The sequence below is a fragment of the Enterobacter cloacae complex sp. I2 genome, assembly GCF_014896205.1.
Taxonomy (GTDB): domain Bacteria; phylum Pseudomonadota; class Gammaproteobacteria; order Enterobacterales; family Enterobacteriaceae; genus Enterobacter; species Enterobacter quasihormaechei.
Window position 1 is genome coordinate 1 of record NZ_JADBRA010000003.1, and the last position, 57,671, is coordinate 57,671.

45 protein-coding genes and 1 pseudogene (1 of these 46 running past the window's edge) are annotated in these 57,671 nt (G+C 55.4%); 31 read left to right on the forward strand and 15 right to left on the reverse strand.

Annotated features, from left to right (window positions below):
• From IM300_RS03015 to IM300_RS03030, 4 genes and pseudogenes are all read left to right on the forward strand, one after another.
• Positions 1-94: pseudogene (locus tag IM300_RS03015) on the forward strand (dimethyl sulfoxide reductase subunit B); the annotation flags it as partial.
• Between the two features lies 1 nt (position 95).
• Entirely contained in the window at positions 96-959 is an 864-nt protein-coding gene (locus IM300_RS03020; protein WP_193035263.1) for a dimethyl sulfoxide reductase anchor subunit family protein, read from the forward strand.
• Positions 960-1,234: 275 nt separating this feature from the next.
• Positions 1,235-2,383, forward strand: coding sequence for an MFS transporter (locus IM300_RS03025; RefSeq protein WP_063449171.1), 1,149 nt, complete (start codon positions 1,235-1,237; stop codon positions 2,381-2,383).
• 123 nt (positions 2,384-2,506) lie between these two features.
• Positions 2,507-3,028, forward strand: a complete 522-nt coding sequence (locus tag IM300_RS03030; protein ID WP_107535049.1) for an anti-virulence regulator CigR family protein — start codon at positions 2,507-2,509, stop codon at positions 3,026-3,028.
• A 36-nt stretch (positions 3,029-3,064) separates the two neighbouring features.
• Here the strand turns inward: IM300_RS03030 and pflA are convergent, their stop codons facing one another.
• The 4 genes from pflA to ycaO all read right to left on the reverse strand — a co-directional run bounded on the left by pflA (position 3,065) and on the right by ycaO (position 9,368).
• On the reverse strand, positions 3,065-3,805 hold the full coding sequence (gene pflA / locus IM300_RS03035) for a pyruvate formate lyase 1-activating protein (RefSeq protein ID WP_003858250.1): 741 nt from the start codon (positions 3,803-3,805) through the stop codon (positions 3,065-3,067).
• A gap of 204 nt (positions 3,806-4,009) precedes the next feature.
• Positions 4,010-6,292, reverse strand: a complete 2,283-nt coding sequence (pflB, locus tag IM300_RS03040; protein WP_015570975.1) for a formate C-acetyltransferase — start codon at positions 6,290-6,292, stop codon at positions 4,010-4,012.
• Between the two features lie 51 nt (positions 6,293-6,343).
• Entirely contained in the window at positions 6,344-7,201 is an 858-nt protein-coding gene (gene focA / locus IM300_RS03045) for a formate transporter FocA (RefSeq protein WP_017384832.1), read from the reverse strand.
• A 406-nt stretch (positions 7,202-7,607) separates the two neighbouring features.
• Positions 7,608-9,368 (reverse strand): 30S ribosomal protein S12 methylthiotransferase accessory factor YcaO, encoded by a 1,761-nt coding sequence (gene ycaO, locus IM300_RS03050; protein ID WP_131638105.1) that lies wholly within the window; start codon positions 9,366-9,368, stop codon positions 7,608-7,610.
• Positions 9,369-9,495: 127 nt separating this feature from the next.
• Between ycaO and IM300_RS03055 the strand changes: the two genes are divergently transcribed.
• The 13 genes from IM300_RS03055 to IM300_RS03115 all read left to right on the forward strand — a co-directional run bounded on the left by IM300_RS03055 (position 9,496) and on the right by IM300_RS03115 (position 24,408).
• On the forward strand, positions 9,496-10,188 hold the full coding sequence (locus IM300_RS03055; RefSeq protein WP_193035265.1) for a DUF421 domain-containing protein: 693 nt from the start codon (positions 9,496-9,498) through the stop codon (positions 10,186-10,188).
• A gap of 162 nt (positions 10,189-10,350) precedes the next feature.
• Entirely contained in the window at positions 10,351-11,439 is a 1,089-nt protein-coding gene (gene serC, locus IM300_RS03060) for a 3-phosphoserine/phosphohydroxythreonine transaminase (protein WP_063449166.1), read from the forward strand.
• Between the two features lie 68 nt (positions 11,440-11,507).
• Positions 11,508-12,791, forward strand: a complete 1,284-nt coding sequence (gene aroA, locus IM300_RS03065; RefSeq protein ID WP_107535052.1) for a 3-phosphoshikimate 1-carboxyvinyltransferase — start codon at positions 11,508-11,510, stop codon at positions 12,789-12,791.
• 185 nt (positions 12,792-12,976) lie between these two features.
• A complete protein-coding gene (cmk, locus tag IM300_RS03070; protein ID WP_131638111.1) occupies positions 12,977-13,660 on the forward strand; it encodes a (d)CMP kinase in 684 nt (227 codons plus the stop codon).
• 111 nt (positions 13,661-13,771) lie between these two features.
• Entirely contained in the window at positions 13,772-15,445 is a 1,674-nt protein-coding gene (gene rpsA, locus IM300_RS03075; RefSeq protein ID WP_003858235.1) for a 30S ribosomal protein S1, read from the forward strand.
• Positions 15,446-15,615: 170 nt separating this feature from the next.
• Positions 15,616-15,903, forward strand: a complete 288-nt coding sequence (gene ihfB / locus IM300_RS03080) for an integration host factor subunit beta (protein ID WP_003858233.1) — start codon at positions 15,616-15,618, stop codon at positions 15,901-15,903.
• 212 nt (positions 15,904-16,115) lie between these two features.
• A complete protein-coding gene (locus tag IM300_RS03085) occupies positions 16,116-18,380 on the forward strand; it encodes a ComEC family protein (protein WP_193035267.1) in 2,265 nt (754 codons plus the stop codon).
• A gap of 36 nt (positions 18,381-18,416) precedes the next feature.
• Positions 18,417-20,165 (forward strand): lipid A ABC transporter ATP-binding protein/permease MsbA, encoded by a 1,749-nt coding sequence (msbA, locus tag IM300_RS03090; protein ID WP_063449163.1) that lies wholly within the window; start codon positions 18,417-18,419, stop codon positions 20,163-20,165.
• Positions 20,162-21,139 carry a tetraacyldisaccharide 4'-kinase gene (gene lpxK, locus IM300_RS03095; RefSeq protein ID WP_193035269.1) on the forward strand — a complete coding sequence of 326 codons (978 nt, stop codon included), beginning with the start codon at positions 20,162-20,164 and terminating at the stop codon, positions 21,137-21,139. The genes msbA and lpxK overlap by 4 nt, the downstream gene beginning before the upstream one ends.
• Positions 21,140-21,182: 43 nt before the next feature.
• Complete coding sequence (locus tag IM300_RS03100; protein ID WP_193035271.1) at positions 21,183-22,412, forward strand: winged helix-turn-helix domain-containing protein; 1,230 nt, start codon at positions 21,183-21,185, stop codon at positions 22,410-22,412.
• A gap of 45 nt (positions 22,413-22,457) precedes the next feature.
• Positions 22,458-22,640 (forward strand): protein YcaR, encoded by a 183-nt coding sequence (gene ycaR, locus IM300_RS03105; protein WP_006174474.1) that lies wholly within the window; start codon positions 22,458-22,460, stop codon positions 22,638-22,640.
• Complete coding sequence (gene kdsB, locus IM300_RS03110) at positions 22,637-23,383, forward strand: 3-deoxy-manno-octulosonate cytidylyltransferase (RefSeq protein ID WP_193035273.1); 747 nt, start codon at positions 22,637-22,639, stop codon at positions 23,381-23,383. The genes ycaR and kdsB overlap by 4 nt, the downstream gene beginning before the upstream one ends.
• 131 nt (positions 23,384-23,514) lie before the next feature.
• Complete coding sequence (locus IM300_RS03115) at positions 23,515-24,408, forward strand: YcbJ family phosphotransferase (RefSeq protein WP_112792827.1); 894 nt, start codon at positions 23,515-23,517, stop codon at positions 24,406-24,408.
• On the opposite strand, the gene elyC is transcribed toward IM300_RS03115, so the two are convergent.
• The gene (gene elyC / locus IM300_RS03120) at positions 24,385-25,164 is read right to left on the reverse strand and encodes an envelope biogenesis factor ElyC (RefSeq protein ID WP_107535057.1); all 780 of its coding nucleotides are present in this window, start codon (positions 25,162-25,164) and stop codon (positions 24,385-24,387) included. The genes IM300_RS03115 and elyC overlap by 24 nt on opposite strands.
• A gap of 120 nt (positions 25,165-25,284) precedes the next feature.
• Here elyC and cmoM point away from each other — a divergent pair, with 120 nt between their 5' ends.
• The 7 genes from cmoM to IM300_RS03155 all read left to right on the forward strand — a co-directional run bounded on the left by cmoM (position 25,285) and on the right by IM300_RS03155 (position 35,920).
• Positions 25,285-26,064, forward strand: coding sequence for a tRNA uridine 5-oxyacetic acid(34) methyltransferase CmoM (cmoM, locus tag IM300_RS03125; RefSeq protein ID WP_063449157.1), 780 nt, complete (start codon positions 25,285-25,287; stop codon positions 26,062-26,064).
• A gap of 3 nt (positions 26,065-26,067) precedes the next feature.
• On the forward strand, positions 26,068-27,390 hold the full coding sequence (gene mukF / locus IM300_RS03130; protein ID WP_041910621.1) for a chromosome partition protein MukF: 1,323 nt from the start codon (positions 26,068-26,070) through the stop codon (positions 27,388-27,390).
• A complete protein-coding gene (mukE, locus tag IM300_RS03135) occupies positions 27,371-28,075 on the forward strand; it encodes a chromosome partition protein MukE (protein WP_049132609.1) in 705 nt (234 codons plus the stop codon). Before mukF ends, mukE begins: the two co-directional genes overlap by 20 nt.
• On the forward strand, positions 28,075-32,523 hold the full coding sequence (gene mukB / locus IM300_RS03140) for a chromosome partition protein MukB (protein WP_193035275.1): 4,449 nt from the start codon (positions 28,075-28,077) through the stop codon (positions 32,521-32,523). The genes mukE and mukB overlap by 1 nt, the downstream gene beginning before the upstream one ends.
• Before the next feature lie 178 nt (positions 32,524-32,701).
• A complete protein-coding gene (gene ldtD, locus IM300_RS03145; protein ID WP_193035277.1) occupies positions 32,702-34,525 on the forward strand; it encodes a L,D-transpeptidase in 1,824 nt (607 codons plus the stop codon).
• Positions 34,526-34,700: 175 nt separating this feature from the next.
• On the forward strand, positions 34,701-35,252 hold the full coding sequence (locus IM300_RS03150) for a YcbK family protein (RefSeq protein WP_003858202.1): 552 nt from the start codon (positions 34,701-34,703) through the stop codon (positions 35,250-35,252).
• Positions 35,253-35,272: 20 nt separating this feature from the next.
• On the forward strand, positions 35,273-35,920 hold the full coding sequence (locus tag IM300_RS03155) for an MBL fold metallo-hydrolase (RefSeq protein WP_063866286.1): 648 nt from the start codon (positions 35,273-35,275) through the stop codon (positions 35,918-35,920).
• Between the two features lie 53 nt (positions 35,921-35,973).
• Here IM300_RS03155 and IM300_RS03160 read toward each other — a convergent pair whose 3' ends face one another.
• The 4 genes from IM300_RS03160 to pncB all read right to left on the reverse strand — a co-directional run bounded on the left by IM300_RS03160 (position 35,974) and on the right by pncB (position 41,784).
• Positions 35,974-37,164: an amino acid aminotransferase gene (locus IM300_RS03160; RefSeq protein WP_102749628.1), complete on the reverse strand. Its 1,191-nt coding sequence runs from the start codon at positions 37,162-37,164 to the stop codon at positions 35,974-35,976.
• Between the two features lie 184 nt (positions 37,165-37,348).
• Entirely contained in the window at positions 37,349-38,407 is a 1,059-nt protein-coding gene (gene ompF, locus IM300_RS03165) for a porin OmpF (RefSeq protein ID WP_305047246.1), read from the reverse strand.
• Between the two features lie 606 nt (positions 38,408-39,013).
• Positions 39,014-40,414, reverse strand: coding sequence for an asparagine--tRNA ligase (gene asnS, locus IM300_RS03170; protein WP_003858191.1), 1,401 nt, complete (start codon positions 40,412-40,414; stop codon positions 39,014-39,016).
• A 167-nt stretch (positions 40,415-40,581) separates the two neighbouring features.
• Entirely contained in the window at positions 40,582-41,784 is a 1,203-nt protein-coding gene (pncB, locus tag IM300_RS03175) for a nicotinate phosphoribosyltransferase (RefSeq protein ID WP_193035278.1), read from the reverse strand.
• Between the two features lie 254 nt (positions 41,785-42,038).
• On the opposite strand from pncB, the gene pepN reads away from it, so the two are divergent.
• Entirely contained in the window at positions 42,039-44,651 is a 2,613-nt protein-coding gene (gene pepN / locus IM300_RS03180; RefSeq protein WP_193035280.1) for an aminopeptidase N, read from the forward strand.
• 89 nt (positions 44,652-44,740) lie between these two features.
• Here the strand turns inward: pepN and ssuB are convergent, their stop codons facing one another.
• Genes ssuB through ssuE form a run of 5 tightly spaced genes read right to left on the reverse strand, consistent with a single transcriptional unit; the run spans position 44,741 to position 48,981 of the window.
• On the reverse strand, positions 44,741-45,511 hold the full coding sequence (gene ssuB / locus IM300_RS03185; protein WP_193035282.1) for an aliphatic sulfonates ABC transporter ATP-binding protein: 771 nt from the start codon (positions 45,509-45,511) through the stop codon (positions 44,741-44,743).
• Positions 45,508-46,299 carry an aliphatic sulfonate ABC transporter permease SsuC gene (ssuC, locus tag IM300_RS03190; RefSeq protein ID WP_193035284.1) on the reverse strand — a complete coding sequence of 264 codons (792 nt, stop codon included), beginning with the start codon at positions 46,297-46,299 and terminating at the stop codon, positions 45,508-45,510. Before ssuC ends, ssuB begins: the two co-directional genes overlap by 4 nt.
• A gap of 9 nt (positions 46,300-46,308) precedes the next feature.
• Entirely contained in the window at positions 46,309-47,454 is a 1,146-nt protein-coding gene (ssuD, locus tag IM300_RS03195) for an FMNH2-dependent alkanesulfonate monooxygenase (protein ID WP_193035286.1), read from the reverse strand.
• Positions 47,451-48,413 (reverse strand): sulfonate ABC transporter substrate-binding protein, encoded by a 963-nt coding sequence (locus IM300_RS03200; protein ID WP_193035288.1) that lies wholly within the window; start codon positions 48,411-48,413, stop codon positions 47,451-47,453. Before IM300_RS03200 ends, ssuD begins: the two co-directional genes overlap by 4 nt.
• Positions 48,406-48,981: an NADPH-dependent FMN reductase gene (gene ssuE, locus IM300_RS03205; protein WP_063449145.1), complete on the reverse strand. Its 576-nt coding sequence runs from the start codon at positions 48,979-48,981 to the stop codon at positions 48,406-48,408. Before ssuE ends, IM300_RS03200 begins: the two co-directional genes overlap by 8 nt.
• Before the next feature lie 249 nt (positions 48,982-49,230).
• On the opposite strand from ssuE, the gene pyrD reads away from it, so the two are divergent.
• Together pyrD and zapC are read left to right on the forward strand one after the other, a co-directional pair.
• Positions 49,231-50,241: a quinone-dependent dihydroorotate dehydrogenase gene (gene pyrD, locus IM300_RS03210; RefSeq protein WP_063866295.1), complete on the forward strand. Its 1,011-nt coding sequence runs from the start codon at positions 49,231-49,233 to the stop codon at positions 50,239-50,241.
• A gap of 166 nt (positions 50,242-50,407) precedes the next feature.
• On the forward strand, positions 50,408-50,950 hold the full coding sequence (zapC, locus tag IM300_RS03215) for a cell division protein ZapC (RefSeq protein WP_193035290.1): 543 nt from the start codon (positions 50,408-50,410) through the stop codon (positions 50,948-50,950).
• On the opposite strand, the gene IM300_RS03220 is transcribed toward zapC, so the two are convergent.
• Complete coding sequence (locus IM300_RS03220) at positions 50,947-52,056, reverse strand: YcbX family protein (RefSeq protein WP_193035292.1); 1,110 nt, start codon at positions 52,054-52,056, stop codon at positions 50,947-50,949. The genes zapC and IM300_RS03220 overlap by 4 nt on opposite strands.
• Before the next feature lie 97 nt (positions 52,057-52,153).
• Between IM300_RS03220 and rlmKL the strand changes: the two genes are divergently transcribed.
• The 4 genes in view from rlmKL to pqiB are tightly spaced (at most 12 nt apart) and all read left to right on the forward strand, a layout consistent with a single transcriptional unit that may run on beyond the window.
• The gene (rlmKL, locus tag IM300_RS03225; RefSeq protein WP_131637226.1) at positions 52,154-54,262 is read left to right on the forward strand and encodes a bifunctional 23S rRNA (guanine(2069)-N(7))-methyltransferase RlmK/23S rRNA (guanine(2445)-N(2))-methyltransferase RlmL; all 2,109 of its coding nucleotides are present in this window, start codon (positions 52,154-52,156) and stop codon (positions 54,260-54,262) included.
• A 12-nt stretch (positions 54,263-54,274) separates the two neighbouring features.
• The gene (locus IM300_RS03230; protein ID WP_107535070.1) at positions 54,275-56,182 is read left to right on the forward strand and encodes an ABC transporter ATP-binding protein; all 1,908 of its coding nucleotides are present in this window, start codon (positions 54,275-54,277) and stop codon (positions 56,180-56,182) included.
• Positions 56,183-56,194: 12 nt separating this feature from the next.
• Complete coding sequence (gene pqiA, locus IM300_RS03235; protein WP_063866300.1) at positions 56,195-57,448, forward strand: membrane integrity-associated transporter subunit PqiA; 1,254 nt, start codon at positions 56,195-56,197, stop codon at positions 57,446-57,448.
• A 4-nt stretch (positions 57,449-57,452) separates the two neighbouring features.
• On the forward strand, positions 57,453-57,671 hold the beginning of the coding sequence (gene pqiB, locus IM300_RS03240) for an intermembrane transport protein PqiB (RefSeq protein WP_063866301.1). 1,422 nt of this gene lie beyond the right edge of the window; 219 of the gene's 1,641 nt are visible here — the first part of the coding sequence; the start codon lies at positions 57,453-57,455; the stop codon falls past the right edge of the window.

The window sequence follows — 57,671 nt, forward strand, 5'->3', positions numbered from 1 at the left end:
CTTCACGAAGCCGAGTATTGTGATTAAACCTAACGCCAACAGCCGTCCGACGGGTGACACCACCGGCTACCTGGCAAACCCGAAGGAGGTGTGAGATGGGAAGTGGATGGCATGAATGGCCGCTGATGATCTTCACGGTCTTTGGGCAGTGCGTGGTGGGCGGGTTTATTGTCCTCGCGCTGGCGCTTATGAAAGGTAATCTCAGTGCCGAACGCCAGCAGCGTCTGGTGCTCAGTATGTTCGGTCTGTGGGTGCTGATGGGCATTGGCTTTATCGCCTCCACGCTGCACCTGGGTTCGCCGATGCGCGCGTTCAACTCCCTGAATCGCGTGGGCGCCTCTTCGCTGAGTAATGAGATTGCCAGCGGCGCAATCTTCTTTGCCGTAGGCGGGCTGGGGTGGCTACTGGCAGCGGTGAAAAAGCTGCCGTCAGGGTTACGCGCGTTGTGGCTTATCGTCACCATGATACTGGGCGTGGTATTCGTCTGGATGATGGTTCGGGTGTACAACACGATTGACACCGTTCCGACCTGGTACAGCGTCTGGACACCGATGAGCTTCTTCCTGACGATGTTCATTGGCGGCCCGCTGCTGGGCTATCTGCTGCTGCGCGTGGCCGGCGTTACGGGTTGGGCGATGCGCCTGCTGCCTGCGGTCTCGCTGCTGGCACTGGTCATCAGTACCGTTGTGGCGCTGATGCAGGGAGCGGAGCTGGCGACGATTCACAGCTCTATCCAACAGGCTTCGGCCCTGGTGCCGGATTACGGTTCGCTGATGGCCTGGCGCGTGGTGCTGCTGACGGCGGCGCTGGTCTGCTGGGTTGCCCCTCAGCTTAAAGGCTACCAGCCCGCGCTGCCGTTGCTGTCGCTGGCGTTTGTACTGGTGCTGGCCGGGGAACTGATTGGCCGCGGCGTATTTTACGGTCTGCATATGACGGTCGGTATGGCTATCGCCAGCTAGTTTTTATTTTTTGTTATATAAAGCCGGGACATAGCGCCCGGCTTTTCTTTTTTCATTCATGAAATTTTTCAACTGATGTTTCGCTTAAGAATTTCCCGGATATAAATAAAAACAAATAGATAATTAATATCTGTAGCAGGCTTTGCATTAGCAGGATGAGTTTTTTAAATCGACATGGCGCATATCGTGCGTGACGCCTGAATCGGTGGATTGACTTTGTTTTTGCCAGTGGCATGATGCGCACGAAATCTGAACTTCCTCACGGTTTTTAATCCATGACCACCTATACCCGCCCGGTGCTTTTGTTGCTCTGTGGCCTGCTTTTGCTGACCCTGGCGATCGCGGTGTTAAACACACTCGTTCCGCTCTGGCTGGCCCATGAAAACTTACCGACCTGGCAGGTGGGTATGGTTAGCTCGTCCTTTTTTACGGGAAATCTGCTGGGCACCTTATTAACGGGTAGCCTTATTAAACGTTTTGGTTTTAACCGTAGTTATTATCTGGCGTCGCTGATCTTTGCCGTCGGATGCGCCGGTTTAGGCCTGATGGTCGGCTTCTGGAGCTGGATGGTCTGGCGCTTTATTGCGGGCGTCGGCTGCGCAATGATCTGGGTGGTGGTGGAAAGTGCGCTGATGTGCAGCGGCACCTCGCGTAACCGCGGGCGTCTGCTGGCAGCTTACATGATGGTGTATTACGTCGGTACCGTTCTGGGACAACTGATGGTCAGCAAATTCCCAACCGACCTGATGAGCGTACTGCCGTGGGTAACGGGCATGGTGCTGGCTGCGGTCCTGCCGCTGCTCTTTACCCGAATCGTGAACCAGAGCAGTGAGCATCAGGAAGCTACGCACGTCTGGCCGATGCTCAGGCTTCGTCAGGCGCGTTTAGGCGTTAACGGCTGCATTATCTCCGGGATTGTGCTGGGTTCACTCTATGGCCTGATGCCGCTCTATCTCAACCATCAGGGCGTCAGCGATTCCGGGATCGGTTTCTGGATGGCGGTCATGGTCAGCGCTGGGATTGTAGGTCAATGGCCGATCGGTCGTCTGGCCGATCGTTTTGGTCGCCTGCTGGTGCTGCGCGTGCAGGTTTTTGTGGTGATCATGGGCTGCCTCGCCATGCTCAGTAACGCCGCGATGGCGCCTGCGCTGTTCATTCTGGGGGCTGCGGGCTTTACGCTCTATCCCGTCGCGATGGCCTGGGCCTGTGAGAAAGTAGAGCATCATCAGCTGGTGGCGATGAACCAGGCTTTATTGCTGAGCTACACCATCGGCAGCTTGCTGGGGCCGACTTTCACCTCCATGCTCATGCAAAACTACTCTGATAACCTGCTGTTTATCATGATTGCCAGCGTGTCGTTTATCTATCTGCTAATGTTGCTGCGCAAAGTCGGCGAGCATCCCACGCCGGTGGCACATGCCTGACGAATTAAAAGCCTGTCGATGACAGGCTTTTTTGTCCCTGTCACATATAAGACTTTTGCTTATTGTGCGTTTTTACTGCCTGGCGATAATTCAAATGCGTACTACCACTAAAAGGCAGCCATCATGTCTACTCGTCGTTTTACCACTACCGCACTTGCCGTAGTGTTGTCCTTAACGTTTGCAACGGCTCCGGTCATGGCTAATCCCGGGAACGGGAATGGCGGTGGCCACGGAAACGGTGGCGGACAAGGTAATAGCGGCAATCATGGTAACGGCAACGCCGGCAACCATGGTAATAAGCAAAATAAGGGTCAGGATAATCCAGGAAAATCGGATAAAAGCGTCAAAAACAGCAAAGATGTCGGTAACGACGTCGATGTGCGCGTGAGCTTCGATCGTGCCCGCCATCTGGCGCTGAATTATGGCTTAACGGGCTATGACTCTCTGCCTCCGGGCATTGCGAAAAATCTTGCGCGCGGTAAACCGCTGCCTCCGGGCATTGCAAAGAAAACCGTGCCGGCCTCAATGCTCGGCCAGCTTCCTTCCTATCCGGGGTATGAATGGCGCGTGGTGGGGGACGACCTCGTCTTAATTGCCCTGAGTACCGCGATTGTGACTGCCGTTATTAACGGCGTCTTTGAATAGAATATAAAAAGGCCCGGTTCTCACCGGGCCTTTTTCTTAATACATGACCTTGTGGCCGTATTGCTCAAGAATGCCTTTGACGCGTTCCATCGTCTCTTTTTTCGGCGGCTTCACGCCGTCAAGCTTGTACTCTTCGCCCATCGCCACCCATTTGTGTTTACCCAACTCGTGATAGGGCAGGAGTTCAATTTTCTCCACGTTGCCCATATCCCGGGTAAACTCGCCCAGACGATGCGCGGAATCATCATCATCTGACCAGCCCGGCACCACCACGTAGCGGATCCACGTTTTGACACCTTTGTTGGCAATGTATTTGGCAAATTCCAGCGTACGGTGGTTCGAGACGCCGACCAGGTTCTGGTGAATTTCATCGTTCATCTGTTTGAGATCGAGCATCACCAGATCGGTTACCTCAAGCAGTTCATCAATAACCGGATCGTAGCGGCGTACAAAGCCGTTGGTGTCGAGGCAGGTATGAATGCCTTCTTTGTGGCACGCGCGGAACCAGTCGCGCACAAATTCAGCCTGAAGAATGGCTTCACCGCCGGATGCCGTCACGCCACCGCCGGACGCGTTCATAAAGTGGCGATAGGTCACCACCTCTTTCATCAGATCCTCAACGGTGACTTCTTTGCCGCCGTGGGTATCCCAGGTGTCACGGTTGTGGCAGTACAGGCAGCGCATCAGGCAGCCCTGGAAAAAGGTGATGAAACGGATCCCCGGGCCATCGACGGTGCCACAGGATTCAAAGGAGTGAATGCGACCAATAATTGACATTGCGGTGATATCTCCAGCATCGGCCCGTCCGGGGCCTGAGTATGCACAGCTCAAAGCCGGCTGTGTTGAAGTCTGTTTTGGCTGTTATCCATAAAGTATAGATAGCGGACAAAAGAGACTGAGGAGAAGAGGGTGCTAAAAAGGCCCCACTGACGTGGAGCCTTTATTGTACGCTTTTTAACGCGTGATTTCAGTCAATTCCACTTACATGGACTGAGTGAAAGTACGGGTGATAACGTCCTGCTGCTGTTCTTTAGTCAGGGAGTTAAAACGTACTGCGTAACCTGATACACGAATGGTCAGCTGAGGATATTTCTCAGGGTGTTCCATCGCGTCGAGCAGCATTTCACGGTTCATCACGTTCACGTTCAGGTGCTGACCACCTTCGATGGACGCTTCGTGGTGGAAGTAACCATCCATCAGACCCGCAAGGTTAGTTTTACGTACTTCGTCATCTTTACCCAGCGCGTTTGGCACGATAGAGAAGGTGTAAGAGATACCATCTTTCGCGTAAGCAAACGGCAGTTTAGCAACGGAGGTCAGAGAGGCAACTGCACCTTTCTGGTCACGACCGTGCATTGGGTTAGCACCTGGGCCGAATGGCGCGCCAGCACGACGACCGTCTGGGGTGTTACCGGTTTTCTTACCATACACAACGTTAGAGGTGATGGTCAGAACAGACTGAGTCGGGATAGCGTTACGGTAGGTAGTGAGTTTCTGAATTTTCTTCATGAAACGTTCTACCAGGTCAACTGCCATGTCATCAACGCGAGCGTCGTTGTTACCAAACTGCGGGTATTCGCCTTCGATTTCGAAGTCGATAGCCAGACCGTCTTCGTCACGAATTGGTTTAACTTTCGCATATTTGATTGCAGACAGGGAGTCAGCCGCAACGGACAGGCCTGCGATACCACACGCCATGGTACGAACCACGTCACGGTCGTGCAGCGCCATCAGAGAGGCTTCGTAGCTGTACTTGTCGTGCATGTAGTGGATAACGTTCAGCGCGGTCACGTACTGCTTAGCCAGCCAGTCCATGAAGTGGTCCATGCGCTCCATGACTTCGTCATAGTTCAGCACGTCGCCTTTGATAGGTTCAGACTTAGGACCAACCTGCATTTTCAGTTTTTCATCAACGCCGCCGTTGATTGCGTACAGCATGGTTTTCGCCAGGTTTGCACGCGCACCGAAGAACTGCATTTGCTTACCAACAACCATTGGGCTTACGCAGCACGCGATAGCGTAGTCGTCGTTGTTGAAGTCCGGACGCATCAGGTCATCGTTCTCGTATTGCAGAGAAGAGGTGTCGATGGACACTTTAGCGGCGAATTTCTTGAAGTTCAGAGGCAGTTTTTCAGACCACAGAACGGTGATGTTCGGCTCCGGAGAAGGACCCATGGTGTACAGGGTGTTCAGGAAGCGGAAGCTGTTTTTGGTTACCAGAGTACGGCCATCTACGCCCATACCGCCGATAGATTCGGTTGCCCAGATTGGGTCACCAGAGAACAGCTCATCATATTCTGGAGTACGCAGGAAGCGAACCATACGCAGTTTCATGACCAGGTGGTCAATCATTTCCTGAGCGTCTTGCTCGGTGATTTTACCTGCTTTCAGGTCACGTTCGATGTACGCATCCAGGAAGGTGGATACGCGGCCGAAGGACATTGCTGCACCGTTCTGAGACTTAACAGCGGCCAGGTAGCCGAAGTAGGTCCACTGGATAGCTTCCTGAGCGTTGGTTGCAGGGCCAGAGATATCGCAGCCGTATTTCGCCGCCATCTCTTTGATCTGACCCAGCGCACGGTGCTGTTCAGCAATCTCTTCACGCAGACGGATAGTCGCTTCCAGGTTTACGCCGTTTTCCAGGTCAGACTGGAGAGAGACGAACTGTGCGTATTTGTCTTTCATCAGGAAGTCGATACCGTACAGCGCAACGCGACGGTAGTCACCGATGATACGGCCACGGCCATAGGCATCTGGCAGACCGGTCAGAACGCCAGATTTACGGCAGTTCAGAATGTCTTTGGTGTAAACATCGAATACGCCCTGGTTATGGGTTTTACGGTATTCGGTGAAGATTTTTTTCAGCATTGGGTCCAGCTCGCGGTTATACGCTTTGCAGGAACCTTCAACCATTTTAATGCCACCGAACGGGATGATTGCGCGTTTCAGTGGTGCTTCAGTCTGGAGACCAACGATTTTCTCAAGGGCTTTGTTGATGTAGCCAGCATCGTGAGAAGTGATGGTGGAAGCAACGGAGGTGTCAAAATCAACTGGCGCGTGAGTGCGGTTTTCCAGTTTAACGCCTTCCATTACGCTGTCCCACAGCTTGGTGGTTGCGTCAGTTGCACCAGCCAGGAAGGATTCGTCACCTTCATACGGGGTATAGTTTTTCTGAATAAAGTCACGGACGTTGACTTCATTCTGCCAGTCACCTTTCGTAAAACCTTCCCAGGCTGTGGCTAACTTTTCATTAAGCTCGGACATGTAACACCTACCTTCTTAAGTGGATTTTTTATTTACTGCCTGAGACAACCATTAATGATGATCGCCGCCACGCAGGTAAATGACCCAGTATGTCAACCCAACTAACAGACCCCCACCGATAATGTTCCCGATAGTGACGGGGATCAGGTTATCAGTAATGAAATTCATAATAGTCAGGTGTGAAAAACTTTCCGGGGTTGAACCAACAGCAGTCCAGAACTCCGGGCTTGCAAAGTTGCGGATAACAATCCCCATCGGGATCATGAACATATTCGCAATACTGTGCTCAAAGCCGCTGGCAACAAACATCGCAACCGGCAGAACCATAATCATGGCTTTATCCATCAGGCTACGACCAGAGTAGCTCATCCAGACCGCCAGGCAGACCATCAGGTTTGCAAGGATGCCGAGAGCAACAGCTTCGATAAATGTATGGTGCATTTTGTGGTCAGCGGTTTGCAGGACGTTAAGCCCCCAGCCGCCGTTGGCGGTCATGTACTCGCCAGAGAGCCACATCAACAGAACAAAGAGCAGACAGCCAATCAGGTTACCAACGTAGACGTTGAGCCAGTTGCGCCCCAGTTGACCCCAGGTAATTCTTCCGCTGGCTTTTGCCACAACAATCAACACCGTTGAGGTGAAGAGGTCGGCACCGCAGATGACGCAAAGAATCAGACCCAGTGAGAAGCAAATACCACCAATCAGTTTCGCTATGCCGAAAGGCATCCCGGCCGTGCCGGTGGTGGCTGTGATATAGAAGACGAAAGCGATGGAGATGAACACACCAGCCGTGATGGCCAGAAAGAACGTCGTCATCGGATGTTTCGTTGCTTTGTAGACACCCGCTTCTTCGGCAACTTTCGCCATCGCAGCGGGGAGTAATAGATCAAAAGGGTTGTCAGCTTTCACACTAACTCTCTCTTTATTAAGTCGGCGACGAGATACTAACAAAGCATTATAGAAGAGAAATTGATATAGATCATATCTCGCCTGGCTTATAGGCCCGCAGTGTGTATGGTTTTACAGCAAAAGCGGAGTAAGTATTTGATTATCCGTATAAAAATAAATTTTAAAAGTTATGAAAAGAGTTGAATTTTTTCCTTCAGCCTCCCTTAAAACAGTTAATTAAAATGGAGTATTTATTATAATTAGTAACAGTAAAGCACAGGTAAGTATTTTTATATTTACCCATGGTTAACTTAACTATTACATTTAAATGTCATTGCCTAAAAATAAAAAAAAAGGGGCAATGAAATTGCCCCGTAATATAGCTCAGGCGGTTGAATACGCCTACTGCCATTAATGTTATATGCGCTTATTTTGACCAGTAAGCGGCTTTTGCCTTCTGCAATTTTTCATACGCATTCAGCAGCGACTGATGCGCCGGGAAGGCTTTCAGATCGCTGTCAACCGCTTGCAGGCCATAGAACGGCTCTTCACCGCTCAGCGCCGCGCTGGCAGCTTCAACAGCATCTGCACCGTACATGCGGACAAAGGCGTTCAGATACTGCAATGGCTCGCGCTCGTCTTCCTGAGAAAGCAGGAGCAGCGTTTGCAGGCAACGGTAATAGTTAGTGCGCTCGGCGGAGAAGACGGACTGGTTAAACTCCATCGTCCACTCGGTCCAGGCCAGAGCCTGATCCAGATCGCCGCCCGCCAGTGCCAGCATCGCTTTCAGTTCGCCGATGCGCAGCGTGTACCAGCCGTTATCTTTTCCGGTTGCCAGACCCAGCAGCTCACGTACGCGGGTGAAATCATCGTGACCTTCGTCGTCCAGCTGGGCGATCAGGTTCAGATAGTCTTCCTTTTCCCACTCGCTGCCCGGCAGGGCCAGCAGGGTTTCACGCAGATGTGCGCCCATGCTGTTGTTCGCCAGCCACAGATCTTCTGCCGGATAAATGTCGGACATGCCCGGTACAATGATACGGCACGCGTAAACGCCAAGGTGTTCATAGTCGGCAATATAGACTTCCTGATCCTCCGCGTTGAAGATCGCCATCAGCGTGGCGAACTCTTCTTCCGTCGTACCGGCAAAGCTCCAGTCCACGAACGGATAGTCCGCGTCCTGCTTGAACATATCCCAGGAGATCAAACCGCTGGAGTCGATGAAGTGCGTTTCGAGGTTGGTGTGCTCGGCGACCTCTTCATCATCAAAGGTCGGCGGCGTAAACACGTCGAGGTCTTTCAGGCTACGACCTTGCAGCAGTTCGGTCACGGTACGCTCCAGCGCCACGCCGAAGTCAGGGTGCGCGCCGAAGGAGGCGAAGCAGGTGCCGTTGGCCGGGTTGAACAGCACTACGCAGATAACCGGATATTTCCCGCCCAGAGAACCGTCGTAGGCAAAGATTGGGAAACCTTCCGCTTCCAGTTTGGCGATGGATTCCACCACGCCCGGGTAGCGGGCCAGCACGTCAGCCGGGATCTCCGGCAGGCTGATGGATTCGGCAATAATGCGGTTTTTGATGTGACGCTCGAAAACTTCAGACAGCCCCTGCACGCGCGCTTCGTTGCGGGTGTTACCGGCGGACATGCCGTTAGACACGTACAGGTTGCCAACGATATTCATCGGAATATACACGGTCTGCTCATCAGACTGGCGGGTGAACGGCAGGGCGCAGATCCCACGTTCCTCATTGCCGGATTGCAGGTCGATCAGCATGCTGGCGGTCAGTTCGTTTTCCGGATCGTAGAACGCACGCAGACGCGCATCCAGAATACCTTCCGGCAGTTCATCGTCCTCGGTCAGCGGGAACCATTTTTCATTCGGGTAGTGAACGAACGGACCGTTGGCGATGGAGTCGCCCAGCCAGAAGTCGGCGAAGAAATAGTTGGTCGACAGACGTTCAAAATACTCACCCAGCGCAGAGGCCAGCGCCGCTTTTTTGGTTGCGCCTTTACCGTTGGTAAAGCACAGCGCACAGTCTTTGTCGCGAATATGCACGGACCAGACGTGAGGCACCGGATTCAGCCAGGAGGCTTCTTCGATATTAAAGCCCAGGTCGGTCAGTTTCTGCTGGAAGCGAGCGATGGAATCTTCCAGAGCGGCGTCTTTGCCGGGGATAAACGTTTGAGTCATGGCGTTCACTTTTATCGTACGTAAAGCGCGCAATGATACGGGTTTTGCGTGACGGGTGCTATCTCCGGCGAAAATAAATGGCTGGGCTATGCTTATAAGCAGTAACCTACTGTTAAGGCATAGAAAAATGAAAGCATTTGATCTCCAGCGGATGGCGTTTGATAAAGTTCCCCCCGAGTTTTTAGGTGAAGTGGCGCTGCGCAGCTTCTACACCTTTGTTCTCGTCTTCCTGTTTCTGAAAATCACCGGACGCCGCGGCGTCCGGCAGATGTCGTTGTTTGAGGTGCTGATCATCCTGACGCTGGGGTCGGCGGCGGGGGACGTTGCCTTTTATGACGATGTGCCTATGGTGCCGGTCTTTATCGTCTTCGTGACGCTCGCGCTGCTCTACCGGCTGGTCATGTGGCTGATGTCGAAAAGCGAAAAGCTGGAAGATCTGTTCGAAGGGAAGCCGGTGGTGATTGTCGAAGATGGTCAACTGGCCTGGGAGAACGTGCAACGCGCCAATATGACGGAGTTTGAGTTCTTTATGGAGCTTCGCATCAGCAGCGTTGAACAGCTGGGGCAGGTGCGTCTGGCGATTATGGAAACGAACGGTCAAATCAGCATTTATTACTATCCCGACGATGAGGTCAGGCCCGGGCTGTGCATCCTGCCGGATATGCTCATCGAGCGATACAAAACCGTACCTGAGGCGGGCGAGTATGCCTGCATAAAATGTAGCCACGTGGTGGGCATGCAGGCGGGCGATCATCAATTATGTCCTCGCTGTACGAATCCAGAATGGACGAAGGTTAGCCGGGCTAAGCGCATTACCTGACAGCGATTTTGTCGGTTTTGTGACAACGGTACGGCAGATTGTATTGTGTGACGAGGGACACATTTCTCCGGCCATAAGTTTTAGACATTGCGGCGCGTGTCACTGAATGATAAAACCGATATCCACAGTTATAACTTATGGCTTTTAGCGTGGTGAGGGGAAATGGCTCAAGTCTTTAATTTCAGTTCAGGTCCGGCAATGTTACCGGCAGACGTGCTTAAACAGGCTCAACAGGAACTTTGTGACTGGAACGGTCTGGGTACGTCGGTGATGGAAATCAGCCACCGGGGTAAAGCGTTTATTCAGGTGGCGGAAGAGGCAGAAAAGGATTTTCGCGATCTGCTGAACATTCCCTCGAACTACAAAGTATTGTTCTGTCACGGCGGTGGACGCGGCCAGTTTGCGGGTATCCCGCTTAATCTGCTGGGCGACAAAACCACCGCTGATTACGTCGATGCCGGTTACTGGGCAGCCAGTGCGGTAAAAGAAGCGCACAAATACTGCACGCCGAATGTCATCGATGCCAAGGTCACCGTCGACGGCCTGCGCGCCGTGAAGCCGATGAGCGAGTGGCAGCTGTCTGACAACGCCGCGTATCTCCACTACTGCCCGAACGAAACCATCGACGGCATCGCCATTCACGAAGAGCCAGACTTTGGCGACAATGTCATTGTGACGGCGGACCTCTCTTCAACCATTCTGTCCACCCCGCTGGACGTCAGCCGCTACGGCGTCATTTACGCAGGTGCTCAGAAAAACATCGGTCCTGCGGGGCTGACAATTGTCATCGTCCGTGAAGACCTGCTGGGGAAAGCCCATAAGTCCTGCCCGTCAATCCTGGATTACACCGTCCTGAATGACAACGACTCCATGTTCAACACCCCACCTACGTTTGCCTGGTATCTCTCCGGCCTGGTCTTCAAATGGCTGAAGCAAAACGGCGGCGTGGCGCAGATGGACAAGATCAATCAGCAGAAAGCCGAACTGCTGTACGGCACGATCGACAAGAGCGATTTCTACCGTAACGATGTGGCGAAAGCTAACCGTTCGCGCATGAACGTACCGTTCCAGCTGGCAGACAGCAGCCTGGACAGCGTATTCCTGGAAGAGTCGTTCGCGGCGGGTCTGCACGCGCTGAAAGGCCATCGCGTGGTTGGCGGGATGCGTGCCTCTATCTATAACGCCATGCCGCTGGAAGGCGTTAAAGCCCTGACCGATTTCATGATCGACTTCGAACGTCGTCACGGTTAACGGGCTGTTTTTCACCCCCGCAGCGTTGCTGCGGGGTTTTTATTATGTTGAGTTGAGAGTTGAGTTTCATGGAATCCCTGACGTTACAACCTATCGCGCGGGTAGATGGCACCATTAATCTGCCTGGTTCAAAAAGTGTCTCGAACCGCGCTCTGCTGCTGGCAGCTTTGGCACACGGTACCACCGTCCTCACCAACCTGCTGGACAGCGATGACGTGCGCCATATGCTCAATGCGCTGAAAGCGTTGGGAGTTCATTATACGCTGTCCGACGATCGTACCCGTTGTGAAGTCACCGGTAACGGCGGCGCGTTACGTTCTGCTGAAGCGCTGGAGCTTTTCCTGGGTAACGCCGGTACGGCAATGCGTCCTCTGGCCGCAGCGCTGTGTCTGGGGAACAACAATATTGTGCTGACCGGTGAGCCGCGAATGAAAGAGCGCCCGATCGGCCATCTGGTGGATGCCCTGCGTCAGGGCGGCGCGCAGATTGATTATCTTGAGCAGGAAAATTACCCGCCACTGCGTCTGCGCGGTGGATTTACCGGGGGTAACGTTGAGGTGGACGGTAGCGTCTCCAGTCAGTTCCTGACCGCGCTGCTGATGACCGCACCGCTGGCCCCACAGGATACCGTTATCAGCATTAAAGGCGACCTGGTCTCTAAGCCGTACATTGATATCACCCTGCACCTGATGAATACCTTCGGCGTTGAGGTGGAAAACCAGTCTTACCAGCGCTTCGTGGTGCGCGGTGGGCAGCAGTATCAGTCTCCGGGCCAGTATCTTGTCGAAGGCGACGCGTCATCGGCCTCTTACTTCCTGGCCGCGGGCGCGATCAAGGGCGGTACCGTCAAGGTGACCGGGATTGGCCGCAACAGCGTGCAGGGCGATATCCGTTTTGCCGACGTACTGGAAAAAATGGGCGCGGTGGTAACCTGGGGCGATGATTTCATCGCCTGTACCCACGGTGAGCTGAACGCTATCGATATGGACATGAACCACATTCCTGATGCGGCGATGACCATTGCCACCGCTGCGCTGTTTGCGAAAGGCACCACCACGCTGCGGAACATTTACAACTGGCGCGTAAAAGAGACGGACCGCCTGTTCGCAATGGCAACCGAGCTGCGTAAAGTGGGGGCGGAGGTCGAAGAGGGCGAAGACTACATTCGCGTTACCCCTCCGGCAAAATTGCAATTTGCAGAAATTGGCACCTACAACGATCACCGCATGGCGATGTGTTTCTCGCTGGTGGCGCTGTCGGATACGCCGGTCACTATTCTCGATCCGAAATGTACGGCAAAGACCTTCCCGGACTACTTCGAGCAGCTGGCGCGCATTAGCACCCTGGCCTGATGATCTTATGCCGCATCACCCGATGCGGCATTTCCTTACGCTTTCTGACAGTCATCCTCTTTCATTTCTTCTACACTCTGCTTCAATCATTTCGGAATTTGCACGCAAAGTTAACAGTTGCGCACGTTGGCGCGTATAATGCGCGGCGTTCATGTTAACGGTATGCCTTAATTAAGGAGAAAAAGATGACGGCAATTGCCCCGGTAATCACCATTGATGGGCCGAGTGGCGCAGGGAAAGGTACTCTGTGCAAAGCGATGGCGGAAGCATTGCAATGGCATCTTTTAGATTCGGGAGCAATCTATCGCGTGCTGGCGCTGGCTGCGCTGCATCATCATGTAGATGTTGCGTCCGAGGAAGCGCTGGTACCGCTGGCTGCGCATCTGGATGTGCGCTTTGTCTCTACTGATGGCAACCTTGAAGTGATCCTGGAAGGGGAAGATGTCAGCGCTGAAATCCGCACACAGGAAGTGGCCAATGCGGCTTCTCAGGTGGCGGCTTTCCCTCGCGTTCGCGAGGCGCTGTTACGTCGCCAGCGTGGTTTCCGTGAAGCGCCGGGGCTGATCGCCGACGGCCGCGACATGGGTACCGTGGTATTCCCTGATGCGCCAGTGAAAATTTTCCTTGACGCCTCTTCGGAAGAACGTGCTCAACGCCGTATGCTTCAGTTGCAGGAAAAGGGGTTTAGTGTTAACTTTGATCGCCTTTTATCCGAGATAAAAGAGCGCGATGACCGCGATCGTAACCGCGCCGTCGCACCGCTTGTTCCCGCAGAAGATGCATTAGTGCTGGATTCTACCAGTTTAACTATTGAGCAAGTGATTGAAAAAGCGCTACAATATGCGCGCCAAAAACTGGCCCTCGCGTAATCGCGACCGATTTAGCAGTACCCCCGCTGCAATGGATTGACGGCGGGTATGTGAAACAACCCCATCCGGCACGGAGCCAGGTGGACGTTAATATTAACCTGAAGATTAAACATGACTGAATCTTTTGCTCAACTGTTTGAAGAATCCTTAAAAGAAATCGAAACCCGTCCGGGTTCCATCGTTCGTGGTGTTGTTGTTGCTATCGACAAAGACGTAGTACTGGTTGACGCCGGTCTGAAATCTGAGTCTGCCATCCCGGCTGAGCAGTTCAAAAACGCCCAGGGCGAGCTGGAAATCCAGGTAGGTGACGAAGTTGACGTTGCTCTGGACGCAGTAGAAGACGGCTTCGGCGAAACCCTGCTGTCTCGTGAGAAAGCTAAACGTCACGAAGCATGGATCACGCTGGAGAAAGCTTACGAAGAAGCTGAAACTGTGGTCGGTGTTATCAACGGCAAAGTTAAAGGTGGCTTCACTGTTGAGCTGAATGGTATTCGTGCGTTCCTGCCAGGTTCACTGGTAGACGTTCGTCCAGTCCGTGACACCCTGCACCTCGAAGGCAAAGAGCTTGAGTTCAAAGTAATCAAGCTGGACCAGAAGCGTAACAACGTTGTTGTTTCCCGTCGTGCCGTTATCGAATCCGAAAACAGCGCAGAACGCGATCAGCTGCTGGAAAACCTGCAGGAAGGCATGGAAGTCAAAGGTATCGTTAAGAACCTCACTGACTACGGCGCATTCGTTGACCTGGGCGGCGTTGATGGCCTGCTGCACATCACCGACATGGCGTGGAAACGCGTTAAGCACCCAAGCGAAATCGTGAACGTGGGCGACGAAATCACTGTTAAAGTGCTGAAGTTCGACCGCGAGCGTACTCGTGTATCCCTCGGCCTGAAACAGCTGGGCGAAGATCCATGGGTAGCTATCGCTAAGCGTTACCCAGAAGGGACTAAACTGACTGGTCGCGTGACCAACCTGACTGACTACGGCTGCTTCGTTGAAATCGAAGAAGGCGTTGAAGGTCTGGTGCACGTTTCCGAAATGGACTGGACCAACAAAAACATCCACCCATCCAAAGTTGTTAACGTTGGTGATGTAGTGGAAGTGATGGTTCTGGATATCGACGAAGAACGTCGTCGTATCTCCCTGGGCCTGAAGCAGTGCAAAAACAACCCATGGCAGCAGTTCGCGGAAACCCACAACAAGGGCGACCGTGTTGAAGGTAAAATCAAGTCTATCACTGACTTCGGTATCTTCATCGGCCTGGACGGCGGCATCGATGGCCTGGTTCACCTGTCTGACATCTCCTGGAACGTTGCAGGCGAAGAAGCAGTTCGTGAATACAAAAAAGGCGACGAAATCGCAGCAGTTGTTCTGCAAGTTGACGCAGAGCGTGAGCGTATCTCCTTGGGCGTTAAACAGCTCGCAGAAGATCCGTTCAACAACTGGGTTGCACTGAACAAGAAAGGCGCAATCGTAAACGGTAAAGTGACTGCTGTTGACGCTAAAGGCGCAACCGTAGAACTGGCTGACGGCGTTGAAGGTTACCTGCGCGCTTCCGAAGCTTCACGTGACCGCGTTGAAGATGCAACTCTGGTTCTGAGCGTTGGCGACGACGTTGAAGCTAAGTTCACCGGTGTTGACCGTAAGAACCGTGCAATCAGCCTGTCTGTTCGTGCTAAAGACGAAGCTGATGAGAAAGATGCAATCGCAACTGTTAACAAACAGGAAGATGCAAACTTCTCTAACAACGCAATGGCTGAAGCTTTCAAAGCAGCTAAAGGCGAGTAAGTTCAGGTTCGCACCATCATTTGAGCTGTAACGCATTTACAGCGCGAAGGATGGAGAGCAGACTTGACAGATTGCAGGATTCGTCCTGTAATCAATAACAAAGGGCGGCTACGGCCGCCCTTGTTTAATGAGCTGTTCAGCTAATTGGTTTGAAAGGAACCGGAGGAATCATGACCAAGTCAGAATTGATTGAAAGACTTGCCAGTCAGCAACCGCATATCCCTGCTAAGGCTGTGGAAGATGCCGTTAAAGAGATGCTGGAGCATATGGCTACCACTCTTGCCCAGGGCGAGCGCATTGAAATCCGCGGTTTCGGTAGTTTTTCTCTGCACTATCGTGCACCACGTACCGGGCGTAACCCGAAGACTGGCGATAAAGTGGAGCTGGAAGGAAAGTATGTTCCGCACTTTAAGCCGGGTAAAGAGCTGCGCGATCGCGCCAATATTTACGGCAACTGAGTTTAATCATCAGGATTAAACTGAGTTTAAAGAAAGCACCTTAGGGTGCTTTTTTTGTCTCTCGCCTCTGCGTTTCTGAATACGCGCCGCATTCTCAGCTTGTCTTTTCTGCAAGTACTTAAAAACGTTGCAGCGCTCGCTGTAAATCACGCCTTTTCTGTCTGACGACGCGCCAGCCCCGCCGCATAATCACCTGAAACATGGAGGTGAAAATGGGGATCCACGTCATCAGTATCTGCGCCATTCTGGCCATAATCCCGCTCTATTGGTTACCCGTTTTGCCCGATTTGCAGACTGTCTGGATGCTGATTGCAGCAGGAATTGCGTTATCGCTGCGGCAAAAAAAGTGGCTTACGTTTTCAGGCCTCGCAGTGCTCTTTTTGTGCTGGGGATTTCTGGCCGCTCAGGAGAGCGTGTGGCCGATGAACCATTTAACGAAAGGCCCGCAGCAGGCCGAGGTAGTCATTACCGCAACGGACGGCGCAACGATGCATCAGGGAAAGATTGTCAGCCTCAATGGCGAACGCGTATGGGCTAACATGGGCGTGGCGCTGTATGGCAACTACCTGCCGCAAAACGTCTGCGTGGGCCAACGCTGGGCGATGACCCTGCGGCTCAGGGCAGTACACGGAGAGCTCAACGATGGCGGCTATGATTCGCAGAAAAATGCCTTCGCCCGACACCAGACGCTGAGCGGACGGTTTACCCATGCGGCGATCGTTGACGAACGCTGTAGCCTGCGTTCGCAATACCTGACGTCGCTACAGAATACGCTTTCCGCATATCAGTGGGGGCCCCTGATCCTGGGGCTGGGGATGGGAGAGCGCCTGTCTGTCTCGCGGGAGATAAAAGACCTGATGCGTGAGACCGGAACGATGCATCTCATGGCCATTTCGGGACTGCATATTGCGCTGGCAGCTTCTGCTGTCTGGCTACTGGCTCGGGGCATCCAGTTTTTCCTGCCGGGCCGCTGGATTATCTGGCAAATGCCCCTGCTGGCAGGTCTGCTCTTTGCTGCGTTTTACGCGTGGCTTACGGGATTGCAGCCGCCTGCGCTGCGCACGGTTATCGCGCTTGTGGTGCTGGCCGCATTAAAGATGAGCGGTCGCCAGTGGTCGCCCTGGCAGGTCTGGCTTACCTGCGTGGCGGCGATCCTTATTTTCGATCCTCTGGCGGTGCTGTCACAAAGCCTGGCGTTATCCGCGTTTGCGGTCGCCGCGCTTATTTTTTGGTATCAGTGGTTGCCTCTTCCATCCTGGCAACGGAGTCGGGGCCTGCGGCCGCTGGCGACGCTAGTGTATTTGCAGGTCGGAATGCTGCTGCTTTTGTTGCCGCTTCAGGTCCTCATTTTCCATGGTTTCAGTGTATCCTCGCTGGTGGCGAACCTGTTTGCCGTTCCTCTGGTCACCTTTATTTCAGTTCCTCTTATCCTGCTCGGCATGTTTCTGCATCTGTTTCCGGTCGCTGCGCTGGAAAGTATCGTCTGGCTGACTGCGGATAAATCTCTGGCAGGGCTTTTCTGGCTGTTGATGCGTTTACCGAATGGCTGGCAGGACGTTGACGAGCGCTGGCAATACCTGACGTTACTGCCGTGGCTGCTGATTATTGGCTGGCGATTCAGGGCCTTCAGCGCAGTTCCCGCCGTCTGTCTGGCAGGCAGCGTGGTGCTGGCATTTCCACTCTGGCACAGGGATAAAACCGATAGCTGGTCACTGCATATGCTTGATGTAGGGCAGGGGCTGGCGATGGTCATTGAGCGTCACGGTAAGGCCATTCTGTATGACACCGGGCTGGCGTGGCCCGGTGGGGACAGCGCGCAACAGCTGATTATCCCCTGGCTACGCTGGCATCATCTGAGCCCGGAAGGGGTGATCCTGAGCCATGAACACCTCGATCACGCGGGGGGACTGGCATCGCTAAAAACCGCCTGGCCCGCAATGTGGATCAGGAGCCCTTTGGCCTGGGCCGGGCATCTTCCCTGCTTTCGTGGGCAGCGATGGCAGTGGCAGGGGCTAACGTTCACCGCGCACTGGCCGCCAGAAAACACCGCTGCGAAGGGTAACAACCGCTCCTGCGTGGTAAAAATTGATGACGGCGAACAGAGTGTTTTACTGACCGGAGATATCGAAGCGCAGGCAGAGCTGGGAATGCTGAGCCACCGCTGGCGTCAACTTGCGTCTACACTGATTCAGGTGCCGCATCATGGAAGTAACACGTCATCCTCAACGCCGCTGCTACAGCGCGTAGAGGGGCAGGTTTCGCTGGCCTCAATGGCCCGCTATAACGCATGGCGTTTCCCTTCCAAAAAAGTGGTTCGGCTCTATCGAACTGAGGGATATCAGTGGCTTGATACCCCTCAGTCAGGGCAGATATCTGTGACGTTTTCGCACCATAGTCGGCACATTCGCCGCTTACGTGAACACTATTTACCGCGTTGGTATCATCAGTGGTTTGGCGCGCCCGTAGATAACGGGTAGAATATGCGGCTATTTCAACAAATGCTGGTTTTTTGAATGCATAACGACAAAGATCTCTCCACGTGGCAAACGTTCCGCCGGCTCTGGCCGATGATTGCTCCTTTCAAAGCAGGCTTGATCGTGGCGGGCGTAGCGTTAATCCTCAACGCAGCCAGCGATACGTTTATGTTATCGCTCCTCAAACCGTTACTGGATGACGGTTTTGGTAAAACGGATCGTTCAGTGCTGCTATGGATGCCGCTGGTGGTTATTGGGCTGATGATCTTACGCGGAATCTCCAGCTATGTATCCAGCTACTGCATCTCCTGGGTATCCGGTAAAGTGGTGATGACCATGCGCCGCCGGCTGTTCAGCCATATGATGGGGATGCCCGTCTCTTTCTTTGACAAACAGTCAACCGGTACGCTGCTGTCACGTATTACCTACGATTCAGAGCAGGTGGCATCATCGTCGTCCAGCGCACTGATTACCGTTGTGCGTGAGGGGGCATCCATCATCGGTCTGTTTGCGATGATGTTCTATTACAGCTGGCAGCTGTCGCTCATCCTTATTGTGCTGGCGCCGATTGTCTCCATCGCTATCCGCGTGGTGTCCAAGCGTTTTCGCAACATCAGTAAAAATATGCAGAATACGATGGGGCAGGTTACTACCAGCGCCGAGCAGATGCTGAAAGGCCATAAAGAAGTGTTGATTTTCGGCGGTCAGGGAGTCGAAACCAAACGCTTTGATAAGGTCAGCAACAGAATGCGTCTGCAAGGGATGAAAATGGTATCGGCCTCGTCGATTTCCGATCCGATCATTCAGCTGATTGCCTCTCTGGCACTGGCCTTTGTCCTGTATGCCGCAAGCTTCCCGAGCGTCATGGAGACCCTGACTGCGGGTACCATTACCGTGGTGTTCTCATCCATGATTGCGCTGATGCGTCCGCTGAAATCGCTGACCAACGTCAACGCCCAGTTCCAGCGCGGGATGGCAGCCTGCCAGACGCTGTTCAGCATCCTCGATTCCGAACAGGAAAAAGATGAAGGTACACGCGTGATCGAACGTGCTAAAGGCGACCTGGAGTTCCGTAACGTCACCTTTACCTATCCAGGCCGCGAAGTGCCGGCACTGCGTGATATCAGCCTGTCCATTCCGGCGGGTAAAACCGTTGCGCTGGTGGGGCGTTCCGGTTCGGGCAAGTCGACCATTGCCAGCCTGATTACCCGTTTCTACGACATCGACCAGGGCGAGATCCTGCTGGATGGTCACGACCTGCGGGAATATACCCTACAGTCGCTGCGTAACCAGGTCGCGCTGGTATCGCAGAACGTGCACCTGTTCAACGATACGGTAGCAAACAACATTGCGTATGCCCGTACCGAAGAGTACAGCCGTGAAGAGATTGAAAACGCGGCGCGCATGGCCTATGCAATGGACTTCATTAACAAAATGGATAATGGTCTGGATACGATCATTGGCGAAAACGGCGTGCTGCTCTCCGGTGGTCAGCGTCAACGTATCGCTATTGCCCGTGCGCTGCTGCGCAACAGCCCGATTCTGATCCTGGATGAAGCGACATCCGCACTGGATACGGAATCTGAACGCGCTATCCAGTCGGCTCTGGATGAATTGCAGAAAAACCGTACTTCGCTGGTTATCGCGCACCGTCTGTCGACAATCGAACAGGCTGACGAAATCGTGGTGGTGGAAGACGGCGTTATCGTTGAACGCGGCAGCCATGCGGACCTGCTGGAACAGCGTGGTGTTTACGCGCAGCTCCATAAAATGCAGTTCGGTCAATGATTGCACGCATCTGGTCGGGTGAATCCCCCCTGTGGGTGCTGCTTCTCCCGCTCTCCTGGCTGTATGGCCTGGTGAGCGGTGCTATTCGTCTGCTTTACCGCCTCGGGATCAAGCGCGCCTGGCGCGCACCGGTACCGGTGGTGGTGGTCGGTAACCTGACAGCAGGTGGGAACGGCAAAACCCCGGTGGTGATCTGGCTGGTGGAACAGCTCCAGAAGCGCGGTATCCGCGCGGGAGTCGTTTCACGCGGTTATGGTGGCAAAGCGGCTCAGTATCCTCTGGTGCTGAAGCCGGACACGACAACCGCTGAAGCCGGTGATGAGCCGGTACTGATTTACCAGCGCACGGGTGCGCCGGTTGCGGTATCGCCGGTGCGTAGTGGTGCCGTGAAGGCACTGCTTGCGCAGCATAGCGTACAAATCATTATTACCGATGATGGCTTGCAGCATTATGCGCTGGCGCGTGACAAAGAGATCGTGGTTATTGACGGCGTGCGGCGTTTTGGCAACGGCTGGTGGCTGCCAGCCGGTCCAATGCGTGAGCGTGCGTCGCGCCTGAAGACCGTTGATGCTGTGATTGTAAACGGCGGTGAAGCCAAAGCGGGCGAGATCCCGATGCATCTTCGTCCCGGACAGGCAGTGAATATGCTGACCGGCGAGCGTAAAGACGTCGCGCAGCTGGATCGTCTGGTTGCGATGGCCGGGATTGGTCATCCTCCGCGTTTTTTCGCGACGCTGGAGCAGTGTGGCGCAAGGCTTGAAAAACGGGTGCCGCTGGCCGATCACCAGGCGCTGGTGGCCGACGAGGTCGACAGGCTGGCAGCACCGGGGCAGACGCTAATCATGACGGAAAAAGACGCGGTAAAATGCCGGGCCTTTGCGAAAGGAAACTGGTGGTATCTGCCGGTTGACGCTGAACTCAGCGGTGAACAGCCGGAACATTTGCTCAGGGAACTGCTCGCGTTAGTGCAGTAACTTCAACGCGGTTCCGGTGGCGCTTTGACTGACAGGAAAACGCATGTCTCTACCGCAACTCTCACTTGCAGCCGCACGTAACCTGCATCTTGCCGCCCAGGGGTTGTTGAAAAAGCCCCGCCGTCGCGCGCAGCCAGCCGATATCCTCTCTACCGTGCAACGCATGTCGTTGCTGCAAATCGACACCATTAACATCGTGGCGCGTAGCCCGTATCTCGTCCTGTTTAGCCGCCTGGGAAACTATCCACCACAATGGCTGGATGATGCGCTGCGTCAGGGCGAACTGATGGAATACTGGGCGCATGAAGCCTGTTTTCTCCCGCGCAGCGATTTTGCGCTGGTGCGTCACCGAATGCTCGCCCCGGACAAAATGGGCTGGAAATACCGTCAGGCGTGGATGGTGGAACACGCGGCTGAAATAGAGCAGCTGATTGCCCATATTCATGAAAACGGCCCGGTACGCTCCGCGGATTTTGAGCACCCGCGAAAAGGCGCAAGCGGATGGTGGGAGTGGAAACCGCACAAGCGCCATCTGGAAGGGCTGTTTACGTCGGGCAAAGTGATGGTGGTTGAGCGCCGCAACTTTCAGCGCGTCTATGACCTTACGCAACGCGTTATGCCGCACTGGGACGATACGCGCGATCTGCTCTCTCAGGACGCAGCCGAAGCGGTTATGCTCGAGAACAGCGCCCGCAGCCTGGGCATATTTCGACCACAGTGGCTGGCGGACTATTATCGCCTGCGTCAGCCGCAGCTAAAACCGCTGCTGGAAACGTGGCAGCGCGAACAGCGCGTTTTGCCGGTCTCGGTAGCGTCGCTAGGTGATATGTGGCTGCATGCGGATTTGTTCCCGCTGCTGCCTCAGGCGCTTGAGGGAAAGCTACAGGCAACGCACAGCGCCGTGCTGTCGCCGTTCGATCCGGTTGTCTGGGACAGAAAGCGGGCCGGGCAGCTGTTTAATTTTAATTACCGTCTGGAATGCTACACCCCGGCACCAAAGCGTCAGTACGGTTATTTTGTTTTGCCGCTGCTGCATAAAGGCCAGCTGGTCGGGCGCATGGACGCTAAAATGCACCGTAAAACCGGCATGCTTGAAATTATCGCCCTCTGGCTTGAAGAGGGCATAAAGGTGACGGCTGGCCTGGAAAAGGGATTAACGACCGCGCTCAGTGACTTTGCGCGCTGGCAGGGGGCGCACAACATTGTACTGGGCCGCGTGCCAGCGGGGCTGTTTACGGCCTGTCGAGGTGGCTGGGAAACAGACACTCCCTGAAAAGGGAATGTGATAAGCTTTAGGGATTACCCATACGGAGGAACTATGGATCACCGTTTACTTGAAATTATTGCCTGCCCGGTGTGCAACGGCAAACTGTACTACAGCCAGGATAAACAAGAGCTGATTTGCAAACTGGACAGCCTGGCGTTCCCGCTGCGTGACGGTATTCCGGTCCTGCTGGAAAACGAAGCCCGTTCGCTGGTGGCAGAAGAGAGCAAACCATGAGTTTTGTTGTCATTATCCCAGCGCGCTATGCTTCAACGCGCCTGCCGGGTAAACCGCTGGTGGATATCAACGGTAAGTCGATGATTGTGCACGTCCTTGAACGGGCGCGCGAATCGGGTGCTGGCCGCGTTATTGTCGCTACCGATCACCCGGACGTTGCGCGTGCGGTTGAGGCCGCGGGTGGGGAAGTATGCATGACCCGTGCCGACCATCAGTCAGGCACCGAGCGCCTGGCGGAAGTCGTCGAAAAATGCGGTTTCAGCGACGAGACGGTGATTGTAAACGTGCAGGGCGATGAGCCGATGATCCCGGCGGCAATTATCCGTCAGGTGGCCGACAACCTGGCCCAGCGTCAGGTCGGCATGGCGACACTTGCGGTGCCGATTCACCACGCAGAAGAGGCGTTCAATCCGAATGCGGTGAAGGTTGTCATGGATGCCGAGGGCTACGCGCTCTATTTCTCCCGCGCCACCATTCCATGGGATCGCGATCGTTTCGCGCAATCGAAAGAGACGATCGGCGAAACCTTCCTGCGCCATATCGGTATTTACGGCTACCGCGCCGGCTTTATTCGCCGCTATGTCGCCTGGGCGCCAAGCCCGCTGGAGCATATCGAAATGCTCGAACAGCTTCGCGTGCTGTGGTACGGCGAGAAAATTCACGTTGCGGTAGCCCAGGAAGTCCCTGGTACCGGCGTGGATACGCCTGAAGATCTTGAGCGCGTACGCGTCGAAATGCGTTAATTCGCAGCCATCCCCTCGTTCTGAGGGGATGTTCTTCTCCCTTTTCTTTTTCATTATTGATCTCGACCGGGTGACATCCGGGTTTCGTACGCTCATTATAAAAGCAGTAGTCTTAATGGGGGTAATCTCATATGGAACAACTGCGTGCTGAACTGAGTCATCTCCTTGGCGAAAAGCTAAGCCGGGTGGAGTGCGTAAATGAAAAGGCTGATACCGCGCTCTGGGCGTTGTATGACAGTCAGGGAAACCCCATGCCGCTGATGGCCAGAAGTTTTAGCTCGCCGGGCGTCGCCAGACAGCTGGCCTGGAAAACGTCGATGCTGGCGCGGGAAGGAACGGTCCGTATGCCAACGGTTTACGGCGTGATGACCCATGAGGAGCATCCCGGCCCGGATGTTCTGCTGATTGAGCGCTTACACGGGGTTTCTGTAGAAGCCCCGACGCGGACGCCGGCGCGCTGGGAGCAGCTCAAGGACCAGATTGTCGAAGCCCTGCTTGGCTGGCACCGGCACGACAGCCGCGGTCTGGTTGGCGCGGTAGACAGCACCCAGGAAAACCTGTGGCCGCTGTGGTATCGCCAGCGCGTTGAAGTGCTGTGGGGCACGCTCAACCAGTTCAACAACACCGGTTTGACGATGCAGGACAAACGCATCCTGTTCCGTACCCGGGAATGTCTGCCCGCGCTGTTTGAGGGTTTTAACGACAACTGTGTGCTGATTCATGGCAACTTCACGCTGCGCAGCATGCTAAAAGACTCGCGCAGCGATCAGCTTCTGGCGATGGTCGGACCGGGGATAATGCTCTGGGCGCCGCGCGAGTACGAGCTGTTCAGGCTGAGCGAGGGCGGGGCGGCGGAAGAGTTGCTCTGGCATTATCTTCAGCGCGCCCCCGTTGCGGAGGCCTTTCTCTGGCGGCGCTGGCTCTATCTGCTCTGGGATGAGGTGGCGCAGCTGGTCAACACCGGGCGCTTTAATCGCGCCAGTTTCGATCTTGCCGCAACGTCACTCTTGCCCTGGCTTGCCTGACGAACCCTTGAGCCACTGCCACAGGCGGCCAAGCGTCTCGTAGCCGACGCGGTCGCTGTGCATCAGCCATACCGGGGACGGGATTATCCGTTCCCACGGGTTGAGCGGGGCGTCAATGGCCAGCTGGTTTGCCGGAGCAGGAAGCGGATGCAGACCCTGCTTCTCAAAGAAAATCATTGCGCGTGGCAGGTGTGAAGCAGAGGTTACCAGCAGGAACGGCACGTCACCGATAGCCTGTTTCACCGCCGCAGCCTCTTCTTCGGTATCTTTTGGGCTATCCAGCGTGATGATGTCGGAACGCGGTACGCCAAGCGATTCAGCCACTCTTGCCCCTGCTTCAGCGGTGCTGACCGGGTTGGTTTTTGCCGCAGCGCCCGTGAAGATCATCTTCGATCCCGGGTTGGCAAGCCACAGGCGGATCCCCTCGTTCAGGCGCGGCAGGCTGTTGTTGATCAGGTTTGAGCTGGGGGCCCAGTCAGGGTCCCAGGTATACCCGCCGCCCAGCACCACGATGTAATCCACTTTCTGGTTTCCCTGCCACGTCGGGTAGGTGTTCTCTATCGGGCGTAATAAACCGTCGGCGACAGGTTGCAGGCTAAGCAACAGCAGCGCCAGCCAGCCCGCGGTGACGAGAGATTTACCGCTTTTCTGAAAGCGGCTAAACCATATCAATCCCAGCCCCAGGGCGATGACGAGCAGCAGCAGGGGAAGGGGAAGCATCATGCCTCCGATATATTTTTTTAGGGTAAAAAGCATCCTTTTTGGTTCCTTTTTTAACCATACAGCAGGTGATTGCCCGTGATATTACACCAGAGTGGTTCATTCTCCGCGCGGGTGTGACAAAATAGCGGTTTTGCAGTGAGTGGAACCCTCCCAATGCGGGATCGCAATTTTGATGACATCGCGGAAAAGTTTTCGCGCAACATTTATGGCACCACCAAAGGTCAGCTTCGTCAGACGATCCTCTGGCAGGATCTGGACAAGCTGCTGGCGGAATTCGGTGATCGACAGTTGCGCGTGCTGGATGCCGGCGGTGGGGAAGGTCAGACTGCAATTTTGATGGCGCAGCGGGGGCATCACGTCACGCTGTGCGATCTTTCTGCCGAGATGGTTGCGCGCGCCGAGCGAGCGGCAGAAGAGAAAGGTGTGAGCGACAACATGCATTTTATACATTGCGCCGCTCAGGACATTCCGCAGCATTTGGAAACGCAGGTTGATCTGATATTGTTTCATGCTGTGCTCGAATGGGTCGCCGAACCGCAGGCGATGTTAAAAACGCTGTGGTCGATGTTGCGCCCGGGCGGTGCGTTATCGCTGATGTTCTACAACGCCAACGGCCTGCTGATGCGAAACGTGCTGGTGGGCAATTTTGGCTACGTACAGCAGGGCATGTATAAAAAGAAACGACGCACGCTGTCACCGGATTTCCCCCGTGAACCGCAGCAGGTCTATGGCTGGCTGGAGGAGATCGGCTGGGAAATTACCGGCAAAACCGGCGTGAGGGTGTTTCATGATTATCTGCGTGATAAACAAAAACAGGACGACTGTTTAGACGCCTTAACAGAAATAGAGACGCGGTACTGCCGCCAGGAGCCTTACCTGAGCCTTGGTCGCTATATCCACGTCACCGCGCGCAAGCCGCAGATGCAAGGATAATCTATGAGTGAATTTTCCCAGACAGTCCCCGAACTGGTTGCCTGGGCCAGGAAAAACGATTTCTCCATCTCGCTGCCGGTAGACAGACTCTCTTTCCTGCTGGCGGTTGCGACGCTGAACGGCGAACGCCTGGATGGCGAAATGAGTGAAGGCGAACTGGTGGACGCGTTCCGCCACGTCAGTGATGCGTTTGAGCAAACCAGCGAAACCATTAGCGTGCGTGCCAACAACGCAATCAATGATATGGTGCGTCAACGTCTGCTGAACCGCTTTACCAGCGAGCAGGCGGAAGGAAACGCCATCTATCGTCTGACGCCACTGGGCATTGGCATTACCGATTACTACATCCGCCAGCGCGAATTTTCCACGCTGCGTCTCTCCATGCAGCTCTCCATTGTTGCAGGCGAGCTGAAGCGTGCCGCCGACGCGGCCGATGAAAACGGTGACGAGTTCCACTGGCACCGCAACGTTTACGCGCCGCTGAAATACTCCGTCGCTGAGATTTTCGACAGTATCGATCTGACTCAGCGTCTGATGGACGAACAGCAGCAGCAGGTGAAAGACGATATTGCCCAGCTGCTGAATAAAGACTGGCGCGCGGCCATTTCCAGCTGTGAACTCTTATTGTCAGAAACGTCCGGTACGCTGCGTGAGTTGCAGGATACGCTGGAGGCGGCGGGGGACAAGCTACAGGCCAACCTGCTGCGCATCCAGGACGCGACGCTGGCGCACGACGATCTGCATTTTATCGATCGTCTGGTGTTCGATCTGCAAAGCAAGCTTGACCGCATTATCAGCTGGGGCCAGCAGTCGATCGACCTGTGGATCGGGTACGATCGCCACGTGCATAAATTTATCCGTACCGCTATCGATATGGATAAGAACCGCGTCTTTGCACAGCGTCTGCGCCAGTCGGTACAGACCTACTTTGACGCGCCGTGGGCGCTGACCTACGCTAACGCCGATCGTTTGCTGGATATGCGCGACGAAGAGATGGCGCTGCGCGATGAAGAGGTCACCGGTGAACTGCCGCCGGATCTGGAATACGAAGAATTTAACGAAATTCGCGAGCAGCTTGCGGCGATGATCGAAGAACAGCTCGCTGTCTACAAAACCAGACAAGCGCCGCTGGATCTTGGCCTCGTGGTGCGCGACTATCTGGCGCAGTATCCGCGAGCGCGCCACTTCGATGTAGCCCGCATTGTTGTAGACCAGGCGGTGCGCCTGGGCATCGCACAAGCCGATTTCACCGGACTGCCGCCGAAGTGGCAGCCGATTAACGATTACGGAGCCAAGGTACAGGCGCATGTCATTGACAAATATTGAAAACGTGATGCCAGTTAAGCTGGCACAGGCGCTGGCAAATCCGTTGTTTCCGGCGCTGGACAGCCAGCTGCGTGCCGGTCGTCACATTGGCCTTGACGAGCTGGATAATCACGCCTTTTTGATGGACTTCCAGGAGTATCTGGAAGAGTTCTACGCTCGCTATAACGTTGAGCTGATCCGCGCGCCGGAAGGATTTTTCTACCTGCGCCCGCGCTCTACCACGCTTATTCCGCGCTCGGTGCTTTCCGAACTGGACATGATGGTCGGCAAAATTCTCTGCTACCTCTACCTCAGCCCGGAACGTCTGGCGAATGAAGGGATCTTCACCCAGCAGGAGCTTTACGATGAGCTGCTGTCGCTGGCGGATGAAAGCAAGCTTCTGAAGCTGGTGAACAACCGTTCGACGGGGTCCGATCTGGACCGTCAGAAATTACAGGAAAAAGTACGTTCCTCCCTCAACCGCCTGCGCCGTCTGGGGATGGTGTGGTTCATGGGCCACGACAGCAGCAAATTCCGCATCACCGAATCGGTCTTCCGCTTTGGCGCCGACGTGCGCGCGGGTGACGATGCGCGTGAAGCGCAGCTGCGCATGATCCGTGACGGTGAAGCGATGCCGGTGGAAAACCATTTGCAGCTCAATGACGAGCATGAAGAGAATCAGCCGGATAGCGGGGAGGAAGAGTAATGATTGAACGCGGTAAATTTCGCTCACTAACGCTGATCAACTGGAACGGCTTCTTTGCCCGAACCTTCGATCTGGATGAGCTGGTGACGACGCTCTCCGGCGGTAACGGGGCGGGTAAATCCACCACCATGGCGGCCTTCGTCACGGCGCTGATCCCTGACCTGACCCTGCTGCACTTCCGTAATACCACCGAAGCCGGCGCAACGAGCGGCTCTCGTGATAAAGGTCTGCACGGTAAGCTAAAAGCGGGCGTCTGTTATTCCGTGCTGGACGTGATCAACTCCCGCCATCAGCGCGTGGTTGTGGGCGTACGTCTGCAACAGGTTGCCGGCCGCGACCGTAAGGTGGATATCAAGCCGTTTGCGATCCAGGGGCTGCCAACCTCCGTGCAGCCGACCGCGCTGCTGACGGAAACCCTGAATGAACGCCAGGCGCGCGTCCTGACGCTCCAGGAGCTGAAGGACAAGCTGGAAGCCATCGAAGGCGTGCAGTTTAAGCAGTTTAACTCCATCACCGACTACCACTCCCTGATGTTCGATCTCGGCGTGGTTGCCCGTCGTCTGCGCAGCGCGTCAGATCGTAGTAAATACTACCGTCTGATTGAAGCCTCCCTGTACGGCGGTATCTCCAGCGCCATTACCCGCTCCCTGCGCGACTACCTGCTGCCGGAAAACAGCGGCGTGCGTAAGGCCTTCCAGGATATGGAAGCTGCGCTGCGTGAAAACCGCATGACGCTGGAAGCAATTCGCGTTACGCAGTCTGACCGCGACCTGTTTAAGCACCTGATCAGCGAAGCCACCAACTACGTGGCGGCGGATTACATGCGTCACGCCAACGAGCGCCGCATTCATCTCGATCAGGCGCTGGAGTACCGCCGCGAGCTGTTTACCTCCCGTAAACAGCTGGTGGCCGAGCAGTATAAGCATGTCGAAATGGCGCGCGAGCTGGGCGAGCACAACGGTGCAGAAGGGGATCTGGAAGCCGATTACCAGGCCGCCAGCGATCATCTGAACCTGGTGCAGACCGCACTGCGTCAGCAGGAAAAAATCGAGCGCTATGAAGCCGATCTTGACGAGCTGCAAATTCGTCTTGAAGAACAAAATGAAGTGGTGGCCGAAGCCGCCGATTTGCAGGAAGAGAACGAAGCCCGCGCTGAAGCCGCCGAGCTGGAAGTGGATGAGCTGAAAAGCCAGCTCGCGGATTACCAGCAGGCGCTGGACGTGCAGCAGACGCGTGCGATCCAGTACAACCAGGCGCTACAGGCGTTGCAGCGCGCCAAAGAGCTGTGCCACCTGCCGGACCTGACCCCGGAAAGCGCTGATGAATGGCTGGATACCTTCCAGGCCAAAGAGCAGGAAGCCACCGAAAAACTGCTTTCTCTCGACCAGAAAATGAGCGTGGCGCAAACCGCGCACAGCCAGTTTGAGCAGGCGTACCAGCTGGTGGTGGCGATTAACGGTCCGCTCGCGCGTAACGAAGCGTGGGACGTTGCCCGTGAACTGCTGCGCGATGGCGTCAATCAGCGCCATCTGGCCGAGCAGGTGCAGCCGCTGCGCATGCGCCTCAACGAGCTGGAACAGCGTCTGCGCGAACAGCAGGAAGCCGAGCGTCTGCTGGCGGAGTTCTGCAAACGGCAGGGTAAACGTTACGATTTTGACGAGCTTGAGGCCCTGCATCAGGAGCTGGAAGCGCGTATTGCGGCTCTGTCCGATACCGTATCAAATGCCAGCGAACAGCGTATGACGCTGCGTCAGGAGCTGGAACAGCTTCAGTCCCGTTCGAAGACGCTCTTGCAGCGTGCGCCGATCTGGCTGGCCGCACAAAGCAGCCTGAACCAGCTCAGCGAGCAGTGTGGCCAGGAGTTTGCGTCCAGCCAGGACGTCACCGAATACATGCAACAGCTGCTGGAGCGCGAGCGCGAAGCGATTGTTGAGCGTGATGAAGTGGGCGCGCGCAAGCGTGACGTCGATGAAGAGATCGAGCGTTTAAGCCAGCCAGGTGGCTCTGAAGATCCGCGCCTGAATGCCTTAGCCGAGCGCTTCGGCGGCGTGCTGCTGTCTGAGATTTATGACGACGTTGGCCTGGACGATGCGCCGTACTTCTCCGCGCTGTACGGTCCGTCCCGTAACGCGATTGTGGTGCCGGACCTGTCGCTGATTTCTGACCAGCTTGCAGGGCTGGAAGACTGTCCGGAAGATCTCTACCTCATCGAAGGGGATCCGCAGTCGTTTGATGACAGCGTATTCAGCGTCGACGAGCTGGAAAAAGCGGTGGTGGTGAAAATCGCCGAACGCCAGTGGCGCTACTCGCGCTTCCCGGAACTGCCGCTGTTTGGCCGCGCCGCGCGTGAAAGCCGCATTGAAAGCCTGCACGCCGAGCGCGAAACGCTTTCCGAACGATTCGCGACCCTCTCGTTTGACGTGCAGAAAACCCAGCGTCTGCATCAGGCGTTCAGCCGCTTTATCGGCAGCCATCTGGGCGTGGCCTTTGAGCCCGATCCGGAAGCCGAAATTCGCAAGCTCAACACCCGCCGCGGTGAGCTGGAGCGCGCGCTGGCCAGCCATGAAAATGACAACCAGCAGAGCCGCGTCCAGTTCGAGCAGGCGAAAGAGGGCGTTGCGGCGCTTAACCGCATTCTGCCGCGCCTGAACCTGCTGGCGGACGATACGCTCGCCGACCGCGTGGATGAAATTCAGGAACGACTGGACGAGGCGCAGGAAGCCGCGCGCTTTGTGCAGCAGCACGGCAATCAGCTGGCGAAGCTGGAGCCGATGGTTTCCGTTCTCCAGAGCGACCCGGAACAGTTTGAGCAGTTAAAAGAGGATTACGCCTGGTCACAGCAGGTGCAGCGCGAAGCGCGTCAGCAGGCCTTTGCCCTGACGGAAGTGGTGCAACGTCGCGCGCACTTCGGCTACTCCGATTCAGCAGAAATGCTGAGCGGGAACAGCGATCTTAATGAAAAGCTGCGCCAGCGCCTTGAGCAGGCGGAAGCGGAACGTACCCGCGCGCGCGAAGCGATGCGTACTCACGCCGCACAGCTGAGCCAGTACAGCCAGGTGATGGCGTCGTTGAAAAGCTCCTTCGACACCAAGAAAGAGCTGTTAAACGACCTGCATAAAGAGTTGCAGGACATTGGCGTGCGCGCCGACAGCGGTGCAGAAGAGCGGGCACGTATTCGCCGCGATGAGCTGCATGCGCAGCTCAGCAACAACCGTGCGCGTCGTAATCAGCTGGAAAAAGCGCTGACCTTCTGTGAAGCGGAGATGGACAACCTGACGCGTCGCCTGCGCAAGCTGGAACGTGACTATCACGAGATGCGCGAGCAGGTTGTGACCGCGAAGGCGGGCTGGTGCGCGGTCATGCGCATGGTGAAAGACAATAACGTGGAGCGACGTCTGCATCGCCGCGAGCTGGCGTATCTGTCGGCCGATGAACTGCGTTCTATGTCGGATAAGGCGCTGGGCGCGCTGCGTCTGGCGGTGGCGGATAACGAACACCTGCGCGACGTGCTGCGCATGTCCGAAGATCCGAAGCGTCCAGAGCGCAAAATCCAGTTCTTCGTGGCGGTGTATCAGCACTTACGCGAGCGTATCCGTCAGGACATCATCCGTACCGACGATCCGGTTGAAGCGATCGAACAGATGGAGATCGAGCTGGGCCGTCTGACGGAAGAGCTGACCTCCCGCGAGCAGAAGCTGGCAATCAGTTCCCGCAGCGTGGCGAACATTATTCGTAAAACCATTCAGCGCGAGCAGAACCGTATCCGTCAGCTGAACCAGGGCCTGCAAAGCGTGTCGTTTGGCCAGGTCAACAGCGTGCGTCTGAACGTGAACGTGCGCGAGGCGCACTCCACGCTGCTGGACGTGCTGTCTGAACAGCACGAGCAGCATCAGGATCTGTTCAACAGCAACCGCCTGACCTTCTCCGAAGCGCTGGCGAAGCTGTATCAGCGTCTGAATCCGCAGATTGACATGGGCCAGCGTACGCCGCAAACCATCGGCGAGGAGCTGCTGGACTACCGCAACTACCTGGAAATGGAGGTTGAGGTTAACCGTGGCTCTGACGGCTGGCTGCGCGCGGAATCCGGCGCGCTCTCCACCGGTGAAGCCATCGGTACCGGTATGTCGATTCTGGTGATGGTGGTGCAGAGCTGGGAAGATGAAGCGCGTCGTCTGCGCGGCAAAGACATCTCCCCATGCCGCCTGCTGTTCCTTGATGAAGCGGCGCGTCTCGATGCCCGCTCCATCGCCACGCTGTTTGAGCTTTGCGATCGTCTTGATATGCAGCTCATTATCGCGGCGCCGGAAAACATCAGTCCGGAAAAAGGGACGACCTATAAGCTGGTGCGTAAGGTGTTTCAGAACACCGAGCACGTGCACGTTGTTGGCCTGCGCGGCTTCGCACCGCAGCCGCCGGAGTCCTTACCCGGCACGGCTGACGCCTCGTAAGGCAGCTCAGACAAAAGGCGGCGCGTATGCGCCGCTTTTTTTATTCACTTAACTTGTGTTCAGGGCTGCGTTATCTTTAAACTTCTTTACATAAGGTAAGGCAACAGCGTGTATGCCTTTCTATACTGAAGGAAAGCTCCAGAATAATGGGCATGTCGTGAAAAACAGGGGGCAAGGGATGTTGCTTAAGAAGAATCGTGGTCATCAGCTGTCTGCGCTGAGTTTATGCCTGACGGTGATGTTTGCTCCACTGTTTAGCGCTCAGGCCGATGAGCCTGAAATTGTACCGACTGACAGCTCCGCGACGATGGGCGCGCAGCCGACGTCGCTGTCACAACCGCTGGATCAGTCTCCGGCGACGGCCATTATGGCCGGCTTCAAACCGCTGCCGGAAGGCATCGACACGGAATCATTACGCCAGCAGCTGATGACCGGGCTGCCCTCGGGCTTTACCCCCGCTTATATTAATCAGCTTACGCTGCTTTACGCCGCGCGCGACATGAAGCCGATGTGGGAAAATCGCGATGCGGTCCGTGCCTTCCAGCAGCAGCTGGCTGAAGTGGCGATTGCAGGTTTTCAGCCGCAGTTCACCACCTGGGTTGAGCTTTTGACCGACCCTGCCGTGACCGGACAGGCGCGTGACGTGGTGCTGTCTGATGCCATGATGGGCTACTTACAGTTTGTGGCGGGCATTTCGGTGAACGGCAACCGCTGGCTATACAGCAGTAAACCGTACAAGCTGGCGACGCCTGCGCTGTCCGTCATCAATCAGTGGCAACTGTCGCTCGATAACGGTGAACTACCGCGCTTTATCGCAAGCCTTGCGCCTGCCCATCCGCAATATGCCACGATGCATCAGTCGCTCCTTGAGCTGGTTGCGGATTCCCGCCCGTGGCCCCAGCTGCGTGGAACAGCAACGCTTCGTCCGGGGCAGTGGAGCAGCGATGTGCCTGCGATCCGCGAAATCATGAAACGGTCCGGCATGCTTGACGGCGGCCCTAAAATTGCCCTGCCAGGCGACGAGACGCAAAACGCGGTCGTCAGCCCGTCGGCGCCGGTCAAAGAGAAAACCGCCGTTGCGCAGAGCAATAAGCCCGCCGCTTACGATCGCGAGCTGGTTGCGGCGGTTAAGCAGTTCCAGGCTGCGCAGGGGCTGGGCGCCGACGGCGTGATTGGTCCATCCACCCGCGACTGGCTGAACGTCTCTCCGGCCCAGCGGGCAGGGGTGCTGGCGCTGAATATCCAGCGCTTGCGCTTGCTGCCGGGTACTTTATCCACCGGCATTATGGTTAACATTCCGGCCTACTCGCTGGTCTACTATCAGGACGGAAGCGAAGTGCTGGCGTCCCGTGTGATTGTAGGTCGACCTGACCGTAAAACGCCGATGATGAGCAGCGCGCTGAATAACGTGGTGGTTAACCCACCGTGGAACGTGCCGCCGACGCTGGCGCGCAAGGATATCCTGCCTAAGGTCTGGAATGACCCGGGTTATCTGGAGCGACACAACTATACGGTGATGCGCGGCTGGAACAGCAAAGAGACGATTGACCCCTGGATGGTCGACTGGTCAACGATTACCCCGTCGAACCTGCCGTTCCGTTTCCAGCAGGCACCGGGTGCGCATAACTCGCTGGGACGTTACAAATTCAATATGCCAAGCTCGGACGCTATCTATCTGCATGATACCCCGAACCATAATCTGTTCCAGAAAGACGCTCGCGCGCTCAGTTCTGGCTGCGTTCGCGTGAATAAGGCCTCGGAGCTGGCGAATATGCTGTTGCAGGATGCAGGCTGGAACGATACGCGGATATCAGATGCCCTGAAGCAGGGGGATACGCGTTACGTCAATATCCGCCACAATATCCCGGTCAATCTTTACTATCTGACGGCGTTTGTGGGGGCAGACGGACGTACCCAGTATCGTACAGATATTTACAATTATGATCTGACAGCGCGATCCGGCGCACAAATCTTGCCAAAAGCGGAACAATTAATCAGGTAAATGAAGTAGTTCGGTGAAAATGATTGTCGTAAGTTATGGTGAATATAAGGCGATCTGTCTGCAAGCCGCGTATTCACTGGGGTTGGGCGCCTTGACGTAGCAGGTTTTGCCAGTTATGGTGCCCTTCGTGCGCTAAGCATATTGACAATTTCTTTTACCTGTAGACCTGATTATCATGGACAAATTTGACGCTAATCGCCGCAAATTGCTGGCGTTAGGTGGCGTTGCGCTGGGCGCAGCTGCCATCCTTCCGACGCCAGCATTTGCCACCCTCTCGACACCTCGTCCGCGTATTTTAACGCTCAACAATCTGCATACTGGTGAGACGCTTAAAGCGGAGTTTTTCGATGGCAGAGGCTATATTCAGGATGAATTAGCAAGACTCAACCATTTTTTCCGTGATTTCCGCGCGAACAAAATCAAAGCCATCGATCCTGGATTATTCGATCAGCTTTACCGCTTGCAGGGACTGCTGGGGACCAAAAGGCCGGTGCAGCTCATTTCTGGCTATCGCTCTCTGGATACCAACAATGAACTGCGCGCCCACAGCCGTGGGGTAGCGAAAAAAAGCTATCACACGAAAGGGCAGGCGATGGATTTCCATATTGAAGGCGTTTCGTTAGCCAATATTCGCAAAGCGGCGTTATCTATGCGCGCAGGTGGTGTAGGATACTACCCACGTAGCAACTTTGTGCATATTGATACCGGGCCGGTTCGGCACTGGTAATAACGAAACACAGGAGCAGTATGAACTATCGTATTATTCCGGTTACCGCGTTCTCACAGAACTGTTCATTGATCTGGTGTGAACAAACTAAACTGGCCGCGCTTGTCGATCCCGGCGGTGACGCTGAGACAATCAAGCAGGAAGTCGCTGCCAGCGGTGTAACGTTGATGCAGATTTTACTGACCCATGGTCATCTCGACCATGTGGGTGCAGCGGCTGAACTGGCTGAACACTACGGTGTGCCGATTATCGGCCCGGAAAAAGAAGATGAGTTCTGGCTACAGGGATTACCTGCTCAAAGCCGTATGTTTGGCCTGGAAGACTGTCAGCCATTGACACCTGACCGCTGGCTGAACGAAGGCGATCGCGTTAACGTAGGGAATGTGACTTTACAGGTGTTGCATTGCCCGGGGCATACGCCCGGTCATATCGTCTTCTTTGATGACTCGTCGCGTCTGCTGATTTCGGGTGACGTGATTTTCAAAGGGGGCGTAGGACGCAGCGATTTCCCGCGCGGCGATCACGGTCAGCTGATTCAGTCGATTAAGCAGAAGTTATTGCCGTTAGGTGATGACGTGACGTTTATTCCTGGCCACGGTCCGAAGTCGACGCTGGGCGATGAGCGGTTGCATAACCCGTTCCTTCAGGATGAAATGCCCGTCTGGTAAACCCGGTTAAATAAAAAAAGCCTGCATGATGCAGGCTTTTTTATGGGTGCTGATTACAGCACTGCGACAATGGCTTCGCACAGTGGTGCCATGTTGTCAGGCGTCATGCCTGCAACGTTCACGCGACCAGAGGCAACGGCATACACGCCAAACTCTTCACGCAGGCGCAGCACCTGCTCTTTGGTCAGGCCGCTGAAGGAGAACATGCCGTTCTGCTTGATGATGAAGCTGAAATCACGGTTAGCGCCTTTCTCTGCCAGCGTGTTCACAAACAGCAGACGCATGCGCTGAATGCGCTGACGCATATCGTTCAGCTCTTGTTCCCAGATTGCGCGCAGCGCATCGTTGCTCAGGATCGTCGCAACGACAGACGCACCGTGTGCTGGTGGGTTGGAGTAGTTAGCGCGGATTACGGATTTCATCTGGCTGAATGCGCGATCGACGGTTGCTTCGTCAGCAGCCACCAGCGTACAGGCACCGACGCGCTCGTTATACAGGCCAAAGTTCTTGGAGTAGGAGCTTGCGACAATCAGTTCCTGATGCACTGCGGCGAAGGCGCGCAGCCCTTCAGCATCTTCTTCCAGACCACGAGCAAAGCCCTGGTAAGCGAAGTCGAACAGCGGCAGCCAGCCTTTTTCTACAGACAGCTTAGCCAGCTGTTCCCACTGCTCAAGCGTAGGATCGATACCGGTTGGGTTATGGCAGCAGCCGTGGAACAGCACCACATCGCCTGCCTGGGCTTCGCTCAGGCTGGCCAGCAGGCCGTCGAAGTCCAGCGCGTGGTTTGCCGCGTCGTAATAGGCATATTCACGCACTTCCAGACCCGCGGAGTTGAACACGCTCTTGTGGTTCGGCCAGCTTGGGTTGCTTACCCACACGCGCTTGACGGAGGTGTTTTTCGCCAGAAAATCTGCCGCCACGCGCAGTGCGCCGGTACCACCAGGGGTCTGCGCCGTGCGGGCGCGTTTTTCGCTCACAATGGTGCTGCCTTTGCCGAACAGCAGCTCCTGGGTGCAGCGACCAAATTCAGGAATACCATCAATACCGAGGTAGTTTTTGGTGGTTTCGTTTTCCAGCAGATACTGCTCAGCTTTTTTAACGCTGGTCAGTACCGGAGTCTTGCCGGTTTCATCTTTATATACACCAATACCCAGGTTGATTTTGCCAGGGCGGTCGTCGGCACGAAACAGATCGGCCAGGCCCAGAATTGGGTCGGCAGGAGCGGCAGTAATGTTCTCAAACATGACGAAGTTCCATTGTGATTACAGAAGTGAAATCCGCTATCAGGTTAACGGTAGATTTACAAAATGCCAACCGTTTGCGACGAAAAGCGTGCGGCTTTTCAAAAGTCGCTATTTTTTTCTCTCAGGAATAAAAAAACAGGGCCGAAGCCCTGTTCATTAAGCATATAACAATGAGGTGTGTTGATTAGAACTGGTAAACCAGACCCAGAGCCACGATGTCATCATTGTTGATGCCCAGCTTGTTGTCGTCTTTCAGCTGGTTGATCTGGTAGTCAACATAGGCGGACATGTTTTTGTTGAAGTAGTAGGTCGCACCGATATCGATGTAGTTGATGTAGTCTTCGTCACCGATATTTTCTACGTCTTTCGCTTTAGATTTGTAGTAAGCGATGGACGGACGCAGGCCGAAGTCGAACTGGTACTGAGCCACAACGGAGAAGTCCTGAGATTTGTTAGCGAAACCTCTGTTGCTCAGGCGCGCTGCGTTACGCATTTCGCCGTATACCGCTGCCAGGTAGATGTTGTTCGCGTCGTATTTCAGACCGGTAGCCCACTGCTCAGCTTTGTCGCCTTTACCCCAGTCCAGGGTCTGCTGGTTGTTGGTACGGTCAGCTGCGCCGTAAGCACCCACGATGCCGAAGCCTTCGTAGTCATAGCTCAGAGAGGTCGCCCAGCCGTCGCCGTTAGAACGTACTGCGATATCACGCTCGTTCTTGCCCAGGTACTGAACGCCAAAGTTCAGACCATCAACCAGGCCGAAGAAGTTGCTGTTACGGTAAGTCGCCAGACCACCGGTACGGCCAGAGAAGAAGTTATCGGTTGCGCCGGTGTCACCACCGAACTCAGGCAGCATATCGGTGATGCCGATTGCGTCATAGACCAGGCCGTAGTTACGACCGTAGTCGAAGGAGCCTGCATCGCCGAATTTCAGACCTGCGAATGCCAGACGGGTTTTGTTGCCGTTCTGTGCATCTGCGCCTTCAGAGTTGTTACCCTGGAAGTTGTATTCCCACTGACCATAACCGGTCAGCTGATCGTTGATCTGCGTTTCGCCTTTGAAACCCAGACGCGCGTAAGTGTTGTCGCCATTGCTGCCGTCATTATCAGAGAAGTAATGCAGGCCAACTGCTTTCCCGTAAAGATCTAATTTGTTGCCGTCTTTGTTATAGATTTCAGCAGCGTTTGCTGCACCGGCTACCAGCAGGGCAGGGACTACCACTGCCAGGATATTGCGCTTCATCATTATTTATTACCCTCATTGGTTTTTTTATGACACTCGCCACTGCCGTCAATAAATTCTGTCAATAAATATTTCCGGAACTATTGATGAGAGTTAGGTGTCTTTATGTGTCTGACAGGCATCTTTCCATTCATAGAAGCGTTTCGCTACACTGAAAGTGCTACAATCTTCAAGATTCAGTTACAAAAAGAAAATATGTGTAACTAAATATGTATTTTTGGGAACTTTGTGAAGCACCTCAAATTTCAGCGCAGTCTGGTGAATAAAACATCCGCTTTATTCTTATATATATGATTTCCTTATATTTAATTTAGCTAAAGGCCTTTCCTGTAAACAGAAGTTAAACGGGTCATTTTTTCTTATGATCGGCAAAAGCCATCCAGATGGCTAAGAAATTGATTGTTTTTTGTGCTATCACGTAAGAGTTGCTTTAAGCGCAATAAGAATGGGGTTATTTTTTTGTGGCCAGATGTTTCGTGGAAACAAAACGTAACAGGTAGAGGTTATTGCGGGGTTGTGGTTTAAAGATGCTTACTTTCGACTGACGAAAACTGACGTTGCAGGATAAAATAATGGCCAGCAAGTGCTGGCCATTATTGATGTGGACGGTTAGAAGCTTGCGTTACGCGGCGTGCGTGGGAATGGAATCACATCACGTACGTTCTGAACGCCTGTCACGTAGGCAATCAGACGCTCGAAGCCCAGGCCAAAGCCGGAGTGCGGCACGGTGCCGTAGCGGCGCAGGTCGCGATACCAGCTGTAGTCCGCCGGGTTCAGACCCATCTCCTGCATACGCGCGTCCAGCACGTCCAGACGCTCTTCACGCTGGGAACCACCGATGATTTCGCCGATGCCCGGTGCCAGTACGTCCATCGCAGCAACGGTTTTACCGTCTTCGTTAAGGCGCATATAGAACGCCTTAATGTCTTTCGGATAGTTTTTCACCACAACCGGTGCTTTGAAGTGCTTCTCTGCCAGATAACGTTCGTGCTCGGAGGAGAGATCCACGCCCCAGTAAACCGGGTTCTCGAATTTCTCACCGCATTTTTCCAGGATAGCGACCGCATCGGTGTAGTCTACCTGCGCGAAGTCTGCGGAAACGAAGCGCTCAAGACGGGCGATGGCGTCGTTATCGACACGCTCAGCGAAGAATTTCATGTCGTCTGCGCGCTCTTCGAGAACCGCTTTGAACACGTATTTCAGCATCGCTTCTGCCAGGCCTGCCACGTCATTCAGATCGGCAAAGGCCACTTCCGGCTCCAGCATCCAGAATTCCGCCAAGTGACGGCTGGTGTTGGAGTTTTCCGCACGGAAGGTTGGGCCGAAGGTGTAGATCTTAGACAGCGCACAGGCGTAGGTTTCGCCGTTCAGCTGGCCGGAAACCGTCAGGAAGGCTTCTTTACCAAAGAAGTCTTTGTCGTAATCGACTTTACCTTCCGGCGTACGCGGCAGGTTTTCCATATCCAGCGTTGAAACGCGGAACATTTCACCTGCACCTTCGGTATCAGAAGCCGTGATCAGCGGGGTAGAAACCCAGAAATAACCCTGCTCGTCAAAGAAGCGATGCAGCGCCTGCGCCAGCGTATGACGCACGCGCGCAACCGCACCAATCAGGTTGGTGCGCGGACGCAGGTGCGCGACTTCACGCAGATATTCAATGCTGTGACGCTTTGCAGCCATCGGATAGGTGTCCGGATCTTCAACCCAGCCGGTCACTTCCACCGAGGTCGCCTGAATTTCGTAGCTCTGACCCTGGCCCGGAGAGGCCACCACAACACCGGTGACGATCACGGAACAGCCTGTTGTCAGGTGCAGAACGTCATCATTGTAATTGGGCAGAGAATTATTAATGACGGCCTGTACAGGATCAAAGCAGGAACCGTCATAGACGGCGAGGAAGGAGATGCCAGCTTTAGAATCTCGGCGAGTACGCACCCATCCGCGCACGGTGACCTCCTGGTCAACGGCGACACGGCCCTGGAGTACGTCGGCTACAGGCACAACGCTCATAATATTCTCTCTGTTAATAGTCGGAAAAAATAAACACTTGTCCGCCCTTATTGGGGGGATATCTATGTTACCTGCCATCCGCTATCAGACAAGTAAATTTCACCGTCTTGAGAGAAGAAATAAGAAATAAATAAGAGAAGGGGAGCCATGAAGGCTCCCCGAAGCGGTTAACTGGCTTTTTTGACCTGAGGCAGATCGAAGGCTTTGCGTAATGCGCGAACAAACGCTTTGTCATGGCAGATGGTTTTGCCCGGGCTGTCGGAGAGCTTCGCGACCGGCTTACCGTTACATTCCACCAGTTTTATAACGATGTTCAGCGGTTTCACCTGAGGAATATCGCAGGTTAACCGCGTACCAATCCCAAAACTCAGGTTCACCCGGGAAGAGAAGTGACGATAAAGGTCGATGGCTTTCGCCAGGTCAAGGTTATCGGAGAAGACCAGCACCTTACTCATTGGGTCGATACCCAGCTTTTCGTAATGGGCAATGGCTTTCTCACCCCATTCAACCGGATCCCCGGAATCATGGCGTAACCCCTGGTAGCGTACGGCAAACTCAGGGCCAAAGTCGCGCAGGAACGCGTCCATGGTAATGCAGTCGGTAAGGGCAATACCCAGCCGATCCGGGTATTCATCAAGCCACGCGGCGAGGGCGGCGCGCTGGCTGTTGGCGAGGTCTGGGCTGATCTGCTGGTGCGCCTGGAACCATTCGTGCGCCTGGGTGCCCATCGGCGTTAAATCAAGACGGCGCGCCAGATCGTAGTTACTGGTGCCAACGAACCACGGCTCCTGTTGCAGGCGTCTGACGATGGCTTCCTGGACCTCGCGAGAGAAGCGGCGGCGCGTGCCAAAGTCCATCAGACGGAAGCGGGACATATCCAGCCCTTCGGTCAACTGGTTAAACTCAACGAGTTTATTTTCCAGAGCGGCAACGGCCTGCGTCACACCGGTTTCAGGGGAGCGATAGCGGTGGGCCAGCTCGCTGATCACTGCCAGAAGCGGCACTTCCCACATGATCACTTCGCGCCACGGACCGGTCAGGCGAATGTCCAGCTTGCCGTTATCATTGGTGACGGTGACCTGTTCCGGCTTATAGCGGAAGTCGCGCAGCCAGTTCAGATAGTCCGCTTTAAAGAAAGGCAGGCCAGAAAGCCATTGATATTCGTCATCGGTGAGCGCCAGATGCTGCATGGCATCGACCTGTTCACGAATGGAATCTGCGTAGATACCCAGCAAGTCGTCACCCCGGCAGCGAAATTCCGCCGCAACATGAACATCATGATAGTGGTGAAACACGGCTTGCTGCATATGCAGCTTGTACGCATCGGTATCCAGCAACGTATGCAGAACCGGAGAAGCGAATTGAGTCATAGGTGCGCTGTAGCATCCTCTCACGGGAGCGTTTAGTACAATAAACAACTCCGGAGTATACCCTGTTTAGTGATTTATTGAACCCCGATCACAACATAAGCACACTTTATGGTCGAGAGCATTTCGTGCCCTGTGTTACAAAAATGTAGCTAAAAAGGGCGTTGTGCCTGAAAAGATGAACATTCTGCATAGCGCGTTTTACACAACAGGAATATATTGAATCGTTACTCGACAAACGATGCATAAGGTTTTCTATGACACAACAGCCACAAGCTAAATACCGCCACGACTACCGTGCGCCGGAATACCTGATAAGCGATATCGATCTGACCTTCGACCTGGATGCCACAAAAACCGTCGTGACGGCGGTAAGCCAGGTGACGCGCCAGAGCGCGACAGCCGTGCCGCTGCGTCTGGATGGTGAAGACCTGACGCTGGTTTCCCTGCATATTAATGATGAAGCCTGGTTAGACTATAAAGAAGAAGGCAACCAGCTGGTCATCGACAACCTGCCGGAACGCTTTACGCTGCGCATCGTGAATGAAATCAGCCCCGCCGCCAATACCGCGCTGGAAGGGCTTTACCAGTCAGGCGTGGCCCTGTGTACCCAGTGTGAAGCCGAGGGTTTCCGCCACATTACCTGGTATCTGGATCGTCCGGACGTGCTGGCGCGCTTTACCACTAAAATTATTGCCGACAAAACGCTGTACCCGTACCTGCTCTCCAACGGCAACCGTATTGGCGAAGGGGAACTTGAGAACGGCCGTCACTGGGTGCAGTGGCAGGATCCGTTCCCGAAACCATGCTATCTGTTTGCGCTGGTGGCGGGAGATTTCGATGTTCTGCGCGACACCTTCAAAACGCGTTCTGGCCGTGAAGTCGCGCTGGAGCTGTTCGTTGATCGTGGCAATCTCGACCGCGCGCCGTGGGCAATGACCTCCCTCATTAACTCCATGAAGTGGGATGAAACGCGCTTTGGCCTCGAATATGACCTCGACATTTATATGATCGTGGCTGTCGATTTCTTCAACATGGGCGCGATGGAGAATAAAGGTCTTAACATCTTTAACTCCAAATACGTGCTGGCGCGCACCGATACCGCAACGGATAAAGATTACCTCGATATTGAACGCGTTATCGGCCACGAATATTTCCACAACTGGACCGGGAACCGCGTCACCTGCCGCGACTGGTTCCAGCTGAGTCTGAAAGAGGGCTTAACCGTTTTCCGCGATCAGGAGTTCAGCTCCGATCTGGGATCGCGGGCGGTGAACCGCATCAATAACGTGCGTACCATGCGTGGCCTCCAGTTCGCAGAAGACGCCAGCCCAATGGCGCACCCGATCCGCCCGGATAAAGTCATCGAGATGAATAACTTCTACACCCTGACGGTGTATGAAAAAGGCGCTGAAATTATCCGCATGATCCACACCCTGCTGGGTGAAGAGAACTTCCAGAAAGGGATGCAGCTCTACTTTGAACGCCACGACGGCAGTGCGGCCACCTGCGACGATTTCGTCCAGGCGATGGAAGACGCATCTAACGTGGATCTCTCGCACTTCCGCCGCTGGTACAGCCAGGCCGGCACGCCGATTGTGACCGTCAAAGACGACTACAACCCGGAAACCGAGCAGTACACGCTGACCATCAGCCAGCGCACGCCGCCTACGGCCGAGCAGGAAGAGAAATATCCGCTTCACATTCCGTTCAGCGTGGAGCTGTACGACAACGAAGGCAACGTGATCCCGTTACAGAAGGGCGGTCATCCGGTACACAACGTACTGAATGTGACCCAGGCAGAGCAGACCTTTATCTTCGATAACGTCTACTTCCAGCCCGTGCCAGCACTGCTGTGCGAGTTTTCCGCGCCGGTTAAACTCGAGTACAAGTGGAGCGATCAGCAGCTGACGTTCCTGATGCGTCACGCGCGCAACGATTTCTCGCGCTGGGATGCGGCACAAAGCCTGCTGGCGACCTACATCAAGCTGAACGTGAACCGTTACCAGCAGGGCCAGCCGTTGACGCTACCGGTTCATGTGGCAGACGCCTTCCGTGCCATCCTGCTGGATGAGAAAATTGACCCGGCGCTGGCGGCTGAAATTTTGACGCTGCCGTCCGCGACTGAAATCGCCGAGCTGTTTGACATCATCGATCCGATTGCGATCGTGGCGGTGCGCGAAGCGCTGACCCGCACGCTGGCGACCGAGCTGGCGGACGAGTTCCTGGCGATTTACAACGCCAACAAGCTGGACGCGTACCGCGTGGAGCATGCGGATATCGGCAAGCGTACCCTGCGCAATACCTGCCTGCGCTATCTGGCGTTTGGTGAGTCAGAGCTGGCGAACACGCTGGTGAGCAAGCAGTACCATGAGGCCGATAACATGACGGATGCGCTGGCCGCACTGGCTGCAAGCGTTGCTGCCGAGCTGCCATGCCGCGATGCGCTGATGCAGGAGTACGACGACAGGTGGCATCAGGATGGTCTGGTAATGGACAAGTGGTTCATCCTTCAGGCCACCAGCCCGGCAGCCGATGTGCTCAGCAACGTACGCAGCCTGCTGAAGCACCGTTCGTTCACCATAAGCAACCCGAACCGCGTCCGCTCGCTGATTGGCGCGTTTGCCAGCAGCAACCCGGCCGCGTTCCACGCCGAAGACGGCAGCGGATATCAGTTCATGGTTGAAATGCTGACCGAGCTGAACAGCCGTAATCCGCAGGTGGCGTCTCGTCTGATTGAGCCGCTGATCCGCCTGAAACGCTACGATGCACAGCGCCAGGCGAAAATGCGCGCCGCGCTTGAGCAGCTGAAAGGGCTGGAAAACCTGTCTGGCGATCTGTACGAGAAGATTGCGAAGGCGCTGGCCTGATATAAAAAAAGCCCGGTGGCGCTACGCTTACCGGGCCTGCGTGGAGTAGCGGGACATCGGTTTTCTCCCTCTCCCTGTGGGAGAGGGCATCAGGCATTAGCCTTAATCAATGCCCGTTCACTCACTCCACGTTTTATCACTCTATCCAGCACTTCCGCCTCCAGCTCCGCCAGTCTCGCTGACCCCACCCGGCGAGGGCGTTGAATATCCACCATCAGATCCAGACCGATTTTTCCCTCTTCTATTAACAGCACCCGGTCGGCCATCGCCACGGCTTCGCTGACGTCATGCGTCACCAGCAGCACCGTAAAGCCGTGCGCCTTCCAGAGCGATTCAATCAAATCCTGCATCTCGATCCGCGTCAGGGCGTCGAGGGCGCCGAGCGGTTCATCAAGCAGCAACAGGCCCGGACGATGAATCAGCGCGCGCGCCAGCGCCACGCGCTGCTTCTGTCCTCCCGACAGTGCGGCGGGCCACTCTCCCGCACGATTCTCCAGCCCGACCGCGGCGAGTGCCTGTCGGGCTTCCTCCTGCCAGCTGCCCTTCAGGCCCAGCCCGACGTTATCCATCACCGTTTTCCACGGCAGCAGACGCGCGTCCTGAAACATCATGCGCGTATCATCCTGAATAGTGGCCAGCGGCGTCGTGCCCGCCAGAATGTCGCCGCCGTTGGGGGCTTCCAGCCCGGCTAAAAGACGCAGCAGGGTACTTTTGCCGCCACCGCTGCGTCCGACAACGGCCACAAACTGTCCGGCAGGGATATGCAGATCCAGTGCATTCAGAATGGTGTTTTCGCCGTAGCGTTTGGTCACGCCGTTCAGCAGTAACGGTGTCCCCTGGTTCAGTCGTGCAGTATTCATGCTTTCGCCTCCTGAGCGGTATAGGCCGGGTTCCAGCGCAGCCAGCTACGTTCCAGCCACTGGGCGCTGACGTCCGCCAGTTTGCCGAGCAGGGCATAAAGGATAATGGCAACCACCACCACGTCCGTTTGCAGGAACTCGCGGGCGTTCATCGCCAGATAACCAATGCCGGAGTTTGCCGAAATGGTTTCCGCCACGATCAGGGTGAGCCACATCAGGCCGAGCGCAAAACGTACGCCGACCATAATGGAGGGCAGGGCGCCCGGCAGGATCACGTGGGTAAACAGAGCAAAACCCGACAGGCCATAGCTGCGGGCCATCTCAACCAGCCCGCGATCGATATTGCGGATCCCATGCCAGGTATTGATATAAATCGGGAACAACGTCCCCAGCGCCACGAGGAAGATTTTGGCGCTCTCGTCAATGCCAAACCACAGGATAACCAGCGGGATCAGCGCCAGATGCGGCACGTTACGCAGCATCTGAACGGAGGTGTCCAGCAGCCGCTCGCCCCAGCGGGACAGGCCGCTGATGAGCCCCAGGGTCAGGCCGATGCTGCCGCCAATCGAAAAGCCGATGACGGCACGCCAGGAGCTGATAGCCAGATGCTGCCACAGCTCACCGCTGGCGCTGAGCGACCAGAACGCTTCCACAACGCCTTCCGGCGAGGGCAAAATGCGGCTCGACAGCCAGCCGGTTGACGACGCCAGCTGCCAGACGAGGACAATGCCGACGGGCAGAAACCACGGCGCGGCGCGCAGCAGCCATTTTTGTGCGAATACAGACATGGCGGCTCCTTAGCTTTGCGCGAGTTTTCTCGGGATAAACGCGTTCGCCACGGCTTCACCCTGCAACTGAAGCTGACGCGGCTGCGGAATTTCCGGGATAGCGACATCCAGATGCGGGAACAGCAGTTCACCCACCTTGTACGCCTCTTCCAGATGCGGATAGCCGGAGAGGATAAAGCTGTCGATTCCCAGCTCTGCATATTCATTAATGCGTGCCGCCACGGTTGGACCGTCGCCCACCAGCGCCGTACCGGCGCCGCCGCGCACCAGTCCCACACCGGCCCACAGGTTTGGGCTGATCTCCAGATTCTCGCGCTTGCCGTTGTGCAGGGAGGCCATTCGGTGCTGGCCTACGGAGTCGGTTTTGGCAAAGGCGGCCTGTGCTTTGGCGATGGTGTCGTCGTCCAGATGAGCGATCAGACGGTCTGCGGCTTGCCAGGCCTCGTCGTTGGTTTCGCGTACAATCACATGCAGGCGAATACCGAAGCGTACCGTACGACCATGTTCTGCGGCTTTAGCGCGTACCTGGGCAATTTTCTCTTTAACCAGCTCCGGCGGCTCGCCCCAGGTCAGATAGAGATCGACCTGCTCGGCCGCCAGCGCCTGCGCCACGTCAGACGATCCGCCGAAATAGAGGGGAGGGCGCGGCTGCTGTACCGGCGGGAAGTAGAGCTTCGCATCGCGAACGTGGATATGTTTTCCTTCGAAGGTAACGGTTTCCCCTTCCAGCAGACGCCGCCAGACGCGGGTGAACTCTGCGGAAGCTTCATAACGCTCGGTATGATCGAGGAAGACGCCGTCGCCCGCCAGCTCCTGCGGATCGCTGCCCGTCACCAGGTTGAACAGCGCGCGTCCGTTGGACAGCCTGTCCAGCGTTGCCGCCTGGCGCCCCGCGACGGTGGGAGACACTACGCTCGGACGCAAGGCTACCAGGAACTTCAGGCGCTGGGTGACGGGGATCATGGATGCGGCAACCAGCCACGCATCCTCACATGAGCGGCCCGTCGGGATCAGCACCCCGGTAAAACCGATGCGATCTGCCGCCTGGGCGATCTGCTGTAGATAGCCGTGATCGACCGGGCGGGCGCCTTCTTCTGTACCAAGATAGTGTCCATCACCGTGGGTGGGTAAAAACCAGAAAAGATTCAGACTCATGATTTTTTTCCTTCAATGCCAGCGGGTTGCCAGATGCGTTCGCGAATATTCACCTGCTTTGGAACCAGGCGGTTTTGATAAAAGAGATCGGCCGTTTGCTGCTGAAGCGCGGCAACGTGGGCGTTAACCGGCGCAATGGTGGTGGGTGGACGATGGTCAAGATACGTGGCGATCACCGGTTCAGGTAAGCCCATGGTTTTTGCCAGCAACGTGATGCTCTGCTGACGCTGGCTCTGGGTCAGCGCATCGGCCTGGGTAAAGGTATCCAGCACCTGCTGAATAAAGGCGCCATTTTTCTCTGCGTACGGACGTGCCGCCAGGTAGAACGAACCGGTCTGCTTCAGGGTAGTGCCGTCTTTAAGCACCCTTACCCCGCCCTGCAACAGTGCGGCGGAGTAGTACGGATCCCAGATTGCCCAGGCATCGACGTTCTTTTGCTGAAACGCCGCGCGCGCATCGGCAGGCGTCAGGTATACGGGCTGGATATCGGTGAATTTAAGGCCGGCTTCCTGCAACGCGCGCAGCAGCAGGTTGTGCGAGCTGGAACCTTTCTGGAAAGCAACCTTATGGCCTTTAAGATCGGCGACGCTTTTAATATCGCTGTTTTCCGGTACCAGGATCACCTCTGCCTTCGGCTTGGCGGGCTCAACGCCAACGTAAACCAGATCCGCCCCGGCAGCCTGAGCAAAGATAGGCGGGATATCGCCGGTGCTGCCTAAATCAATACTCCCGACGTTCAGCGCCTCCAGCATCTGTGGTCCGGCGGGAAACTCGACCCAGGAAAATGTGGTCTCCGGAAAGCGCGTCTCCAGCAGCGCATGGCTTTTCGCCAGCACCATGCTGACGCTGCCTTTCTGATAACCGATACGCAGGCTCTCCGGCGCGGTCTCCGCCGCCTGAGCCAGTGACGCCATTGCCAGCAGACCTGCCAGCCCGATACGGGTAACGGTTTTAAACATGGGCCACTCCTTGTGATTGATGACTTGCCGCTGCGTGACGATCCCGGCGGTTCAGGGCATGCCAGAAGGTTTCAAGCGCGCCGTCGAGGCGGGTTTGCAGGTTCGGCGTAAAATGCGGTTTATGCTGGTAATCAATCACCTGTGAGTCGTCAGCGAACACGCCATGCAGGATCTCCTGGGCTTTCAGCGCGTTCAGAACCGGCTTAAGGGCATAATCTACCGCCAGCAAATGGGCGACCGTGCCGCCCGTGGCCAGCGGCAGGACGACCTTGCCGTCCAGCGCGCGTTCGGGCAGCAGATCGAGCAGCGTTTTCAGCGCGCCGGAAAAAGAGGCTTTATAAATCGGTGTCGCGACGATCAGCCCGTCAGCACTCTTAAACTGTTCGATCAGGGTTTTCAGCGCCGGGCTGTCAAAACGGGCGTAGAGCAGATCTTCAGGCGCGAAATTGTGTAAATTCCAGTGACACACTTCCACATCCAGAGCATTAAGCTTTTCGCGAGCGTATTCCAGCAGAGCGCTGGAGCGTGAGGGGAAGCGTGGGCTTCCGGCCAGAGTAATGACGCGCATGGTTGCTCCTTATAACTAATTGTTTGCTTTTATCTAACATTCATAACAATTTTCAGGAGTGTGACATTGCGTGGTTATTCCACTAAATGATTTATCCTCAGGATGAATGCTGAAAAATGCATAAGAAGATTGCCGATAAGTAAACGATTGCGTTTTAAACGGCTTTTTTTGCCACAGGTCAATTCCCTTTCCGGGCGGGATCGCACATAATCCCCTCCCGGTTTGCACACCGGGAATCCAGGAGAGTTCATGTACTACCCCTTCGTTCGTAAAGCCCTTTTCCAGCTCGATCCTGAGCGCGCTCATGAATTTACATTTCAGCAGTTACGCCGTATTACAGGAACGCCTCTGGCCGCGCTGGTGCGTCAAAACGTGCCGGAAAAACCCGTTCAGTGCATGGGCCTGACGTTCAAAAATCCACTGGGCCTGGCGGCCGGTCTGGATAAAAATGGCGAATGCATTGATGCACTCGGTGCGATGGGCTTTGGCTCGATCGAAATCGGGACGGTGACGCCGCGCCCGCAGCCGGGAAATGACAAGCCGCGTCTGTTCCGCCTGGTTGAAGCCGAGGGGCTGATCAACCGCATGGGCTTTAATAACCTTGGCGTCGATCGTCTGGTTGAGAACGTAAAAAAAGCCCATTTTGATGGCGTGCTGGGTATTAATATCGGCAAAAATAAAGACACCCCAGTCGAGCAGGGTAAAGATGACTATCTGATTTGTATGGAAAAAGTCTATGCCTATGCGGGTTATATCGCGGTGAATATATCATCGCCTAACACCCCAGGGCTGCGTTCATTACAATATGGCGAAGCGCTCGACGATCTTCTTAGCGCCATTAAAAATAAACAAACGGCGCTACAGGCGATCCACCATAAATATGTCCCGGTCGCGGTTAAGATCGCCCCGGATCTTTCGGTTGAAGAATTGATCCAGGTTGCCGACAGTTTAGTTCGCCATAATATTGACGGTGTGATTGCGACCAATACAACCCTCGACCGTTCCCTCGTTCAGGGAATGAAAAACTGTGACGAAGCGGGTGGATTAAGCGGACGTCCGGTTCAATTAAAGAGCACTGAAATTATTCGCGCACTGTCTGCGGAATTAAAAGGCCAGCTGCCGATTATTGGCGTGGGCGGCATTGATTCTGTCATTGCTGCACGTGAGAAGATGGCGGCTGGTGCATCACTGGTGCAAATTTATTCCGGCTTTATTTTCAAAGGGCCGCCGTTGATTAAAGAAATCGTCACGCATATCTAATCTTTTCTCTTAATCAGACAACCAGGGCTTTATTTCCAGCCCTGGTTGTTTTATATTCCGTCATTGTTGCTTATTTAGACATTATAGTCTTTTATTACTAGTGTTATAAGCGAAGCGGCAAACAGGACATTTTTAGTACAGGACGTTTTGGGGACGGGAGAGAAACATGCGAATTAAACCTGACGATAACTGGCGCTGGTATTTTTGTGAAGAGCATGACCGCATGATGCTCGACTTAGCCAATGGCATGTTGTTTCGTTCTCGTTTTGCGCGCCGAATGTTAACCCCAGACGCGTTTGCTCCTTCAGGCTTTTGCGTTGACGACGCTGCGCTCTATTTCTCTTTCGAAGAAAAATGCCGCGACTTCGATCTCTCCAAAGAACAGCGCGCTGAACTGGTTTTAAATGCGCTGGTGGCGATCCGTTTCCTGAAACCACAAATGCCGAAAAGCTGGCATTTCCTCGCGCACGGCATGAGCTGGAACCCGGCTACCGGCGATGCGGCAAGCGTCAATCTGAGCGATACCGAAGAAGAAGTGAATTTGCTGGTGGTTGAACCCGGTGAAAACGCCGCGCTCTGCCTGCTAGCCCAACCCGGCGTGACCATTGCCGGGCGAGTGATGCAGTTAGGCGACGCCATCAAAGTGATGAATGACAGGCTGAAGCCACAGCTGCGCGTGGATGCCTTCAGCCTCGAACAGGCGGTTTAAGCTTCGAGCTGTACGCTCGTTTTTGGCACACAGCTACAGCACAGTATCGTGCCGTCATTGCCAATCGCAGATTTCTTCAGGGCATTCACTTCACCATCGACCAGTTTAATGCGACAGCATCCGCAGATCCCCGCGCGACAGGAATACGGTACGCGGATCCCTGCCTGCTCCAGCTGCTCCAGTAGCACCTGCTGATTATTGCCACGAATGACCTTGCCTTCCCAGTGAATATCCACCGCAGCGGCGACGTTTGTCTCAGGGGCGGCCATTTCATCTTGCTGGCCTGCGCCGTACATTCGTGCAGGCCCGCGAGTCAGAATTTCGACCTCGTCGCCCACGCGGATCACGCCGCTTGAACGGGGGATCAGGTTCTGGCCGAAGTCGACATCACCGTTATCCTGCGCGGTACGAAATGACTGCAACGTTTTCAGCGGTTCGCCGGAAGGGTGTTTCTGGCCTTTCTCCGGGCTGACGGTGGTGAAAATACAGCGGCTGCACGGCTTCACGACATCAAAAATAACGCTGCCGATGCGGATGACTTTCCAGGTATCTTCATCCCAGGCGTCCGCGCCGGTCACCACCAGATTTGGGCGGAACTGCTCCATCTGCACGCTGGCTTTGCAGCGGCGCTGTAAGTCGCGCAGCGAGGCCTCGCTGGTCAGCAGGAAGGGAAATCCATCCGCGAAGGAGAGGGGAACCGCGTCGTGGCGTTTTACGCGACGGGTCAGCGCGGGTCCAACCCAGCGCAGCTGAACGTCGCGGGAGAAAAAGCCGCTCAGCCACTGGTTTATAGCGTCCGGCGCGATGCGCGCGGTAAAATGATTCCCCCACACTTCCGTTGGCGCATCGACGGGCGCAAAATCAGCAAAGCGGACAACCACGCTTGAGCCGTCCGGCGCGGTCAAATGCAAACCGTCATGAAGCGGGGAAGGGGTAAAGCGAACCATCTGCGGGAACTGGCGCGCGGTGATGAACGTACCGTCAGGCTCGGTGACCATAAAAATGCGATCGAAGGCGAAGCCGCTCATATCGGCCAGCGCGTGGGTCACGCCGATGCCGCGCATGGATTTCACCGGATGAATAAAAAGCCTGGATAACGTCGCCACTGCACACTCCCGCTAAAGAAATAAGCCTTCAACTTTATGACATACACGCCATATTAGCTATAATGCGCGACAATTTTCTATGAGTAAAAGTGACGATATGAATTCTCTGTTTGCCAGTACGGCCCGTGGGCTGGAAGAGCTGTTAAAAACTGAACTGGAAGGCCTGGGCGCGAAAGAGTGCCAGGTGGTTCAGGGTGGTGTCCATTTTGAGGGCGACACGCGGCTTATTTACCAGAGCCTGATGTGGAGCCGTCTGGCGTCGCGCATCATGCTGCCGATGAAAGAGTGCAAGGTCTACAGCGATCTTGATCTCTACACCGGCGTACAGATGATCGACTGGACAGAGATCTTCACGCCGGATGCCACCTTTGCGGTGCATTTCAACGGCGTCAACGACGAGATCCGCAACAGCCAGTACGGTGCCCTGCGCGTCAAAGACGCCATTGTGGACTGCTTCACGCGTCGTAATAAAGAACGTCCGAACGTTGACCGCGAAAACCCGGATCTGCGCATCAACGTCTGGCTTAACGGCGACACGGCGAGCATCTCCCTGGATCTGAGCGGGGCGGGCCTGCATCTGCGAGGCTACCGCGATCGCACCGGCATGGCGCCAATCAAAGAGACCCTGGCCGCCGCGATCGTGATGCGCTCCGGCTGGCAGCCAGGTACGCCGCTGCTCGATCCCATGTGCGGTTCCGGTACGCTGCTGATTGAGGCCGCGATGCTGGCCACCGACCGTGCGCCAGGGTTGCATCGTGGACAGTGGGGCTTCAAAGGCTGGGCGCAGCACGATGAAGCCATCTGGAAAGAGGTTAAAGACGACGCGCAGACCCGCGCGCGTAAAGGGCTGGCGGAGTACACGTCTCACTTTTACGGTTCGGACAGCGACGCGCGGGTAATTGAGCGCGCGCGCAGCAACGCCCGTCGTGCCGGGATCGGTGAGCTGGTGACCTTTGACGTTAAGGATGTGGCGAACCTGACCAATCCGCTGCCAAAAGGCCCGTACGGTACCGTTATCAGCAACCCGCCGTACGGTGAGCGTCTGGGCAGCGAGCCGGCGCTGATTGCCCTGCACAGCCTGCTGGGGCGCAACATGAAGGCGCATTTCGGCGGCTGGAATCTTTCTCTGTTTAGCGCCTCGCCGGAACTGCTGAGCTGCCTGCAACTGCGTGCAGATCGCCAGTTCAAGGCGAAAAACGGCCCGCTGGACTGCGTACAGAAAAACTACCATCTGGCAGAGATTGCGGCGGACAGCAAACCGTCCGGCGTGGCGGAAGACTACGCCAACCGCCTGCGCAAGAATCTGAAGAAATTTGAGAAGTGGGCGAAGCAGGAAGGCATTGAATGTTATCGCCTGTACGACGCTGATCTGCCGGAATACAACGTGGCGGTTGACCGCTATGCGGACTGGGTGGTGGTTCAGGAATACGCTCCACCGAAAACCATCGATGCGCAAAAAGCGCGCCAGCGTATGCTGGACGTGATTGCGGCCACCATCGCCGTACTCGGCATTTCGCCTAACAAGCTGGTGCTGAAAACCCGCGAGCGTCAGAAAGGCAAAAACCAATATCAGAAGATGGGCGAGAAGGGCGACTTCATCGAAGTGGGCGAATATAACGCTCGCCTGTGGGTAAACCTGACCGACTACCTTGATACCGGCCTGTTCCTTGACCACCGTATCGCCCGCCGTATGCTGGGCCAGATGAGCAAGGGCAAAGACTTCCTGAACCTGTTCTCCTATACCGGCAGCGCCAGCGTTCATGCGGGGCTTGGCGGGGCGCGTAGCACCACCACGGTAGATATGTCCCGTACCTATCTGGAGTGGGCAGAGCGCAACCTGCGTCTTAACGGCTTAACCGGTCGACAGCATCGCCTGCTACAGGCCGACGTGCTGGGCTGGCTGCGTGACACCGACGAGCAGTTCGATCTGATCTTCATCGATCCGCCAACCTTCTCTAACTCCAAGCGTATGGAGGATAGCTTTGATGTTCAACGCGATCACCTGCGCCTGATGACCGACCTGAAGCGTCTGCTGCGTAAAGGCGGCACCATTATGTTCTCGAACAACAAGCGCGGATTCCGCATGGATCACGACGGCCTGGCCGAACTGGGACTGAAAGCACAAGAAATCAGCCAAAAAACGCTGTCTCAGGACTTTGCCCGTAACCGTCAAATTCATAACTGCTGGCTGATCTCCGCGGTCTGAAAGGAAAAATAAATGTCTTTAATTAGTATGCATGGCGCGTGGCTCTCGTTCAGCGACGCACCGCTTCTCGATAATGCAGAGCTGCATATCGAAGATAACGAGCGCGTCTGTCTGGTGGGCCGTAACGGTGCGGGTAAATCGACGCTGATGAAAATCCTCAACCGTGAGCAGGGGCTGGATGATGGCCGTATTGTTTACGAGCAGGATCTGATCGTCTCTCGCCTGCAACAGGATCCGCCGCGTAACGTTACCGGCAGCGTGTACGATTTCGTGGCCGAAGGGATTTCAGAGCAGGCGGAATACCTCAAGCGCTACCACGAGATTTCGCATCTGGTGATGACCGATCCAAGCGACAAGAATCTCAACGAGCTGGCAAAAGTGCAGGAGATGCTCGATCACCACGGCCTGTGGCAGCTGGAAAACCGCATTAACGAAGTGCTGGCTCAGCTTGGCCTGGAAGCGGATATGGAGCTGTCGGCGCTCTCCGGCGGCTGGCTGCGTAAAGCCGCGCTGGGACGTGCCCTGGTGAGCGGGCCTAAGGTGCTGCTGCTGGACGAACCGACGAACCACCTGGATATCGAAGCGATTGACTGGCTGGAAGGGTTCCTGAAAACTTTTAACGGCACCATTATCTTCATCTCCCATGACCGTTCGTTCATCCGCAACATGGCCACGCGCATTGTCGACCTCGACCGCGGCAAGCTGGTGACCTATCCGGGTGACTACGATACTTATCTGCTGGAAAAAGAAGAGAACCTGCGCGTCGAAGAGCTGCAAAACGCCGAATTCGACCGCAAGCTGGCGCAGGAAGAGGTCTGGATCCGTCAGGGCATCAAGGCGCGTCGTACCCGTAACGAAGGCCGCGTTCGTGCCCTGAAGGCGATGCGTCGCGAACGTAGCGAGCGCCGCGAAGTCATGGGCAGCGCCAAAATGCAGGTTGAAGAGGCGTCCCGCTCGGGCAAGATTGTCTTCGAAATGGAGAACGTGAATTATTCGGTTGACGGCAAAGTGCTGGTGAACGATTTCTCCGCTCAGGTTCAGCGCGGCGACAAAATTGCGCTTATCGGTCCAAACGGCTGCGGCAAAACCACGCTGTTGAAACTGATGCTGGGCCAGTTGCAGGCCGACAGCGGTCGCATTCACTGCGGTACTAAACTGGAAGTGGCGTACTTCGACCAGCACCGCGCAGAGCTGGATCCGGACCGTACGGTGATGGATAACCTCGCAGAAGGGAAACAGGAGGTGATGGTTAACGGCAAGCCGCGTCACGTGCTGGGCTACCTTCAGGACTTCCTGTTCCATCCGAAACGCGCCCTGACGCCCGTGCGCGCGCTGTCCGGCGGTGAGCGTAACCGTCTTTTGCTGGCGCGCCTGTTCTTGAAACCCAGTAACTTACTGATTCTCGATGAACCGACGAACGATCTGGATGTCGAAACGCTGGAACTGCTGGAAGAGTTGATTGATGGTTATCAGGGAACCGTGATGCTGGTCAGCCACGATCGTCAGTTTGTCGATAACACCGTGACCGAGTGCTGGATCTTCGAAGGTGAAGGACGCATCGGACAATATGTGGGCGGCTATCATGACGCGCGTGGTCAGCAAGCGCAGTCGCTGGTGCAAAAACAGGCGAAGACTAAAAATGTCGCTGAACCTGCTGTTGCAAAAGCAGAAACCGCCAAAAAATCTCCAGCTAAAATGAGCTATAACTTGCAGCGCGAGCTGGAAGGGCTGCCGCAGCGTCTGGAAGAACTGGAAGCGGCGCTGGAAGCACTGCAAATTCAGGTCGCGGATGCGTCATTCTTTACGCAGCCTCACGACTATACTCAGAAAGTATTGGCTGAACTCTCCCAGGCCGAGCAGGCGCTGGAAGAAGCTTTTGAGCGCTGGGAGTACCTTGAGTCTCTGAAAAACGGCGCATAACAGGGATAATCTATGTGTGACCAGCACCGTGCCGATCGGCATATATTATGCTCGCAATGCGATATGCTCGTGGCGTTGCCAGAGCTTGGTCACGGACATAAGGCTGCCTGCCCGCGCTGCGGAGCTACGCTGACGACCGAATGGGACGCGCCAAGGCAGCGTCCTACGGCTTACGCGCTGGCAGCCCTGTTCATGTTACTGCTCTCCAATCTCTTCCCTTTCATCTCTATGAAAGTGGGCGGGATGACAAGCCAGGTGGATTTACTGGAAATTCCAGGCGTGATGTTCTCGGAAGATTACGCCAGCCTCGGCACCTTCTTTCTTCTGTTCGTTCAGATAGTCCCGGCTTTTTGCCTGGTGGTCATTCTTTTGCTGGTCAACCGCGTCAGGATGCCTACCGCCCTTAAAATTAAACTCGCGCGCATCCTGTTCCAGCTGAAAAGCTGGGGGATGGCAGAAATTTTTCTGGCAGGTATCCTCGTCAGCTTCGTGAAGCTGATGGCCTACGGTGACGTTGGGATTGGCAGCAGCTTTATTCCGTGGTGTCTGTATTGCGTGCTGCAACTGCGCGCGTTCCAGTGCGTGGACCGACGCTGGGCCTGGGACGATATCGCCCCGGCCCCGACGCTCTCGCGGACGGTAAAGGTGGGCGTACCGGGTATCCGTCAGGGGCTTCGCTCCTGCTCCTGCTGCACCGCCGTGCTGCCAGCGGAGGTCGAGGTGTGTCCGCGCTGTGAAACAAAAGGTCACGTGCGGCGTAAAAATAGTCTGCAATGGACCATGGCGCTGCTGGTGACCTCCATCATGCTCTATCTGCCCGCCAATATATTGCCAATCATGATCACCGATCTGCTTGGCGACAGAATGCCCTCGACCATCCTTGCCGGGGTGATTTTACTGTGGAGCGAGGGATCATACCCTGTTGCAGGGGTTATATTTCTCGCCAGTATTATGGTTCCGACCTTGAAGATGATTGCCATTGCCTGGCTTTGCTGGGATGCGAAAGGGCACGGTAAGCGTGACAGTGAGCGTATGCATCTGATTTATGAGGTCGTGGAATTTGTTGGCCGCTGGTCGATGATTGACGTGTTCGTGATTGCGGTTCTCTCTGCGCTGGTGCGTATGGGAGGGCTGATGAGTATTTATCCCGCTATGGGAGCGCTGATGTTTGCGTTGGTCGTCATTATGACCATGTTTGCGGCCATGACCTTCGACCCTCGTTTATCGTGGGATCGTGAGCCCGATTCAAGCCATGAGGAAGAGTAAGAGCATGGAAAATAAGAGTGGAGAGGCTAAAGTGCAGAAGGTCAGAAACTGGTCGCCGGTGTGGATTTTCCCCATCGTGACCGCGCTGATCGGTGCATGGATCCTGTTTTATCATTACAGCCATCAGGGACCGGAAGTGACGCTCATCACCACCAATGCAGAGGGGATTGAGGGCGGGAAAACCACCATCAAGAGCCGCAGCGTGGATGTGGGCGTCGTCGAA

What these genes read in the sequence shown, in the direction of transcription:
- IM300_RS03020 (WP_193035263.1), top strand. Translation starts at nt 96, where the DNA reads ATGGGAAGTGGATGGCATGAATGGCCGCTGATGATCTTCACGGTCTTT.
- IM300_RS03025 (WP_063449171.1), top strand. Translation starts at nt 1,235, where the DNA reads ATGACCACCTATACCCGCCCGGTGCTTTTGTTGCTCTGTGGCCTGCTT.
- IM300_RS03030 (WP_107535049.1), top strand. Translation starts at nt 2,507, where the DNA reads ATGTCTACTCGTCGTTTTACCACTACCGCACTTGCCGTAGTGTTGTCC.
- pflA (WP_003858250.1), bottom strand. Translation starts at nt 3,805, where the DNA reads ATGTCAATTATTGGTCGCATTCACTCCTTTGAATCCTGTGGCACCGTC.
- pflB (WP_015570975.1), bottom strand. Translation starts at nt 6,292, where the DNA reads ATGTCCGAGCTTAATGAAAAGTTAGCCACAGCCTGGGAAGGTTTTACG.
- ycaO (WP_131638105.1), bottom strand. Translation starts at nt 9,368, where the DNA reads ATGACTCAAACGTTTATCCCCGGCAAAGACGCCGCTCTGGAAGATTCC.
- IM300_RS03055 (WP_193035265.1), top strand. Translation starts at nt 9,496, where the DNA reads ATGAAAGCATTTGATCTCCAGCGGATGGCGTTTGATAAAGTTCCCCCC.
- serC (WP_063449166.1), top strand. Translation starts at nt 10,351, where the DNA reads ATGGCTCAAGTCTTTAATTTCAGTTCAGGTCCGGCAATGTTACCGGCA.
- aroA (WP_107535052.1), top strand. Translation starts at nt 11,508, where the DNA reads ATGGAATCCCTGACGTTACAACCTATCGCGCGGGTAGATGGCACCATT.
- cmk (WP_131638111.1), top strand. Translation starts at nt 12,977, where the DNA reads ATGACGGCAATTGCCCCGGTAATCACCATTGATGGGCCGAGTGGCGCA.
- rpsA (WP_003858235.1), top strand. Translation starts at nt 13,772, where the DNA reads ATGACTGAATCTTTTGCTCAACTGTTTGAAGAATCCTTAAAAGAAATC.
- ihfB (WP_003858233.1), top strand. Translation starts at nt 15,616, where the DNA reads ATGACCAAGTCAGAATTGATTGAAAGACTTGCCAGTCAGCAACCGCAT.
- IM300_RS03085 (WP_193035267.1), top strand. Translation starts at nt 16,116, where the DNA reads ATGGGGATCCACGTCATCAGTATCTGCGCCATTCTGGCCATAATCCCG.
- msbA (WP_063449163.1), top strand. Translation starts at nt 18,417, where the DNA reads ATGCATAACGACAAAGATCTCTCCACGTGGCAAACGTTCCGCCGGCTC.
- lpxK (WP_193035269.1), top strand. Translation starts at nt 20,162, where the DNA reads ATGATTGCACGCATCTGGTCGGGTGAATCCCCCCTGTGGGTGCTGCTT.
- IM300_RS03100 (WP_193035271.1), top strand. Translation starts at nt 21,183, where the DNA reads ATGTCTCTACCGCAACTCTCACTTGCAGCCGCACGTAACCTGCATCTT.
- ycaR (WP_006174474.1), top strand. Translation starts at nt 22,458, where the DNA reads ATGGATCACCGTTTACTTGAAATTATTGCCTGCCCGGTGTGCAACGGC.
- kdsB (WP_193035273.1), top strand. Translation starts at nt 22,637, where the DNA reads ATGAGTTTTGTTGTCATTATCCCAGCGCGCTATGCTTCAACGCGCCTG.
- IM300_RS03115 (WP_112792827.1), top strand. Translation starts at nt 23,515, where the DNA reads ATGGAACAACTGCGTGCTGAACTGAGTCATCTCCTTGGCGAAAAGCTA.
- elyC (WP_107535057.1), bottom strand. Translation starts at nt 25,164, where the DNA reads ATGCTTTTTACCCTAAAAAAATATATCGGAGGCATGATGCTTCCCCTT.
- cmoM (WP_063449157.1), top strand. Translation starts at nt 25,285, where the DNA reads ATGCGGGATCGCAATTTTGATGACATCGCGGAAAAGTTTTCGCGCAAC.
- mukF (WP_041910621.1), top strand. Translation starts at nt 26,068, where the DNA reads ATGAGTGAATTTTCCCAGACAGTCCCCGAACTGGTTGCCTGGGCCAGG.
- mukE (WP_049132609.1), top strand. Translation starts at nt 27,371, where the DNA reads ATGTCATTGACAAATATTGAAAACGTGATGCCAGTTAAGCTGGCACAG.
- mukB (WP_193035275.1), top strand. Translation starts at nt 28,075, where the DNA reads ATGATTGAACGCGGTAAATTTCGCTCACTAACGCTGATCAACTGGAAC.
- ldtD (WP_193035277.1), top strand. Translation starts at nt 32,702, where the DNA reads ATGTTGCTTAAGAAGAATCGTGGTCATCAGCTGTCTGCGCTGAGTTTA.
- IM300_RS03150 (WP_003858202.1), top strand. Translation starts at nt 34,701, where the DNA reads ATGGACAAATTTGACGCTAATCGCCGCAAATTGCTGGCGTTAGGTGGC.
- IM300_RS03155 (WP_063866286.1), top strand. Translation starts at nt 35,273, where the DNA reads ATGAACTATCGTATTATTCCGGTTACCGCGTTCTCACAGAACTGTTCA.
- IM300_RS03160 (WP_102749628.1), bottom strand. Translation starts at nt 37,164, where the DNA reads ATGTTTGAGAACATTACTGCCGCTCCTGCCGACCCAATTCTGGGCCTG.
- ompF (WP_305047246.1), bottom strand. Translation starts at nt 38,407, where the DNA reads ATGATGAAGCGCAATATCCTGGCAGTGGTAGTCCCTGCCCTGCTGGTA.
- asnS (WP_003858191.1), bottom strand. Translation starts at nt 40,414, where the DNA reads ATGAGCGTTGTGCCTGTAGCCGACGTACTCCAGGGCCGTGTCGCCGTT.
- pncB (WP_193035278.1), bottom strand. Translation starts at nt 41,784, where the DNA reads ATGACTCAATTCGCTTCTCCGGTTCTGCATACGTTGCTGGATACCGAT.
- pepN (WP_193035280.1), top strand. Translation starts at nt 42,039, where the DNA reads ATGACACAACAGCCACAAGCTAAATACCGCCACGACTACCGTGCGCCG.
- ssuB (WP_193035282.1), bottom strand. Translation starts at nt 45,511, where the DNA reads ATGAATACTGCACGACTGAACCAGGGGACACCGTTACTGCTGAACGGC.
- ssuC (WP_193035284.1), bottom strand. Translation starts at nt 46,299, where the DNA reads ATGTCTGTATTCGCACAAAAATGGCTGCTGCGCGCCGCGCCGTGGTTT.
- ssuD (WP_193035286.1), bottom strand. Translation starts at nt 47,454, where the DNA reads ATGAGTCTGAATCTTTTCTGGTTTTTACCCACCCACGGTGATGGACAC.
- IM300_RS03200 (WP_193035288.1), bottom strand. Translation starts at nt 48,413, where the DNA reads ATGTTTAAAACCGTTACCCGTATCGGGCTGGCAGGTCTGCTGGCAATG.
- ssuE (WP_063449145.1), bottom strand. Translation starts at nt 48,981, where the DNA reads ATGCGCGTCATTACTCTGGCCGGAAGCCCACGCTTCCCCTCACGCTCC.
- pyrD (WP_063866295.1), top strand. Translation starts at nt 49,231, where the DNA reads ATGTACTACCCCTTCGTTCGTAAAGCCCTTTTCCAGCTCGATCCTGAG.
- zapC (WP_193035290.1), top strand. Translation starts at nt 50,408, where the DNA reads ATGCGAATTAAACCTGACGATAACTGGCGCTGGTATTTTTGTGAAGAG.
- rlmKL (WP_131637226.1), top strand. Translation starts at nt 52,154, where the DNA reads ATGAATTCTCTGTTTGCCAGTACGGCCCGTGGGCTGGAAGAGCTGTTA.
- IM300_RS03230 (WP_107535070.1), top strand. Translation starts at nt 54,275, where the DNA reads ATGTCTTTAATTAGTATGCATGGCGCGTGGCTCTCGTTCAGCGACGCA.
- pqiA (WP_063866300.1), top strand. Translation starts at nt 56,195, where the DNA reads ATGTGTGACCAGCACCGTGCCGATCGGCATATATTATGCTCGCAATGC.